Source organism: Halosimplex salinum (assembly GCF_003730195.1).
In the GTDB taxonomy this organism is placed as follows: Archaea; Halobacteriota; Halobacteria; order Halobacteriales; family Haloarculaceae; genus Halosimplex; species Halosimplex salinum.
In genome coordinates this window covers 1-53,571 of the sequence record NZ_QWGG01000008.1, presented here as the reverse complement: position 1 = coordinate 53,571, position 53,571 = coordinate 1, and the positions used below count along the sequence as shown (strand labels likewise).

Sequence of the window (53,571 nt, the reverse complement as noted above, 5' to 3'; positions counted from 1 at the left end):
GAGGATACGCCGAAAGAGGTGTTCGCGGAGGACGTCGGGTTCGTCCGTCGCCCGCTCGACGCGATTGACCAGTAGCGGAACGACGGTCGTCCGGGCGAGGTTGCGCGCGGTCGAGCCGATGATACGGTTCTCCAGCGGGCTCTGGCCCCGCGATCCGACGACCGAAACGTCCGCCTTGACGGTTTCGGCGATGCCGTTGATACGGCGATAGGGCGTCCCGCGGACGACGTGGGTCTCGACGTCGAACCCGGCGGCTTCTATCACGCTCCGGTATCGGTCCAGCCCCTGTCGGCGTCGCTCGTCGAAGTCGACGCCGGGCATCCCGGAGTGGACGTTCGCCGGAACGACAGTCACGAGATGGATCGTATCGACGCCGATACGGCCCAGACACGCGAGGCACGTCTCGTTCTGTATCGTCGCCTCACTGGCCGCCGAGAGGTCGGTCGCACACAGGGCCCTCATGTGGCTCGCTTCGTCGACCGACGACAACACGGTTTTGTTCGAAAGTTGAGTACTCCGCGCGCGACCGACGGGCTGGACTCGCACCGGCCGGGTCGAGGAGGCGACGAAGCGCGATACGTTCCGTGTACGTTATGGATAGTGCAGCGGGGGTTACTCGAATATAGTATTGTGCGCTAGTCCCAAAACCGTTATAGGCACGTATCGGGTAGGGGACGGTGAACAGAAATGTGCCAACACCGAAATTCCGAGTTCGAAGGCCCGAGTGAGAATCGATGGCAGGAGTAGGGATTCCCACGTGGGACCCGGAGACAGCCGTGCTCATCGGCACGATCCTGCTGGAAGCGATCGTGTTGTACGCGGGCTACGGTGGTCTCGAACGGCTCTTCGGGCCCTATCTCATGAGACTCCTGGTCGGAGGTGAAGAGAGTGCTCGATAGCCTGCTCGACGGGCTCGGGATCCTGGGGACGAGCCCCGAGATGCTGGTCCTGTTCGTCGGATTCGGGCTCGTCGTCGGCGTCCTGTTCGGATTCTTCGGCATGGGCGGGTCGTTCCTCGTTACCCCCGCCCTGCTCATGCTGGACTATCCGGCGCCCGTCGCGGTCGGCAGCGGGATGGCGTTCGTCTTCGGGACTGCCGTCATCGCGACCCTGAAACATCACGACCTCGGTCAGGTCGACTACAAGCTCGGCGTGATCATGATCACCGGGACGACCATCGGTATCGAGGTCGGACGCGCCAGCGTCTACTACCTCGAATCGCTGGGACTCGCCGGCGGTATCATCAGTATCGCCTACGTCGTCCTGCTCGGCGGCGTCGGAGCGATGGTCACCCGCGACGCCCTGAACGGCGACGGCGGCGGTGGCATCGACCACGAGGCGGCCGACAAGGACCTCAGCGAGTACGAGATTCCCGAGATCGCGAAGACGATCCAGCGGACGGTTCGGATCCCACCGATGGTGACGCTTCGCGGTGACGTCCGCGTCTCCGCGTGGGTCATCACGGCCGTCGCCTTCGCGACCGGCCTCCTGTCGGGCTTCCTCGGCGTCGGTGGCGGCTTTATCCGAATGCCCGCGATGATCTACGCGATCGGCGTCCCGGTACCCGTCGCCGTCGGGACGGACCTCTTCGAGATCGTCTTCTCCGGCGGTCTCGGGAGTTACCTCTACGGGCAGGGCGGCGGCGTCGACCTCGGTATCGTCGCTCCGCTGCTCTTCGGCAGCGCACTCGGCGCTCGCATCGGCTCCGCCGCGACCGCCGTCGTCGACGCCGACGGCATCAAGATCTACTTCGGCGGGATGCTACTGATCGGCGCCACCGCAGTGGGCGTCGGGGAGATCGGCTCCTACCTCGGTAACTCGACCCTCGAACTGCTCGGACTGGTGCTCGTCATCGGCGCGGCGGTCGTGGTCGCGTTCGCGATCGTGTATACGACGATCTCCTCGCTCCGTGTGACGCGTCGCAAGCAGACGTCCACCGCGGACTGATCCGGTTCCCTCACACCGCTACTCGCTTTCGTCTGGACGCGCGTCTATTCTGCCTGAGACCGCCGAGTTAGACGACACAGCGCGTGCGCGTTGTCACCGTTCCGACTAAGTCTGGTTCGTCGCAAAATTGTGTAACACGTACAATAGTGTGTTCTTGTCCGGTGTCTCCGTAGCACCGATACGAACGCCGGACCCGCTGCCCGAACAGCTCACTCGGGACGTGTTGCGAGGGGCTGTCGGAGTGGTTCCACGGTCTCGGGGAACTCGACGGGGGTGCTTCCGGGCGCTCGTCGAGGCCGGGGGCCACTGACCGTCGGCGAGATCGGCGACGTTGTCGAGTCCACCGACCGCCACCGTGCGCTACGGCATCCGCTGTCTCCCGTCGTTTCCGTAAGCTCGGCTCCCGATCCCCGGGAAGCGGCGTCGCGATGTGGCCACGGAATTCGTGCGCTACCCCCCGGTCGGGAGGATTGCAAAAGTGGTCGTGATTATCAGAGTAATCAAGACCAATCTCGCGCCCGGTCGATCCTCCGCTATTCGACCGTTTTAGACGCTTTGCCGTCTCGATATCGGGTTCGAGAGAGTTCATAAACCATATAAAGCGATATACAATTGCGGTGTTCGTGAAGTTGAGACTATGGCGGGTTTAGCGGGCCTGTGATGCGTGGTTTCGGCCGGTTCAATTAGTGGAGACTGACTCAGATTGCTCACCAAACGGCCCGTCTTGTTGAACTTACAACCATATACGCGAATTTCGGAGACGTCCGACAGCGTTGCCACTCAGACGCTGCGCTACCACGGGGAGAGCCCCATTACTATCCGATTCCGGTTTCCTTCTTCACCAGCGTCAGCGTGTTATCAGCCGTCACGATCGGCGAGTGTTCATACTCACCGTTCAACTCGACCTGCACGAGTAGATCGACCGCTCGCCAGATCGAGTACAGCAAACAGGCGAACGCGAAGTAGAAGAATCGCAGTCCAAAATTCTTCGAGGTCGTCGCCGCCATGAATCGTTTAATCGACTTGTAGCCGCTCTCGATCTCCCACCGATAGCCATACTCAGTGAGAAGGCCACTTCCTCGGTTCGTCATGAACACCGAATATTGCCGGTGGTCGTCGTGTTCGGAGTTCTCTTTCCGACGGTAGATCAGCGTCGTCGAGTGCCACTCGTTGTCGCCCAAGTGCAGTTTTCGATCAGTTTCGTAGCGATCCTTCCCTCGCTTGAGAAGGCGCTTGGCTTGGGCTTTCTCGCTGGTCTGCATCCGCTTTGGGACGACGTAGGAGAGCCCGCGCTGGCTGATCATCTCTAGGACGTGCTGACTGTCGAACTCCCTGTCCATCAGGACGTTATCGACGTGAACGAGGGTCTCTGCTGAGTCCAAGAGGTCCTCGACGATCTCCTTACGCGTATCGCCTTTGCGTACTGGCCGTGCGTCTAGCACGATTGGGACGGCATTCCCAACCAGCTGGACTGTCGCCCACTGGTAGGCGTACTCGTCGTTCTTCTCCTTCGTTCCGATAATCTCGTCCTCGTGGTCCGTCCTATCGCCCGTGAAGGGATCGTCCTCGGTGATGTCGATGGCAACGATACCTGCGCGGAAGAACTCCTCCGTCTCCGCGAGCTCGTTGATGAGTTGCCGGATTGCCTGTCGGTACATCTCACGAATCTGCTCGATAGGGAGATCACGAATCTGGTCACGATGACCATGCCCGAGTGGTGTTCGATCACGTGTCGACTCGTGGATGAAGCTGCGAGCGCCCTCGTTGGCGGCCAAGTTCTCACGGAGTCCTAAGTAGGTCTGTAAGCCCCAGTAGGCGTTCTCGGGAATCTCACAGCCCTCGCCACGGTTGAGCGAGAACGCGGGGGACACAACGCGACTGACGTGCTTGGTAATCGTCTCTGCCTTGTCGAGAATGGCCTGGTCGTCAGGGTTCGATTCAGCGGCATCGTGGCCTCGATGCGGGAGGTTTTGTTCTGGTTCGCGTGGTACGGCGACATCCGCGTTTTGCGCTTTGATGAGGATCGTTCGAGCCGCTTTCTGGACCGTCTCGCGGAGATCTCGCGTGAAGCGCTCGTTCCAGCTGCGCCACAGTGTCGATTGATCAGGCACCGTCCCCAACTCTAGGCGTCCGCAGAGTGCGGGGTGGCTATCGAGGTACTCGACGAGAGATGTTTCGTGCTTCCATCCGTGGAGTTCTTTCAGCACGAAGACGCGAAAGAGGGTATCCATCTCGTAGTGTGTCGAACTTCCGTAGCAGTCGTGGGCCTCGAAGCGGAAGTAGGCCAGAGGAATCGAGCAGACGAACTGTTCGAGTGAGTCATGGTCAGGGTGCGTAAACCAGACACTTGAGACGACTCGAACGTCCGATTCTACCCCGGCGAGCGAGGTTCGATCGTACAGCGGTGTCGAGTCATATGTGGGCCACTCGACGTGCTGCTGGTGTGCGATCCGACGAAAGACGCTGCGCCGAGACTCACAGGTTGGTGCCACTACGGGACGCTGGACATTTCACAGCCAAGAACTCGTTCTCTTCGACGGACAGTCAAGAGAGCAGACTACAGGTGGCCGTATCCCTTCCGTTCGAGTTCTGCTTCCAATTCGACGTGCATCGCTTCAACCGTCTCTTCACCGAAATGCTGTCCCGTCATGGCACCTGATATCTCTGCGATTTCAGCGTGCCACTCACGTACTGCGTCCGCAAGGGCCGCGAGGAGTTCTTTCTCCGTCTTGTCTACCCCATCGACTTCCTCAACGACCTGCCACCCCGGCTGGAAGTTTTCGAGGACGTATCCCCTCTCTTCGAACTGAATCGCGAACCGCTCGCAGACCGCCCCGAACCCCGTTTCAATACTGAGTAATGGAATGACGTGGACGATATCATCCCGTTTCTCCAACTCACGAAGATCCGCAACGGGGACAGCAGTTTCAGGGAGCACTGAATAGAGTGGGTCAGGGAGTGGCGAATCGATTTCAGCGGTTCCTGGCGCGTCGTACTGGTCGTCGATGGACTCGCCTTTCTCTTTCACGACCTCCGGTGGTTTGTCGCTCGGCTCATCACTGAGAACCTCCTTCAAGATGGCGTAGAACCGCCATTCATCGCCGTAGTCGTAGAGATAGCAGATTCGATCGTATTGTTCGAGACCGAGCTGGCGGGTCATCTCGCCGATCGTCACCTCACCGGCGTTCTCGATCCGCTCGGTACGCAATACCGGATCGCCACCAAGCGACTCCTCGTACTCTTGCGGGCACTGGTATTTGACGGCGCTGTCCCAGTAATCTTCACCCTCTCCGACGAACCAGAGGTGGCCCTGGTCAAGCCCGACTGCAGGGTTGATCGCCGACTGAAACTCGGTGATCGTTCTATCTGCGCCGACAACGATATCCCGCCACAGTGACGTCGGATCGGGGTCGAACTTGACGCGAAAGCGGTAGGCAGTCATCCTTGCATCTCCGTACCTGTGCGGAAACTGGTGAGATCGTCGATACGCTGTTCGAGCTCTTCGATCTCCGCTCGGAGCTGGTTCGCCTCATCGTCCTCGCTAGCAGCGAGTCGGTCCTTCAGCCCCTGGAGCCGGGATTCTTTCACATCTTCATCGACCTCCGCTTTGCGAACGTATTCGCTTTCTCCGACCTCGTACACATCGGAGTCGGAGAGCGTAGTGACTTCAAGTGCTTCATCGACTTTCGAGCGGTCGACGCTCAGTACACGCTCACGGTCGATGCCAGCGTTCTCGAGCCGTTCCAGCACCTTCTCGTCGTCTTTGAGCGAGCGATTGCGGCGACTCGTCCGTTGGACAGAGCCGTACTGCCCGGACACTGGGCGGTCGTGATGGAGTCGAGCGAGGAGGACATCCGCGACCTCCTGGCGGAAATCATTGGCATCTCGCTGCACATCCGAAAGCAGTGTGTAAAGATTCACCAACGCGTTCGTCTCTAGTTCAGGGAGATCTGTCACATCGTGACGTTCGAGTGCGTCGATGAGGAGGAGCGCGTCCGAGTAGACATCCAGTCCGTCGGGTTCTGTTCGTTCCTCGTCTGTGGGTTCCTGTTCCGCGCCCACCACCTGCGTCGCCGTCGCGACCTCTGATTGTGTGATGACGCCAGCGTCCTCATCAACCTCGAACCGTGGATGGACACTCAACACCGCAGGGTATGGAGCCGCATCCGCCGGGAGACGATCGAGGTCAAACCCATCAGGGGCGTCCTCGATTCGGCGATAGAGCGTTTCGAACTGATCGCGCTGGAGCGGCCGCGTCTCACCTTTGTCTTCGAAGTGAATGATGACGCGAGCTTCTTGTACGTCAGTAATACGAAATCGCTGATGCGAGAGCGGCGTGATGAGCGTCGCACTCTCGGGAAGATCGTCGAGTTCGTCGAGAAGCGTGTGCCAGCTGGCGGTGAAAGACATATGCTGTGGTTGTGCGTCATTCCGACTAAATCTTGTTCACAACGCGGCCACATGGGTGGTGTTCGTAACAGATAGTCTGATACGTGTTTCTTCGGAACTACCGATATGGCTGAGACGTACGCACTCCGTGTTCAGATCGAGTCACACGAGTACGATGGCGAGTTCTATCTCATCGGCGAAGGATACGGAACCCCAGCAGACGTGTTGGAGAACGTCGCTGCCGACCATCTCCTACGAATCGCGAATGCGCCACGTATCGAAGAATACCTGCTCGATGTGCTGAAGCACGAAGAGAATACAGGTGAAGCCGAGTATGAGGCGACAGACAGCAATGTCGAATGCTGGATTCACGTTGACGTCTCCTACCAGAGGTACGCCTTCGGTATCGGAGACAGGGTGTTTGAGTTCTCCGGCGAACCGACCAAAAGCGAAATTGTGTCGATTGTCACGCAACTCCAGTCGTAAGCTGTGGACTCTCGTTCAGGGATCGAAGTGGTAGATATAGGGGTGGTCAGCCTTCCCAGCGGGCATAATCTCTTCGAGTAGCTTGCGAACCTCGGATTCGGAGGGAGCACTAGTGATAATCCGATCGTCGTAGATCGCTACATAGGCATCGTTAAGTCCCAACTCGCGCAGTTCGCGACCCAAGCTTCGAGCTCGGGCCTTCCCCATCTCCTGGTGATAAATCCGCTCCAGTTCGTCGGTTTTCTCCCGCAACTGCTCGATCTTCGACGCATATCGCTCTCGGTTACGCTTGTTCTTCATGTAGAAGCGCAACTCCTCGGCGTCCGTCTTTTCGTCTTCCTCGGGTGCTGGAAGCAAGTCGATTATGCCGAAGCGATGTTTGGCCTCCTCGTACTCGTCGTCGATGTCAGTACTGAGCGAGCCCCCGAAAATGATATTCTTAACTCCGATCCACCCGTCGTAGACGATCTGATCCTCGAACGGTAGCAGAGCGACACTCGAAACCGGGACTGGAAGTGCGGATTCATCCCACAGGTCGGCGAATGGAAGCCGAGCCGGACAGACTGCGTAGGCTTGCGGCGGTTCTGTCCAATCGAGGAAGATCGCGTCGTCCTCGCGATAGCGGACGACGACGAACTCACCGGCGACAAAGTCAGTCCACGCTGCGACCTGCTCGAGATCAGCCTCCGACAGGTCAGCAGGGTTCTGTTCAACGAAGTCCTCTATCAGATCCGCCGTTGACTCGTTGTACAGCGTGTTTCGGAGCGGCAGAAGCTCGTCAGTATAGTGCTGTTCGAGATCAGCGACCGTTTCGATCTCTTCGATGACATCGAACCGATCGTTGACGTACACCAATAGGTGGGCGTACAGGTCAAGAAACCGTTGTTCACTCTCTTCGGACAGCCGTCTGTCGGCTTCACTCATTGGTAATAGACGTGTTCACGGTCACACTAATCAGGCGTTTCGAACTTCGAGCAAGCCCGTCATCGATACTCCGAGATCGTACGATACGGGACGTAGTACCCAATTTCATCGATCCAGGTCGACAGCCACACGTCAGCAGTCGCTTCATCGATCTTTCCAGCATCGATTGCAGCCAACAGAACTCCGACCGACCCGACAACGGTCACGCCCTGGTCTTTCGCAAACAACCGGGCATCTCCGTCATCTGTGAGCAGTCGACCGTCGTGTGCGTCGGCAAGGGCGAACGCCTGTGCTTCCCCGGGATCGAGATGCGCACCAACAACGGCTTCTCTGTTTGCGACAGTATCCGAAATCGTCGCGACTGGGATTTCGTTATCAAGCGTATCGAGTGCTTCCTGGAGATATGGGTGGTTATCAACGCCGTGTTCGAGCTCCTCACGAACGACTGGTACCGTACAGATTCCAGAGAGGTCAGCAACTACCCACAGCTGGTCGATGTAGGCGAAATTCGAGAGGACAGTCGTGTTCAAGACGCTCGGGTTCGCTGGAATATCATCACCGGTCATTTCGCAGACGATCCCTCGTTGCCCGAGTCCTTATCATCGAATTCGAGTTCGCGTGCTGCCTCCACCTCGTACGCTGCGTCGTCTTCGTCAACGAGTCCGAGGCGGAGTTCAACACCGTGCTCACGGAGGATGTCACGCATCGTCCACCGATCGACATCAGCGAGTCTCGCGGCATCACCGAGCGTGATACGCTCGCGTTCGTAGAGGGCCACCGCAGCTGCAATACGTTCGTTCTCGTGGTCCTCGAAGTATTCACGCACGAACTCTCGCAATGCATCGCTCTTGCCACCAAACACACCAGCCTCAACAGCACCCTCGATGAGGAGGTCGAGGTCATCTGGGTAAGAGCCGGTAATTCGTGCCATCGTTCTATCCGTGACTACGGCTTCATACTATTTATGAACTGCGCCAGAATGCCATATGCATTGAGACGACCAGTCTCAACTACTGGCGGTGTTTGCCCGACGAGAGCGCTCCGAATCGATTCGATTCGACCCGATTCGGTTCGGTTCGAATCGATTCGATAGCTGTACGAAGATTCGATTGTTGGACGCGAACGGCTTACTGAGAACGTCTTCTCCCAGTACCTGCAATGGCAGCAATCGAAGACCGACACGCCGACGCGACCGATTCCGAAACGAGGTGCGGCTGAGTATGCGCGTTCCAGTCCCCACCAACAAACTCGTCGCCTTCACGCTCGCAGGTGCACTCCTCACGGCCATCGTGGCTGGTGCCCTCGCGGTGCCCGGCGGCGGCCTCTCGCAGGCTGGCGAACGAACTGACTCGGCCGGGACAACCGTGTCGAACGCGTCACAACAGGTCGACGCCGATGCTCCGACGCCCAACCAGGAGTTCACGCCAGCGGTCCAGACCCGGTCCGGCTACGAGGACGAGGACCACGAGGAAGAGCACGAAGCGGAAGACGGCGAAGACCACGAGGAAGACGAAGACGAGGAAGACGAGGACCACGAAGACCACGAGGAGGAAGAGTGACCGAGATGACGGGATCGCTCGCATCGGTCTACGAGCGGTTCGGGGAGACACACCGCGAGTTCGACTGCTGTGATACGACGTTTCTCGTCCGGGCGACGGGTGTCCGTGCCGACGCCGCAGTGACTGCGGGTCGGGATGCGGCCGAGTCGCTCGAAGCGCAGCTGAACGCCTTCGACCCGACGAGCGCCGTCGGCCGCCTCAACCGCGAGGGAGAGGTCACGAACGGACACGTCGCCCGTATCGTCCGCCGCGGACTCGAATACTACAACCGGACAGACGGGGTGTTCGACATCCACCATGGCCGCGTCGAACACGACCTCAAAGCCTTCCTGCGTGGGGACAGCGACGCACTGCCGTCGACGTTCGACACCGGGACCGTCAGCGTCGACGACGCCGACGTCACCGCCGACGTCGAACTCGATCTCAACGGGCTCGCCAAGGGATACGTCGTCGACCGAACCGCCGAGGCGCTCGCGGGGGTCGGCCGACACGGGTTCGTCAGCGGTGGCGGAGACATGTCACCGCCCACGGGCCCGGTCGCCATCGAGAGCCCGTACGGCGACGACACGCCGCTAAAAGTCCTGGAGACGGACTGGAACGTCGCGACGTCCGGCGGATATCGACGCTCGCGGAACGGCACGGATCACGTGTACGATCCGACGACCGAATCGCTCGGGTCACGTCACGAGTCCGTTACTGTCCTCGCGCGCCGGGACTGTCTGGAAGCCGACGCCCTGGCGACGACGCTGGCCGCGCTCCCACTCGCCGAGGCACGGCGATTAGCGACGGAGTGGGACGGGGTAGAGGCGCTCGTCGTTCACGGCGGCGTCTTTCATACGACTAAGGGGTTCGAGACACATGTCGTGGACGCATAAGCAGCGAGTCACTGTCGTCGCCATCGTCGTCCTGGTCGTGACCGTTCCCGTCCTCTGGCAGATCGGAGACATCCGTGCCACACAGGCGACCGAAGACACACGGAGCGACCTCGTCGAGCAGACCGTCTCGGAGAGACGGGCGCCGGCAGATTACGACGGGGATAGCGTCGACGACGCCGCCGACAGATGTCCGACCCGACCGGAGTCGGTGAACGGGTACCAGGACGCGGACGGGTGTCCCGACGTCGTGGAGACGACGGGAGCGTCGTGATGTCACAGCTCGTCTGGCTACTCGACCGCGGCGCCGCGCTCGTCGCGTATCCGTCGCTGTATCTGGCGGTCCTCACCGGCGTCCTCTACAACACGGAGTCGTTCGGTGTGTTGCACGACGCCGCCCGACGCGTCCACGTCGAACTGTCCGTGTTCGCGATGATCGTCACGCTACTGCACGCGGGCCTCGGAGTCCTCGACGCGTGGTCCGTCGTCACCGGACAGGTCCCGGCGCCGGTGTTCTCGACGCCGTACTTCCTCGGCGGTCTCGCCGTCGGCGCGGGCGCGCTGCTGCTGCTCGTCGTCGCGGTGCTGGGCTTTACCGACGCGAACCGCTTCGAGCGCCCGTGGGGGCCTCGCGTCGTCCACTCGTTCGCGTACGCCGGGTTCGCGTTCGGGACGGTCCACGCCGCAGCGATCGGCACCGATCTGACGGGACTCGTCCGCCCCCTGCTGGGGCCCTCGGTCGCGTTTCTGGTGTACGTGCTCCTGTTGCGCTTGCTGGTGCTTCACGGGATACCCTCGAACCCGACGACGAGTTAGTAGCTGTCCCAGAGGCCCAGAATCCGGTCGACGGCTCTGTCGGTGAACGAGCGCCGGTGGACCGTGTACAGGTACTCGACGCGGTCGGGGTCGCTGACCTCGTAGACGACGCTCCGACCCGCCCGCTCCTTCGTGACGAGGTCGGCCTCGGCGAGGGTCGAAAGGTGCCACGAGACGGTCGATTGCGCCTTGTCGATGCGGTCGCTGAGCTCGGTCGTCGAGAGCGGGCCGTCCGTGAGGAGGTGCGCGAGAATTCGGCGACTGTACTCTCGTCGTAACGCGTTCAGCACTGCCCGGTCGGCTTCGTCGAACTCGGTGGCGGGGTAGTACCGCGTGTACTTGCCGTCGTCCGAAACCTCGACGATCCCCTCGTCAGCGAGCCACCGGAGGTGATACTGGAGCGTCCCCTGCGCGTACTCGAGGTCGTCGAGGAGCGCGCGAAAGTGAACGCCCGGCGTGTCGGCTATCCGCTGGTAGATCGCCCGCCGCGACGCCAGTTCGAGATCCGGGTCCGACATCACTCAGTCCCGCGTCAGAGCGACGAAAAATGCCAGGAGCCCACCCAGGACGAGGATCGCACTCCCGTGTTCGAGCAACTCGAGCGTGGCGTGCGGGAAGTACGGAAGCAGCGGGTATTCGAGGAACACGACGAGTCCGTAGACGGCGAACATCGCGTACCCGAACGTGACGATCCGCATTCGACGATCGCGTTCCCGTCGCCACGCGAGGAAGCTGAGGACGCTGAGCCCCGCTGCGAGGACGAAGATACCGAGACTGACGTACTGTTCGAGGAGTTGCGCGAGTGGCATACGTTGCTATCTGTAAACGGGGTCGACGCGACGTGCTCTGCGGTCGATACAGTTCGACCGAGGGGGGAGTACGGGAAAACGATTGGCGTCCAACCGTCGAATCCGACCGCGAGCATCGAGAACCCACTCGCAACTTCCGGTCGTGTACGAGCCTGCACGGCGGGTGAGAGTATCGGCCTGTGAGCGGGTGTGAGTGGCGCTATCGGGGGGCGGAAGGTGTCGAGCGTCGGACGGGGACGGTCCGTCGATACTCGCCCACCGGCTGAGTTTACCGAGAGCTTCCGGAGTTGCGTCCTTCGGGCTCCCCGCGCTCTTCGAGCGGACTCACACGCGCTTCGGTCCGACTCACGCGCTCTCGACCATCGCTTCGAGCCGGTCGAGGCCGAGTTCGAGCCGATCGCGACCGTTCGCGAAGCTCAGCCGGAGGTAGCCCTCGCCGCCGGCGCCGAAGGCCGACCCCGGTGCGGTCACGACCCCGTGCTCCGAGAGGAGGCGCTTCGCGATCTCGGTGCTCGAGCCCGCGAGCGCGCTCACGTCGACGAACGCGTAGAAGGCGCCTTCCGGTCTGGCGGCCGACACGCCCTCGACGGCGTCGAGGCGGTCGAAGACGAAGTCCCGTCGCGCACGGAAGGCGGACTGCATCCTGTCGACGGGCTCCTGGGGCCCGGTGAGCGCCGCGATCGCGGCGTACTGGGCCGGCGTGTTGACACAGGAGGTCGTGCTCTCGTGGATCTTCGTCACCTGCGAACAGACGTCCGCCGGGCCGGCGAGCCAGCCGACGCGCCAGCCGGTCATCGCGTAGGCCTTCGAGACGGACCCGACCGACAGCACCCACTCCTCGCGGTCGGTCACCGCCGCGACGCGCGGCTCCGGGTCGCCGTAGGTGAGCTGCCGATACACCTCGTCGGCGATCACGAACGCGTCGTGGGCCGCGGCGGCGGCGACCACCCGCTCCATCGCGTCGGCCGTGAACACCCGTCCGGTCGGATTCGCGGGCGAGGTCAGCAGGACGGCGGCAGTGTCCGGGCCGATGGCGTCGACGATGCGTTCGGCGTCGGGCGCGAACCCGTCCTCGGCGGGCATGGGCACCTCGACCGGGACGGCGTCGGCCAGTCGCGCCTGCGAGATGGGGTTTGGCCACGCCGGCGTCGGGACGACGACTTCCTCGCCCGGGTTCGCGACCGTGTGGATCGCGAGATGGATCGCCTCGACACCGCCGGTGGTGACGACCACCTCGGAGTCAGGGTCGGGTCGCGGACCGCCGTCGCGAGCGAGAAACGCCGCGATCGCAGTTCTGAGTTCCGGGACGCCGGCGTTGGACGTGTAGTTCGTCTGGCCGCTGGTCGCTGCCTCGTGGGCGGCGTCGACGACGTGCTCTGGCGTGTCGAAGTCGGGCTCGCCGAACTCCAGGTGGACCAGGTCGCCGTCCGCTTGTGCCGCGAGTTCGAACATCTCGCGGATCCCCTGGGGCTCGACGGCCCGGACCCGGTCAGTGACCCGGGCGTCCGGTTCGGAACGCTCGGTCATCGGTCGTACCGACCGCTGTGAGGGCAAAGTACGTTGGGATGTGGACGAGGTCAGCGGGCCGAGACGGACTCGACGAACGCGTCCCGCGCTTCCGGGAGCACGACGACGTCCAGATCGGTCGAGGACGATCCGGGCGGCCGTGTCGTCTACTACCCCATATACCAATCAATTTTCAGTTTTCCGGGAACAGACGAAATGGTCTCTTTGCGGTGGCCCCATCCTTTAGTCACAGGCCCGACAGTACCACGGGGTCTTTTCCGGTAGCCCGCGGTGGAACTGATCGAGGCATCAGACTCATGGGAATCCTCGATTCGTTCGGTGCGCTACTCAGTAGTATCGTCGCGTCGGTCGTCCTGCTCGTGTTCGCCATCCTCAGCTTCTTCGTGACGGTGTTCATCGTGCAGGCCGGCGCTGGACTCGCGGGGTACGGCTCGCTCGAGGGCGACTTCATCGTACTGTCGGCCGCGATCCTGGCGACGGGCGCCATCGTCGCCGGCGCGACCCCGATGTCGGGACTCGGCAGCGTCGAGGAGTAGACTGGCGATTCGTCCGCCAGAAAGGGCGGAACCGCTTTCTCCGGGGCGTCGCGGCTCGCGACCGCTACTCGGTCGGTTCGTCGATACTACTCTCGGCAGCGTCGTCGAAGCGACTCTCCATCGGGTCGTCGTCACGACCGGTCTCCGCTCGCCTGCTCCGGAGTTTCCGAACGGTGAGGAGGCCGACCACGCCGACTGCGAGGAACCCGGTGAGGCGAGCGGCCCGACGGAGACGCCCGCCCGGCTCGGCCGCTCGATCGGGTTCGGGCTCCGGTTCGGCCGCGGGTTCGGGTTCGGGTTCGACCTCGACGGTCGACGGCTCGGCGTCGTCGCTCTCGGCGGGGTCGGTTCGATCCGACGTCGGCTTTCCGATGGTGAAGTCGATCAGTCCCATACGAGTTACAATCGGTTTACATGTAGTTATTGTTTGCGATCCGAACGGTCTGTCGTCGAGGTCGCGACGGACCGACGGTCCGAAGGGGACGACCCCGGACAGGGCGGTCTCGACGAGTGCGATTCCGGCTCGCAGTGCGCTGAGACCGTTCGGAATCGCGCTCCGGGAGTCACACGGCCCCGGGCCGGCTCAGTCCGTCCGGGGACCGTCTCCGTCGGTCGCCGTCGTCGGTGAGAGCCTGCTCTCGACGGCGTCCGGCCCCGCGTCCGCCCCCGGTTCGACCGCGCGAGCGCCGCCCGAGAGCGCCCCGAGCGACAGGACGAGTCCGGCACCGAGGAGGACGAGTCCGCCCGCGAGGGCGAACGCCGTCGCGTAGCCGAACGTCGCGGTCCAGCCGCCGAGCACGCCGCCGACGCCGCCGGCGACCGCGCCCAGCGCGGTGTGGATGCCGAGGACCTCGCCGCGGACGGTCGGGGGTGCGAGTCGCGTGACGATGGCCGTCCCGACGACGGCGATGACTGCCCACGTCAGCCCGATCATCGAGAGGACGACACCGACGGCGACGAGTCCGACCGACAGCGCACCGAACCCGGTGACGAGCGCGACCATCGGAAAGAGGACGCCCCGGACCACGAGCGCGCCGGACTGGAGCAGTCGCACGTCGGAGCGCGACGCGACCCGCCCCGCGCCCTCGTAGAGGACGGCCGAGGCGAGACTGGAGACCAGATACAGGCCGAACACCCGACCGGAGTCGAACCCGGCGTCCGTGAGGAAGAGCGGGAGCGGTGCCCAGAACGCCGCGAACCCGGTGAAGAAGAGCACGGCCGCGATCAGGTACGTCGCGAGCGCCGTGTCGAGTCGTGCGAGCACCGCCCGCGGCGAGAACTCGCGCGTCGTCCAGTACAGCCGGTTGGGGGAGAACGCGAACGTAGCGCCCTTGATCCCCCGGCGCGACCCCGAGACGAGGCGCGCGATCCGGCGGACCTCGCGCTCGCTCGTGACGTGCTCGCCGGGAGCGGGGTCGGGGAGCGACCTGACGGCGCCGAGGACGCTCGCTCCCGCACAGGCCGCGAGCACCCAGAACAGGGCGCGCGTGGCCGACGCCGCGCCGACGAGTCGGACGCCGACGAGCGGCCACACGGTACCGAGGACGAGGCCGCCGGCCCAGCCGTACCCCTGGTACTTGTTCAGGAGCCCGATGCGTTCGCTCCACGCCGACTCCGGGGCGTCGTCGACGACGAGCATGGTCAGGACCGGCGCGACGGACGCCACGACCAGCCAGAGGGCCGCGTTGGCGGCGATGACGACCGTGACGTTCGTCGAGAGCGGGATCGCGGCCAGCGCGAGCGCGACGGTCGCCAGCGTCACCAGGACGAGCGACCGGCGGTGGCTGACTCTGTTGGCGAGGCGGCCGAACAGGACCGCGCCGGGGGCGCCGACGAGCGCCGCCGACGCCGCGAGGTAGCCCAACTGGAGCGGCGAGGCCCCGAGCTGGACGAGATAGAGCGGGACGAGGAGCGACGCCCCGCCGAACGAGACGGACCCGAGCGCCCAGGAGTAGAGCCAGCGGTCGGTCATCGGTAGAACGTCCGTCCGTTGGGAAAACGTCCGTAAATAGCCACCCGACTACCGTCCGGGTCGCTGCCGTGAACCGGGAGGGGAACCCGTCAGAGCGCCTCTCTCGGGGCGACGCCGACGCCCTCGCGGCGGAACCGAAGGACCTGCGAGAAATCGTCCACCGTGACGACGCCGACCACCTCGCCGTCGCGCTCGACGAGCGCGTAGCCCGAGGGGTGCTGGCTCAACTGGGCGAACCCTTCGAAGGCGTCCGTGTCGAGGGCGATCGTGGGCAGATCACCGACCATGATCTCCCGGACCGACGTCGTGTCGTGCTCGTCCGCGTTCGACCGGCGCATCGCGTCGAGCGTGACGACGCCGACGAACTCGCCGGCGTCGGTCACCGGGTAGACGGTCCGGCGGTCCCGGACCATCCGGTCGGTGAACTCGGCGACCGAGGCGTCGGCGTCGACCGGGTCCAGGTCGAGAGTCGCGACGTCGTCCACCGTGAGACCGGCCAGCAGACCCTGGAGCGCGACGCTCCGGGACTCCGAGGAGGCCGCGCCGTAGATGAACAGCGAGAGGAGGATCAGCATCGGCGCGAAGTTGAGGACGCCGACGACGGCGAACAGGAGCGCGAAGGCGGTGCCGAAGCGAGCGGCCGAGCGGGTCGCGACCTCGTAGGGCTGCGAGCGGGCGAGGAGCGCGCGCAGGATCCGGCCGCCGTCCATCGGGAAGGCGGGGAGCAGGTTGAACACCGCGAGGATGACGTTCGTGACGACGAGCCAGCCGAAGACGAAGGTGAGGACGGGCGTCGAGGCCGGGAGCGCGAGCACGACCAGATAGCAGGCGACGCCGGTGAGGACGCTCGTGATCGGCCCGGCGATGGCGATCCAGAACTCCCGGTTCCACTCCCGGGGCATCGACTCGGGCGCGGCGATCCCGCCGAGGAGCCAGAGCGTGATCGACTCGGTGCCGATACCGTACCGCCTGGCCGCCCACGCGTGGCCGAGTTCGTGGATGCCGACGCTGACGAACAGTCCGAGCGCGGCACTGGCCCCGACGATCCACGGCGTCGACCCGTCTCGCAGGACCGACACGTCGACCGGGTTCGGAGCGAACGTGTCGACGATGCCCGCGTAGACGTCGATCTGCGTCCCGCTCCCGATGATCCAGGCGAGGATGGGGAGGAAGACCAGCAGAGAGACGCTGATCCTGATAGGGATCCCCCAGACATTCGCGATGGTGTAGTTTCGCATGGAGTAGTCCGGGGGCTGCTGCCGGTAAAGCGCACTGGTCCAGCGAGTACGGAGCGCGACCGATCAGCGACGCCGGCCGCCGTCGCCGTCCGTCGCGACGGGCCGAGGGGGCCCGCCCGGAGTCGCGTCGACGGAAACGGACCCCGCGCCGCCCGCCGACGCGAGTGCGCGCTGTTTCTCTACCTCGGCGGACACGGCGTCGGTGACTCGCGGGTGCGTGCCGAAGGGGTCGGCGTACGCCATCCCGCCGCGGTCGAGTTCGAGCTCCGCGGGCACCCGTTCCTCGGTGGCTTCGGTCCGCGTCAGGAAGAGCGGGACGGCGACGGCCGAGTCGTTGGAGACGTTGTACCTGACGCATTCCACCGCCGGATTCTGCAGGAGATAGCAGGTGACGACCTCGCCGTAGTCGGTCCGCTCGCGGAGGCGAGTCGCGTGATAGTCGACCGTCCGTCGGTGGTACGGTTTCGAACTGCTCCCGAACCCGACCAGCACGAGCGATACGTCCTCGTCCCCCGCCACGAGGTCCGCGCCGCGTTCCTCGATGACGTCGGTGACCGCCGGGCTCGCGCCCACGGGGTCACAGTACCGAACGCCACCGGTTAGGGACGCGAGCGCGCTCGGGACCGCCTCCGTCGTCTCGTGCGAGTGGGCGGCACACATCGGAACGGCGTACACCGTGTCGGCCGTCATCTCCGCGAACTGCTCGGACAGCTCGATCGCCGGGTCGCGCTCGTAGGTCGCGACGGCGACCCGGTCCGCGAGTCCCCGCTCGCGGAGCCGCTCGGCGTGGGTCCGTAACACCGCGCGCCCGTTTCGCCGCTCGCGACCGACGAGCAGGACCGTCTCCGTCGTCATGTCCGCCCCGTTAATTCAATCATAGTTTAACTACACCAATTTGGCTTGTGTTATTCGTCGAGAGCGACTTCCAAATAAGTTGTGGTGGGTCCGGTCGGCGGTCCAGAGAGTCAGCGCGAAAGGCGCAGTGAGTCGGTCAGAGCGGCCGAATCGGTCCATTCCCGGATGCGCGGTCACCCCTGCATCCGACGGCTCGACAGTCGGGGCCGCCGGGTCAAGCGGGGCCGCCGGGTCAGTCGAGGTCGACAGCCCCGTCTCGCGCGTCGCTGGCGACGTGGACGAGTTCGTTCGTCAGGCCGGCGGCGAGGCCGCTCCCGCCGCGGCGGCCGACGTTGGTGATGGCGGGGACGCCGTGGGCGTCCGCGACCTCACGGAGTCGGTCCCGGCTCTCGGCGGCTTTGACGAACCCGACCGGCGTGGCGACGACGACGGCCGGTCGCGTCCCGTCCTCGATGCAGTCGGCGAGCGCGAGCGCCGCCGTCGGCGCGTTCCCGACCACGGCGAGTGCGCCGTCGTAGACGCCCTCCCGGTCGAGTTCGAGCACGGACGCCGCCGTCCGGGTCATCCCGGTCTCCGCGGCCAGTTCCGACCCGTTCCCGATAGCCTTCCTGACGGGACAGTCGTGACCGCGGCCGGTGATCCCGGCTTTCACCATCGTGATGTCGCAGACGATCGGTCGTTCGTCTCGGACCGCCCGCGCGCCGGCGACGACCGGTTCGTCCGCGGACTCGCCGGTGAAGCGCACGAGGTGCTGGAACTCCGGGTCGGCGGTCGCGTGGACGGACTTCTGGCGGACCCGGTCGGCGAGCGTCTCGTCCGGGACGAGTTCGCGCACGCGGTCCATGCTCGTCTCGGCGATGTCCATGGCGTCCTCGGTGGTGGCGCCGAGGTCGGCGTACTCGTCGACGGCGTCTGCGGTGGCAGCGGCCGTCCCTTCGCCGTCAGTCGTCATCGCTCGGCACCTCCTTCGGGCCTGCGCTCCCCGAACGCGCTTCGAGGTCGCCGTCGACTTCGAGGTGCAGGTCGCGGAGTCGGTCGCGCGTCTCGTCGTCGGCGTCCCAGAGGCCGCGGTCGATCGCTTCGAGGAGCGTGTCCGTGATCGAGTCGAGCGCCCACGGGTTCACGTCCCGGAGCCAGTCCTGACGCTCCTCGTCGAACGCGTAGCGCTCGGCGACGGACGCCCAGAGCGCGTCGCTGACGACGCCCGTCGTGGCGTCCCAGCCAAGCACCACGTCGACCGTCGACGAGAGGTCGCCGGCGCCCTTGTAGTCGTGTTCCGCCATCGAATCGAGCCAGTCCGGGTTGAGGACGCGGGCGCGCATCGCCTTCCGCACCTTCTCCTCGTTGGTGTACACGTCGACGTCGTCGGGGTCCGAGGAGTCGCCCACGTAGGACGCGGGCTCCTCGCCGGCGGCCTCCGTGACCGCAGTGATGAACCCGCCGTGGAACGCGTACCAGTCCGAGGAGTCGAACTCGTCCTGTTCGGCCGTGTCCTCGATCTTGACGGTCGCCTCGACGGTGCCGAGGCGGCGCTCGAACGACGCGTGTGCCTCGGTCGTCTTCCCGCGGGAGCCGAGCGCGTAGCCGCCCCACTGGACGTACACGTCCGCGAGATCCGAGCGGTCGTCCCAGTTGCCCTCGTCGACGGCCTTGTTCGTCCCGGCGCCGTAACCGCCCGGTCGCGTCGTGAACACGCGGTGTCTCGCCGCGGATTCGGCGTCGCTCTCGTCCATCCCCTCGGCTGCCAGCTCCGCCGTGTCTTCCTCGACGTGCTTCTTGACGTAGTTTCGCTCGTGCGGTTCGTCGAGGGCGACGACGGCGTCGACGGCGTCGTGGACGACGCTGGCGGCCTGCGGGAACGCGTCCCGGAAGAGGCCGGAGACGCGCGTCGTCACGTCGATGCGCGGCCGCCCGAGTTCGTCGAGGGGGATCGGTTCCACGCCGTCGACGCGCCCGGCGTCGGTCCACACCGGTTCGACGCCCAGCAGCGCGAGCACCTGTGCGATGGTCTCGCCGCGGGTCCGAACCGTGGGAGTTCCCCACGCGACGACGCCGACCTCCTCGGGGTACTCGCCGGCTTCGTCGCGGTGCCGTTCGGCGACGCCGTGGGCGACCTCGCTCCCGACTTCCCACGCGGACTTCGCGGGCACCTTCCGCGGGTCGAGCGTGTAGAAGTTCCGCGCGGTCGGGAGGAGGTCGACGCCGCCGCGAGTCGGGGCGCCGCTCCCGCCCGGCGGGACGTACTCGCCGGCGAGCGCGTCCGCAGTTCGTGGGATCTCGTCCTCGGCGCCCTGCACGCGCGGCGCGGCCTCCTCGCAGACGAACCCGAGAACGTCGCGCAGGTCGTCGTGAGCGCCGGACTGGGCGCGTGCGTCCCCGAGCGGGTCGATGTCGACCACGATCAGGTTCATCGTCGTCTCGTCGTCGGGACCCGCCTCGACCTCGCTCGCCGGCAGGTCGAAGTCGTGTGCGGCCAGCGTCTCGACGAGGTCGCGGCTCGTCTCGTACACTTCGTCGGCCGCCCCCGCGTAGGTCGTCCCCAGCGCCTCGTCGTATTCGCCCGGGCTGTTCCGCATCGCGTCGTAGTCGACGCCGAGGACGCCGGCGACGCTCTCGCGGAGGCTCGGGGCACCGGGGTTCTCCAGCCGAGTGAGCGCGACGAGGTACTCGACGAGTCGGTCGCCCGCGGGCGGTTCGCCCATCGTGTGCAGGCCCTTGCGGATCTGCGTGGTCTTCACGTCCGTGAGGTACTCGTGGACGCGCTCGACGAGGGCGTCGATGGGCAGGTCGTCGCCGCTCACTTCTCCTTCGGCGAGCGTGGTTCCGGCTTCGTCGGGCCCGCGAACGGCCGCTCTCTCGTCTATTTCACCGGAAATCCCCAGTTCGACCGCGAGATCGAGTTCGTCGACGGCCTCGCGGATCAGGGCTTCGAGGTGCTCGCCGTCGTCGGTGCGGGCGTCTTCCATCCCGGCCTCGCGGTAGCGGTCGGAGAGCTCCTCCAGGTCGGCGAGTTCGTCGTAGGTGCCGGCGGTGTCCATCACCGGCGTCAGGTAGTCGACGATGGCCGCGTAGGAGCGCCGTTTCGCCTGCGTGCCCTCGCCGGGGTTGTTGACGATGTAGGGGTAGACGTTCGGGATGTCGTCGATCAGCTGGTCGGGCGCGCTCTCGCCGTCGAGGCCGACGGTCTTGCCGGGGAGCCACTCCAGACTGCCGTGGGTACCGAGGTGGACGACGGCGTCACTCTCGTACTCGTTCCGCAGCCAGCGGTAGAAGGCGACGTAGTCGTGGGGCGGCTGGAGGGCCGAGTCGTGGTACACCTTGGAGGGGTCCATCCCGAACCCGCGCGGGGGCTGGACGGTGACGAGGACGTTCCCGAACTCGACGCCCGGGATGGCGAACGGTCGCTCGGGCGGGTCACCCCACTCGTCGAGGACGTTCTCGCGGAACTCCGGGTCGAGCGCGTCGAACCACTCGCGGTACTGGCCCGTTGCGACGGTGTCGACGCTCAGATCGCGCACACCGACGGACGAGTCCGTCGAGCCCGCGCTCGCGTGGCTCGCGCGGACGTCTTCCGGCGCGACCCAGCGGTCGTCGAGGGTGAGCTGTGCGGTGAGCCGTTCGACGAGCGACTGGCCGCTCCGGGGCGTCTGTCCCCCGAGGTCGTAGCCGCGAGCGGCGAGTTCGTCGAGCAGGTTCACCGTGCTCTCGGGCGAGTCGAGGCCGAACGCGGTGCCGATGCCGTCGTCGCTCGGCGGGTAGTTATGGAGGACGACCGCGACCCGCTTCTCCTCGTTCGGGGTGTGACGGAGTTCGGCCCAGTTGACCGCGAGTCGAGCGGCGTGGTCGACGCGGTCGTCGATCGGGAAGTGCTGTTTCGGCGCGCTCCCGATCCCGGCCTCGTCCTCGGTGCGCTCCTTGCCCGAGATGGGGTGGGTGATCACGTTGCCGTCGAACTCCGGGAGCGCGACGGAGAGGGCGAGTTCGAAGCCCATCACGCCAGTCTCGCTGCCGTCGTAGCGCGAGCGCGAGCGCATCGTCGTCACCGTCTGGATCACCGGAACGCCGAGGCGGTCGAGGAACACGTCCTCGGCGCTCTCGCCCGCTCCGCTCGCCGAACGACCGCGCTCGTCCATCGAGAGCGAGAACATGAACGAGGAGAGCACGGCGTCGACGACCGGGTCGCCGCCGTCGAGGAGCCACTCGTCGGTGACCCGCTCGGCGTCCCAGCCCTCGCCGTCCTCGGTCGCCGGGTTGCAGAATATCGGGAGCGCGTTCGCGCCCTCTCGCTCGATGGCGCGGACCTGCGCGTCGACGTAGCGGGTGTTCTCGTGGGTCCAGTGGGACTCGTAGAACCACACCGCGACGGTCGGCGCGTCGGGGTCGTGGGTCGCACGGAGTTCCTCGTAGGACGCCGCGGGGTGGTCGGGGTGGTAGACCCCTTCGGTTGGCAGGGCGACAGGGTCGTCGTACTCGCGGGACTCCTCGCCGTACTCATCGGCGAGAAAGCGGATACAGTTCGCGACGTTGCTGGTCCCCCCGCGGTCGAGATACTCGTAGACGCGGTCGCGGTCGGCCGCCGGGACCGACGTGTCCTCGACGGCGTAGGCGTCGCCGGTCGACTTCACGACCAGCGGGACGCCTGCTTCGGTCAGGGATTCGACCGCGTAGTCGTAGCCCGGCATGCTCTCGTCGGCCCCGTGGAGCCAGAAGACCGCTGCCGTCGCGTCCCCGATCTCGTCCACGAACGCGTCCACGTCGGCGCCGTCGTCGAGGTCGCTCTCCGACCGGACGACCAGGTCCACGTCGCACTCGCCCGCGGCGCGCTGGACGGCACCCAGTTCGTTCTCCGTCGCTGTGTACAGGCCGTTCGTTGGCATAACGTTGTTAAACCTCCATTGCACTAATTCAGGTATGCTTGATTACGGCGAAAGTATAAATGCTTTGCACGGCCGGGGGGACCGGCCGTCGCTCTCGGGGATCGTGGGGCAAGAGGGGCTCAAACGGGCCGTTCTCGCCGTGGGTGCGAACGACGACCTCGACGGGCTCCTCGTCCGGGGGGAGAAGGGAACGGCGAAGTCGACAGCGGTGCGGGCGCTGGCGGGGCTCCTGCCCGACCAGGAGGCCGTGGCGGACTGTCGGTACGGCTGTCCGCCGAACGAGTCGGACGCGCAGTGTGCCGACTGCCGCGAGCGGGCGGACCCGCCGACGACGGAGCGGTCGGTACCGTTCGTGACGCTCCCGCTCGGCGCGACGCGAGAGCGGGTCGTCGGGACGCTCTCGACGGCCGACGCGCTGGCCGGCGACCACGAGTTCGACCCGGGACTGCTCGCTCGCGCGAACCGCGGGGTCCTCTACGTCGACGAGATCAACCTCCTCGACGACCACCTGGTGGACGTGCTCCTCGACGCCGCCGCGAGCGGCGTCAACCGCGTCGAACGCGACGGCGTGAGCGTCACCCACCCCGCCGAGTTCACGCTCGTCGGAACGATGAACCCCGAGGAGGGCGACCTGCGACCGCAACTGCGCGACCGGTTCGCCCTCGGCGTGACCGTCACCGGCTGTGACGACCTCGACGACCGGGTCGCGATCATCGACCGGGCACTCGGTCGAGAGGGCGGCCGGACGGACAGTACGGGCGACGGCGACGACGCGCGGCGGCGACAGCTCACGGCCGCCCGCGAACGGCTCTCCGAGGTCGACCTCCCCGCCGAGTTCGCCGCGGAGATCGCCGAACTGTGTCGGGACGCTGGCGTCGACGGCCATCGCGGAGACATCGCTACCGCGCGCGCCGCGCGGACGGTCGCCGCCCTCGACGGTCGTTCGAAGGTGATCGAGTCCGACGTTCGGCGGGCGGCGTCGCTCGCGCTCCCGCACCGCCTCCGGTCGCGGCCCTTCGAGGACGCGCCCGACCCGGACGACCTGATCGACGAACAGTTCGACGGTGGTGACGGCGAAGACGGCCAGAACGCCGACGAAGCGGGCGGCGACGACGACGGGACGCAGAGTAACGAGCAGTCGAAGGACGGGGACGCCGACGGGTCGGCGGACCGCGACGCCCCCGAACGGTCGGCTGGTCGGGACGGGCCCGACCCAGTCCCCGATCCCGACGGCGGGAGGGCGGACGGCCCGAACGACGGGTCCGAGGACGGGAACGATGGACTGGGGTCCGAAGCGGCCGGAGCAGACCGGGCAACGGCCGACGACGAACCGGACACCGGGGACGGCGGCGAGCCGTCGGACGCGACGCCGCTCGTCCCGGGACAGAGTCGGGCGTCGATCGGGGACGGGCGAGCGCCAGACGTGGGTGATCCGGAGGCGCTCGACGGCGAGAGTGCACGCAACGGGCGTCGAGCGCGAGCGCGACCGTCGGCCGACGCCGACGGGCCGCGGGTACGGACGGAGCGGACTGATCCGAACGGGTCCGTCGACGCCGCGGCGTCGATACGAGCGGCCGCGACGCGGGGCGGGTCGTCCGTGGAATCGAGAGATCTTCGCCGCTCCGTCCGGCAGAGCGAGACCGGTGCCCTGGTTGTGTTCGCAGTCGACGCGAGCGCGTCGATGCGACCGGCGATGCGGGCGGCGAAGGGGACGGTACTGGAGCTGCTGAAGGACGCCTACCGGCAGCGCGACGAGGTAGCGTTCGTCGCCTTCGCCGGCGAGGACGCGGACGTGCTCCTGCCGCCGACCGACAGCGTCACGCGCGCCGCACGGCACCTCAAGGACCTGCCGACGGGCGACCGGACGCCGCTTCCCGACGCGCTTCGGACGACCGGCGACGTGATCGAGCGGGCGGACCCCGACGCCGGCTGTGTCGTCCTCGTCACCGACGGACGGGCGAACGTCGCGACGGAGAGCCCGGTCGGCGAGACGCGCGAGGCCGCGCGCCGACTGGCCGGCCTCGACCCCCACGTCGTCGTGGTCGACGCCGACGAGACGGAGACCGGCCTGAACGGGCTGGTCGCCGACGAGACCGACGCGGTCCGCGTCCCCCTCTCCGCGCTCTCTGCCGACCGCGTCGACGCCGCCGTCGGCACCGCACGCGAAACTCAGCTTTAGCAGGTGCGCAAGTTTTACAATCTAAGTTGATCTACTGCAAACGTACTTTCAGATGGCGACTGCCAACGACAGCGTTCACGGACGGATCGAACGGGCCGGCACGGAACTGACGCCGACGCAGATGGCCGCGGGGCTCGGAGTCGTCGCCGCGCTCGGGTTCGCGCTCCTGTTCGTCCAGGAACCGACGATGCACGACGCGATGCACAACTTCCGACACGCGACGGGGGTCACCTGTCACTGACGATGCTCGTCGACTACGTGACGCGGGGGGTGAAAGCCGGGCTGGTCGCCGGCCTCGCGTTCGGCCTGCTCGTCGCGCTCGTCGCCAACCCCCTCGTCGCGTTCGCGGACGAGTTCGGTCACGAGGGGGAGACGCGAGCGACTGGCGACCACCGCGAGGCCGACACCGACGGCCATCACGACGGGACGACGAGCGGTTCCCACGAGGGTCCCGCCGTCTCGGCGGCGGTCACGAACGGCGTGAGCGTCGTCTCCGGCGTCCTCTGGGGCGTCCTTCTGGGTGCCGTCGTCTTCGGTGCCGGGTTCTACTTCCTGGAGCCGGCGATCCCGGGCACCGGCACGAGCAAGAGCTACGTTCTCGCCGCCGCCGGCTTCGTCTCCGTCTCCGGGGCGCCGTGGCTCGTGTTCCCGCCACAGCCGCCGGGGGTCGAGCAGGCGCTCCCCGCAGAGACGAGACTCCCGCTCTACGCCGGAATGGTGCTCCTCGGTGCACTGGTCTGTCTGCTCGCCGGGGCCGTGTACGGCCGACTCCATGCGGACCTGGGACGAATCGTCGCCGGAGCCGCGGCGCTGACTCCGTTCGGCCTCCTCTCCGTGCCGGTCGCGCTCTCGCCGTCGACCGCGGTGACGCACTCCTTGCCGTCAGGGCTGGCTACTGGTCTCGTCGGGCTGGTCGTCCTCGGACAGGTTCTCCTCTGGACCGTCCTCGCGGCGACATACGCGCGGCTCCACCGCCGCGCGACGGCGGAGCGGGGGAGTCCGGTCGACGCGGACCAGATCGACTCGGCGGTGACGGCGGACTGATGCGCGACCGAACCGAGGAGGTCCGCGAACGCGGCTTCACCGACCACGTGCTGGTGTGTACGAACGACCGCGACTCCGAGTACGCCGCCTGTGCGGATACGCAGTGTGACGACGTATACGATGAGGTGACGGCGTGGCTCCGCGAGCGGGACGTGTTCTGGTCGCGCGTCCACGTCGCCGAGACGAGCTGTCTCGGCCTCTGTAGCGCCGACGGGACCGCCGTCGCGATTCACCCGCGCGGCCGGTGGTACTCCGACGTTCGTCCCGGGGACGTCCCTGCGCTCCTGGAGGGGGAGTTCGGACCGGACGCGGATCGGCTGAACGTCGGCAGCGACGCGCCGGCGACTGGCAGCGACTGACCGGACGGGCGAGCGGGAAGGACGGACCCGAGCCGTCGCCGTTCGGAGCAGCGCTCGACGCGGCCGCCGCGACTCCGAACGGGTGGCCGTCGGCTAGCCGTCGTCCGGGTACGCGCGCCGCCAGACGGCGAAGACGAGCACGGCCGGGAACGGGCGGTCCGTCAGTCCTCCACCGGGAACGCCTCGTGAAGCACGTCGTGCGCCTCGCCGAGCCCGTCGCGGACGCTCTCGCCCTGCGCCGTGAGTCGGTGGACGGCCCGTTCCGCGTCGCGGACCGCGACGAGTCGCCCGCGCAGGTAGTCGTACTCGGGGTCGTCGGCGTCGGTCGCGGCGACCGTCTCTTCCAGGTCGACGAGCGCGGCGTCGAGGTGGCGTTCGACCGCCGAGAGCGTCTCCGCGTCGGCGAGCGCGCCGATCGGGCCGTCGCGACGGCCCTCCAGTTCCTGCTCCGCGTGTTCGCGGGCGTGGTCGTCGTCCGTGCCGAGGACGTTCATCAGTCCGAGTCGTAGGGCTTCGAGTTCGTAGCAGCTCATTGGCGTGGATTGGGTGTATGGCGTCGATATTCGCGATTCAGAGCGTCTGGTCGACGATGTCGGAGACGATTCGGTCGCGGTCGAGGTGCGAGGAGACGATGCGGTCGGCGTCGTCGGCCGCGACGCCGCCGTACCAGACGCCGTCGGGGTAGACGGCGACCATCGGCCCCTCGCCACAGCGACCGAGGCAGGACGAGCGGGTGATGCGAGCGTCGCAGGCCTCCGAGTCGCGGGCGGCCTGCCGCAGGCGTTCGAGGACGGCGGGGGCGCCGTCGGCCGCGCAGGTCTGGTTCGTGCAGACCGCGACGTGTTTCTCCGGCGCGTCGTGGCCGTGCGGGTCGTCGTCCACGTCCTCGCGGTCGGCGTGTTCCGCCCGATGAGTCAGCGCCCGCAACATCGCGCGGGCGCCGCCCACGTCCGCCTCGTAGCCGTCGAGTTCGACCTTGTACTTGCACGTGTCACAGGACATGTCGACGCTGTCCGTGCGGGCCGCCTGCCAGCGGTCGCCGAGCACGTCGAGCAGTCGAGCGTCCGTCCCGAGCGGGTCGCCCGCCGCCGCGTCGACGTACGGGTACTCCGCGTCGAACTCGTCAGTTCCGTCGCGGATCCGTCCCGTCAGGACGCCGTCACCGAGCATGTACGGGAGGACGACGACGGCGTCGGGCCGCCCCTTCGCGACGGTGTGCAGCGTCTCCTCGAGGACCGGTTCCGTGACGCCGACGAAGCTCGCCTCGACGCGGTCGAACGCCCGGCCCTCGTAGAGCAGTCGCGCGAGTTTGTGCGCGTCGCCGTTGGCGTCGGGGTCAGACGACCCGCGGGCACAGAGGACGACCGCAACGTCGTCGGACTCGCGGTCGACGCCCAGCGACGCCTCGACGGCGGCCGCCCGGTCGTCGAGCAGGTCCACGATGGCCGGGTGGACGCCCAGATGCGCGCCGCTGTGGATGGTCGTCCCCTCGTGGTCGGCGCGGGCCTGCTCGACCGCCAGCGGCACGTCGGTCTTGACGTGGCTGGCGGCGAACAGCGATAGCTGGACGACCGAGACCCGCGAGACGACGGTCGCGAGTCCCGCGATGGCCTCCGGGATGGCCGGTTCGGCGAGTTCGAGGAAGCCCGCGTCGACGGGGACGCCGAGTCGGTCCTCGAGGTCGGCGGCGAGCGTGCGGACCTGTTCGTTGGACTTCTCGCGGCGCGAGCCGTGGCCGACGAGCAGGACCGCCTCGTCGTCCAGACCGGCGGGCGCGGACTGGGTGGCGGTCACAGCTCTCCCACCGCCGTCCCGGTCGCGCGCTCGACGCTCCGCCGGAGTTTCCGCCGTCGGTCGCCGGCGTACAGCCCCGAGTCCTCGCTCCCGTCGTACACCCAGTCCGCGAACCCGGCCGTATCCGCCTCGTCGGCCAGCCCGAACCAGTAGCCGCCCGAGGACGTCTCCGAGAGGTCGTCCGTTGGGGCGTGGGGCTCTGCGTCGGCGAGCAGCGACCGGGTCGTCTCGAGCAGGCGCTCGTCGTCGTGGACGAACGAGACGCCGACCGAGCCCGCGGACTCGCGGAAGCAGACGGTGCCGCAGGCTTCGAGGAGGCCGCGGAGGAGCGGCGCGCGGTGGTCGGCGAAGGCGTCGAAGCGGTAGCCGCCGGGCTGGCCGTCCAGCGGGAGACCGAGCGCCGCGCTGGCGCGCTCCGCGGGCGCGCCCAGCACCCGGAGTTCGTACTCGTCCTCGTAGCGGACGATCGACGCGTCGTGGGCCGACTCGCGGGCCGCGACGCGGTGAGCTCTCCGGTTCGCGCCGGCGACTGCCGCCAGCGCGTCGGCCGCCCGCTCGTCGCCGGCCCGGACGGTCACGCAGTGCTCGACGAGTTCCCCGTCGCCCGCGACCCGGCCCCAGAAGTACGCGGTCGCCGGCGTCGCCGCGAGCAGGTCCTCTGCGGCGTCGGGCGTCGAGTGGTCGGTCTCACGCATCGTCGACCACCGTCACGTCGATGGCGTCGAGCGGACAGGCGCTCGCGGCCTGCTGGGCGTCGGCCAGTCGGTCGTCGTCGACGGTGGCGACGAGCGCACCGGCGGACTCGCCGTCGCACTCGCGCTCGACCGCCCCGTCGAACGTCGCGAAGCCGTCGTCGGCCTCGACGAACCGGTCGTCGCGGACGAGGCAGGCGAAGACGCCGTCGCAGGCCGCCCTGTCGAGGCGGACGCGGTACTCAGTAGTCATACTTCGACTCGTAGCCCCGCGGCGTGACCATCCGGTCGTCCCAGACGTACGTCTCCGCGTTGCCGACGATGAGCGTCGTCGTCATGTCGACCAGGTCTGTCTCGCCGAGGTCCGCGAGGTCCGCGAGTTCGACGATCTCGACCGCCTCGTCCTCGCGGCCGGCGCCGTGAACGACCCCGACGGGGGTGTCGGCGTCGCGGTGTTCTTCGAGGATCTCGCAGCACTTCTGGAAGTTCTCGCGGCGTTTGCGGCTCCAGGGGTTGTAGATCGAGATCGTGAACCCCTCTTTCGCGGCGGCGTGGAGGCGCGACTCGATCGTCGGCATGTCCGTGAGGTGGTCGGATAGCGAGATGCTGACAGTGTCGTTCACCAGTGGCGCGCCGAGCCGAGCGCCGCAGGACTGGGCGGCCGGGACGCCCGGCACCACGTCGAACTCGACCATCGACGCCGTCGCGCCCTTCGACTCGAGAATCTCCAGTGTGAGTCCCGCCAGCGCGTAGACGTTCGGGTCGCCGCTCCCGACGATCGCCACGTCGTGACCCGCGAGCGCGCGGTCGATGGCCTCCTCGGTGCGCGAGACTTCGCCGCACATCGGCGTGTCGTACAGTTCCTCGGCGTCCTCGCGGACGTCCTCGGGCAGGAGGTCGACGTAGGTCGTGTAGCCGACGATGTGGTCGGCGTCCAGCAGCGCGCCGCGGGCGCGCTGGGTCATCCCCTCCGGTTGGCCGGGACCGAGGCCGACCGCGACGAGTCGGCCGGGGTCGGCGTCGAAGTCGCCGACGCTCGCGCCGACGTTCTCGTCGGTCGAAGCGTCGTCAGTCGAGGCGCCGCAGGACGACGCCGTGCCGGCGTCGGCGTTCGAAGCGCCGCCGCAGGTCGATTCCGCGTCTGTGCTCGCTTCCGTCGTGGTGTCCGTCGTGTCAGTAGTGTCGTCCGTACTCATGGTCAGAAATCGTCGACGTCACGCCCGCCGCGCGGGGTGACGAGGTGTTCGCCGTGGTCGTTCTCCCAGACCGCAGTCTCGTGGTTCCCGACGAGGATGGAGGTGCCCATCCCGCCGACGTCCTCGTCGTACTCGGTCGCCTCGCCGAGGGTGGTGATCGTGTGGGTCTCGTCGTCGAGATTCCGGCCGGCGTCGCCGCGGCCGGCGTCGTTGAAGATCCCCACCGGAACGTCGTCGGCCCGCTCCTCGCGGATCACCTCGATCGCGCGCTCGTAGTCGCGCCAGCAGTTGTAGAGGACGATCACGAACCCCGAGATCGCGGCCGCCCGGAGCTTCTCCTCGATCTCGTCCCAGCCGCGCCACTTGTCCGAGAGCGAGACGGTGCAGAAGTCGTTCGAGAGCGGCGCGCCGAGGTTCGCCGCGCCGCCGAGCGCCGCGGTGACGCCCGGTATCACCTCGATGGGCACGTCCTCGGCTCCCTCCTCCTCGGCCATCGTGAACAGCAGATCGCTCTTGCCGTAGACGTTCGGGTCGCCGCCGGAGACGTGCGCGACGGTCTGGCCGGCGCGGACTCGCTCGAACGCCTCCCTGGCGAGTTCGACCTGTCGCCCCATCGACGAGCGGACGAGGGTCTGCCTGGTGCCGTTGGGCCGTTCGAGGACGGTCCCGGACTCGGACCAGGCCGTTGCACCGTCGTCGGTCGCGGGGCCGCCGTCGGTCGCGGCGTCGGCCGCCGCCACTTCGGCGCTCTCCGGGGGCAGCGTCCCGTCGCGCCGGAGGAACTCCTGGTAGAGGTTCGACGCGACGACGCAGTCGGCGGTCGAGACGACCTCGACGGCGCGCTGGGTCATCGCGTGGGGCAGTCCCGGCCCGATCCCGACGACGTAGAGGGTGCCCATCGCGTCGTCGCCGTCGCTGGTGTGGCTGGTGTCGGCCTCGGCCATCCTACCGCCCCACCGCGACGGTGACGGCGTCGTCGAAGCGCTCCTTCTCGCGGGCGAGGTCGTGCTCGCGCCCGCCGGCGATGGCCGACGCCTCCGCGATGCCCGGCCAGCCGATGAGTTCCTTCGAGCGCGACGGCGAGGGACCCTCGAAGCGCTCCAGCGTCTCCTTCTCGAAGAGGACGACCCCGGCGCCGATGGACTCGGCGGCCTCGTAGAGGCCCTCCTCGCCCTCCTTTCTGGTCCCGGTCGCGACGAAGTCCACGTCGTCGACGGTCAGGTCGAGGTCGGCGAGGGCTTGCTCCCACGCGTCGACGACCTGGTCGGCGTCGACGCCGGAGACGGTGCCGGTCCCGAGGACGACGCCCTCCTCGGCGTTGCGTCTCAGTACTGTGACGTCGTCGCCGACGAGGACGGCACGCGGGCCGTCGAGACGGGCGACCGGTCCGAGTTCGTCGTTCAGGACGGCGAGGTTCGTCGCGACGGTGGAGTCGCCGTTGACGACGTGGGTGTCCAGGGCTTTGGCCTTGCTCTCGACGCCCTGTTTCCCGGCCGCCTCGCTCGCCGTCGTCATCGCCGGGACCGCGCCGAGTCGCGAGAGGTCGTGTGCGACCTGGTTGGCGCCGTGGTGGCCGCCGGTGATGGGGATGGCCCACGTCAGTTCCTCGTCGACGACGACGATGGCGGGGTCGTCCCACTTGTCGTCCAGCAGGGGTGCGGTCTTGCGCATCGCGATCCCCGAGGCCATCAGCCCGACGAAGCAGTCGTACTCGCCCCAGCGCTCCGCGAACACCTCGCCGTGGTACTCGACGAGGTCGATCGACTCGTAGCGGTCGCCGAGTTCGGCCTCGATCTCCCGCGCGGTCTCCCACTTTCGCTCGAAGGAAACGATCGCGATCTCCTCGGCCACTTCCCCGTCCGAGTCGGGCGTGGAACAGTGGCCGCCGGAGTCGTTCGAGCCGTCCGATGCGTCGTCCGTCTCCGTCGTATCGGTGTCGTCTGTATCCGTACTCATTGTCAGTCGTCCGCCTCCTGCTGGGAATCGTCCGGACGCTCCCCGTTCGCGAACCCGCCGTACAGGTAGGAGCGCTCGTAGCCGGCCTTGCGGGCGGCGTCGCCGATCACGACCATCGCCGACGCGCGGTAGCCCGCGTCCGCGACTCGCTCGCCGATGGTTTCGATGGTCCCCTCGATCACGTCCTCGTCCGGCCAGGAAGCGTGATAGACGACCGCGACCGGCGTGTCGGGGTCGTGTCCGTCGTCGACGAGGCGGTCCATCGTCTCGGCGACGGCGTGGGTACCGAGGTAGAGACAGGTGGTCACGTCGCCCATCTCGACGAACTCGCCGACGTGGTCCGACTCGGGGTCGAGCGTCTTCCCCTGCGGACGGGTGAACGCGACGTGGTTAGCGACGCCGTTGAGGGTCAACTGGGTCCGCAGCGTCGCGCTCGCGGCGAACGCCGAGGTGACGCCCGGGACGATATAGGTGGGAACGCCCTCGTGTTCGAGCGCGTCCATCTGCTCGACGGCCGCACCGTAGACGGCGGGGTCGCCGCTGTGCAGGCGGACGACCTCGCGTCCGCTCTCGTAGGCGTCACGCAGCAGCGGGACGAGTTCCTCGAGGTCCTTGCCGATGCTCGACACCTGCTCGGCGTCGGCGCAGTACTCCGTCAGGAGGTCGCTGTTGACCAGCGACCCCGCGTGGACGACGAGGTCGGCGGCCTCGACGAGTTCCTTCCCGGTGACGGTCAGCAGTCCGGGATCGCCGGGCCCGGCGCCGACGAATGGGATTCCCTCCTGCACCTCGCCGGCAGTGTGTTCCGCGACGCGAGGGTCGCGTTCGGTCGCCCATTGGGCCGTCTCGGCGTCGATGGCGTCCTGCGGGTCGGTCATCGGCCGACCGCCCCGGGAAACTCGTCGCCGCAGGCCTCGCCCTCGGCGCGTTCCAGACGCTCGCGCTCGCGCTCGGTCGTCGGGTCGTCGTCCCGAGCGTGGCCCGATTTCGGCTGGTCGCCGTCGTTCACGCCGCCGTCGGTGCGGAGCCGTTCGGTACTCGATTCGCCGTCGTCCTCGGTCTCCGCGAACGTCGCTGTCGCCGGCGTCGCGTCCACGTCGTCTCGCTCCGCGTAGGCGAGCGTGTAGTAGTCGCGGTCGGCGAGCGCCCCGGGGTCGTCCGTCACGACCGTCTCGCCCTGCTCCATGTAGAGGCGTCGGCCGTACACCACGTCGTAGCCGGCGTCGACGAGTTTCTCGTGGGTTGCGGGCGCGTCGGTGACCTTGAACAGGACCATCCGATCCGGGCCGGTCGGGGCCGTCCCGCGAGCGGCCTCGCGGAGCGCCAGCGTCGACCCGGCGGCGACCTCGACGCCCAGCGCCGTCGTGAACGCGGTCACGGCGCTCACGCCGGGGACCGTCTCCACGTCGACCTCGGGGTGGAAGGCGTCGAGCGTCCGCCGCAGGTGGCCGAACGTCGAGTAGACGTTCGGGTCGCCGAGCGTGACGAACGCGGCCGTGCCCTCGCGGGCCCGCGGCGCGATCTCGCTCGCGGCCGCCTTCCACGCCCGCCGGAGTTCGTCCTCGTCGCGGGTCATCGGGAAGTCCAGATCCCCGATCCGCTCCGCGGGCACGTGTTCGGTGGCGACCGAGCGGGAGAGGCGACCGGGCGAGTACACCACGTCGGCGTCTTGCAGGACCGCCTTGCCGCGGACCGTCACCAGGTCCGCGTCGCCGGGACCGAGCCCGACGCCGTAGAGGGTCACCGTCGCCCTCCGTCGGTCGCGGCGTCTGCACCGCCCGTCGAATTCGCGCCCCCGTCGACGCCGCCGACGAGCATGTACACCGGGTTGTCCGAGTCGAAACTCGTCGCGCCGGCGAGTTCGTAGCCGCGACTCACCTGGAACTGGATCACGTCGTCGAGCAGGTCACGTTCGCGGAACGCCTCGGTCGCCGCGCCAGCGACTTCCAGTCGCGAGACGTTCATGACGACCCGGTCGACGCCGGTCTCGACCGCGTGGTCGAGCACCGCCTCGTAGTTGCGACTGCCGCCGAGGAAGAGCGCGTCCGCGTCCGGGGGGAGTCCCTCCGGGGCTTCTGCCGCCCGGAGTTCGACGTCCGCGGTCGTCTCGTTCGCGGCGAGGTTGTGCTCCGTGACCGCCAGTCGGTCGGGCTTCCGTTCGAGCGCGGTGACGCGACCCGCGCGTCGGGCCGCCTCGACCGTGACCGCGCCGGTACAGGAACCGACCTCCGCGAAGTGGTCGGACGGGTCGAGCGCGAGTTTCCACTGCAGGACGGCCCTGACCTCCGGCTTCGTCGGACCGGCCTTCGCGTCGCGAGGGAGCGAGACCATGGTCGAACACAACTCCCGTAGTCCCTAAAACAATTTTGGTTGTTTTAGAGCAAATAAATTGGTGTTCTCGGGCGAGAACGCGCCGGGCGGCGCAATTGGAGATGTTCTACACCAAAGTTACTTTACTTCGAAGGACCGAGATGGGGCAATGGCGAACGACGCGGACGACGCCGACAGGTTCGGTGTCCTTCGGAGCAAGCGGAACGCGACGCGGTATCAGATCCTGGTCGAGATCGCGGAGCGACAGCCGGCGGTGAACCAGCAGGAGATCGCCGACGCGATCGGGATCACCGCACAGGCCGTGAGCGACTACCTCCAGGACCTCGTCGGGCAGGGGTACGTCGACAAGCACGGCCGCGGCCGCTACGAGGTCACGAAGGAGGGCGTCGACTGGCTCATCTCGCAGACCGACGAGCTACGCACCTTCGTCCGACACGTCTCCGAGGACGTCATCGGGCAGGTCGAGATCGAGACCGCGATCGCGACCACCGACGTCGCCGAGGGCGAGACCGTCTCGCTGACGATGCGCGACGGCGTGCTCAGGGCGATGGCCGGCGACACGGGAAGCGCGACCGCGGTCGCCGTGACCGACGCCGAGGCCGGGCGAGACGTCGGGATCACGAACTTCGAGGGAGTCGTCGACTACGATCTGGGGACGGTGACGGCCGTCTCGGTCCCGCAGGTCCAGAACGGCGGGAGCGCCGTCGTCGACGCCGAGCGGGTCGCCGACCTCGCCGACGCACACGACCTGCTCGCGGTCGCCGGCGTCGAGGCCGTCGCCGCGGCGGACGCCGCGGACCTCGACCCGGACATCAGGTTCGGGAGCCCCGCCGCCGTTCAGGAAGCCGCGACGAAGGGACTCGACGTACTCCTGCTCTCCGCGACGGACGCGCTGTCGACGCACACGGACAAACTCCGGGACCAGAACGTCAGCTACGAGGTCGTCGACGCCGCCGAGGAGTAGGCGCCCACTCAGACCACTCGAAAGACCCGAATCGTGTCGCGCTCGCCGCCCTCACGAACCAGTTGCGCCAGGCCGAGGTCGGTGAACACGCGCTTCCAGTCGCGGTGGTACAGCGGGAACTCGTCGTCGACGACGCTCACCTCCCCGTCGAAGCGACCGCGGTCCGGGCTGTTGCCCTCGTTCTCCGCGGTGATCAGGAGATCGCTCGTGACGCGCGTCAGTTCCTCGAACACCCACTCGTCGTCGGGGTGGACGTGCTGGAGCGTCTCGACGGAGAAGATCACGTCGAAGGCGTCGTCCTCGTACTCCGGGAGCACGTCCTCGATGGCGCCGGTACGGAACGTACCCGTCTCCGCGAGACGTGGGTAGTGCTCGGCCATCACGTCGAACGAGTCGTCGTTGATGTCGACGCCGGCGAGCCGCTCGAACCCCTGGTCGCGGAGATGCGCGAGATGGCGGCCGGAGCCACAGCCGATCTCGAGGATCCGCGCGTCGTCGGCGGCGTAGTAGTCGAGCACCGTCGCGAGCGTCTCGCTCACCTCGTTGGGGCCGATCTCCGCGTAGTACTCGGGAGAGAAGTCCGCCGAGCGCTCGGCCCAGGTGCGGCGGTTGTCCTCCGGGTCCATACCGGGTCTCGCTCGGCCAGCGAGTTAAGGCCCGCTGTTCCGGGCGGCAGGGAGCGCGGACCGGCGGTCGAGTCGCTCAGTCCTCCGCCTCGGGCGGCGAGGCGGGTGTCTCGGCCGTCTCGGACTCGAGGACGGTCCCCTCGGGTAGCTCCGGGTCGGGCTTCCGACCGAGGGTGAGGAGGCGTTCGGTCAGCGTGAGCTCCTCCGGGCTCGGGGTCGGCTTCTCGATGGCCTCGTGTTCGACCGTCACGCCCCCGGGTTCGTCGGCGATCCGGACGGCACACAGCTGGTAGGACGGGTAGAACACCGGCGGGAGGACGCCGATGATACCGTCGCGCCTGTGGAGGCGTTTGAGCCACGTCCCGCTGTTGACGAGCAGGCCGCCGTCGACTCGCCTGTTCGCCGGTCGGTGGGTGTGCCCGTAGCAGAATATCGACGTCTCCGGGTCCTCGGCGAACACCTCGCGAGCGGCCTGCTCGTAGGGCCCCTCGGCGTCGACGGTGAGTCCGGTCTCGAAGACGCCGAAGCGGTCGATGGTCTTGCGCACGTCCCGCCGGAGGAAGTACAGCGGGATTCCGACGAGCACGAGCAGTCCCGCGACGGCGACGTTGATCGCGAGCACGAACCAGACCGCCGTCCCCGCGGTGCCGAACTGCCCGAGGAACGCGGTGGCGCCGTCGATCGGCGTCGACCAGACGCCCGCGAGGTCGAGTCCCGCGAGCACCGCGAGCAGCGCGCTGACGTTGAACAGCAACAGGAACGGGACCAGCGCGTAGCGGATGAGGGGGTTCATCTCCCGGTAGAAGTACTTCGAGAGGAGCCACGCGGGCATCCGTTCGGTCGGCGTGACGGCCTGGACATCCTTCAGCCAGTTGTACCGGCCCCGGTCGGAGAGCTGTCCCGCGCGGCTGACGACGAGCGTGTTGTAGTAGTAGCCCAGCGGCGTCGCGTGGGGGTCGCCCCAGTCCTCGATCCGGTTGTTGTCGTCCTGCTGGTTGCCGTGCTCGAAGTGGATCGTGCGGTCGCCGACCGGTCGAGTGATCGACTGTTCCTGGACGAGGTCGACGTTGTACTCGGCGAACCGGTCGACGTACTCGTCGTAGGCGGCGAGTTCGTGGTCGTGGTTGCCCGGGACCAGCGTGATGGTGACGGTCTCGCCGGTCGCGCGGAGCTGTTCGAACAGGTCCGGGTACGTCTCCTCGAGGACGTCGAACTTCTCGGTGCCCTCGACGGTGGTGAACTCCCAGAGCCCGAACGCGTCGCCGTTTATCACCAGTTCCGCGTCCTCGTCGGTCCGCTCGACGCGTTCGAGAAAGTCCAGCAGTTCGTCGAGGAACTCCGCCTCCTCCAGTTGCTCGTCGCCGCCCACGTGGAGGTCGCTTATCACGTAGTACACTCGACCATCGCCGGTGCCGGCCATTGCATCACCTTGTCGTCCCCTGGCGTATATGTGTTGGCTCCGGGACGGCGCGGCGGCCGCCCCCACCGCAATCTTCATTGACGGGTTCGGTGAACCGGCGACCATGACGAACGGACCCGACGCGGAGCGCGAGACGAAAAGTCGAACCGACGACGAGTACGACGTCGCGGTCGTCGGCGGCGGCGTCGCCGGGCTCTCGGCGAGCACGTTCACCGCTCGCGACGGACTGTCGACGCTCGTGCTCGACGCGGGCGAGTCGATCCTGCGGCGTAACGCCCACCTGGAGAACTTCCCGGGGTTCCCCGCGGGGGTCAACGCCAGACTCCTGCTGGAGATGCTCGGCGACCAGGCCGAGACCGCCGGCGCCGACCGACAGACTGCGACGGTCGAGACCGTCGAGACCAGCGATACTGACGAGCCCAGCGAGTCCGACGGCCACGGCTTCGTCGTCGAGACGGTCGACGGCCAGCGGTACCGTTCGCAGTACGTGATCGCGGCGACGAAGAACATCACGGACTACCTCGACGGCATCGAGGGCGTCGGGATCGTCGACCGCGGGAAGTCGTACGTCGACACGGACGAGCGCGGGCGCACGGGCGTCGACGGCCTCTACGCGGCCGGCCGACTCGCCGAGAAACCCCACCAGGCGATCGTCTGTGCCGGCCACGGCGCCGAGGTGGCGGTCACCCTGCTCGAGGACGCCGACCGGGGGTTCTACCACGACTGGGTCGCGCCCGAAGGGTACTTCTCGGACCGAGACCGCGAGGTCCCGCCCGGCTGTGAAGAGATCGACGCGGCCGAACGCGAGCAGCGGGAAGCCGCATCGCTCGACGCCATGTCCGAGTACTTCGCCGAGCCCCATCCCGACGAGCAGGAGACCCACCCGAGTCTGCGCGAAGAGAGCGAGTGAGAAGGCGGAACGTCAGTTCGAGCCAGTCTCTGCGATGACGCTGGCTCCACGGTGCCGTCGATCTCGGTTTCGGACGCCTCTCGCTCGGAAACGCCGCCCGGGCGGCGGGTGCAACTACGCTCTCGAGGGAGCCGGCTCGACGATCTGTTCGAGGTCGAACAGTCGCAGGTCGTCGCGATCGGCGGCCGCGTCACGAACAGACTGCGTGAACCCGCTTCGGGCGAACAGCGCGAACTCGTGCGCTACGTCCGTCCCATCGGGGGACCACCGGATCTCCTCGGTATGCGCTTCGAGTGAGGCGAGTGCGCTGTAATCGAGTGGCGCGGACGTGAACTTGCATTCGCCCGTCACCATGGTCCCATCTGCGGAGAGTCCGACGACGTCCACCTCGTGCTCGTTGTACCACCAGCGGCCGATATCGGTGAACGTCGTGTCGGGATACAGTTCGGGCAGGATATCCTGACACCGCGTTTCGAACGCCCCGCTCACGAAGTCCGCCAGCTCGGGTTCGATGACCGTCCCGTACGCGTCGGCACCCAGTCGCTCGTAGCGGTCTTCGTTCCCGTAGACGAACCGGAACCAGAACCTGAACAACGGATCGAGAATCCGGTACCGACCCCGGCGTGACTTCGTCTCGTCCTCCGTGACCGGGACTTCACGTTCGACCAGCCGCAGTCGCTCTAGTTTCTGCGTGTACGTCGAGATCTGCTTGCCGTCTATCCCGACCGTCTGCGCGATCTCGTTCGACGTCGTGTTCCCGGCCGCGATCGCCTTCAGGATAGCAAAGTACCGGTTCGGCTCCGTCAGTTCGGTTCGGAGCACGTACTCCGGCTCGTCGTGCAGGAACCCCTGCCGTGACAGCAGCGACTCCTGAATGACTGTTCCGAGGTCGTCGTCCAGGTCGATGCCGTCCAGATAGTACGGCGTCCCACCGAAGATACCCCACGCGAGGAACAGTTGCTCGGGGGTGTAGCTCTCGGGGAAGAACGTGCGCGCGGCGGCGAAATCGAGCTGGCGGAGATCGATCTTCTCGGAAAACCGGCCGTACAGCGGGCTGTTTCCGAGGAGCGTCGCCTCTTCCATCATGCTGATAGAGGACCCGACGAGCACGAGTGTCACCCCGGTTCCGCGTAACTCCTGGTCCCACAGTCGCTGGATCACCGACGGGAGACTCTCGTCGGCGTCGATCAGGTACGGGAATTCGTCCAGCACGACGACTGCATCCTGGTCGGCGAGATACCCGAGCAGCGACTCCCACTCGCTCTCGATCCGGTCGATCCCGGGAAACGACTCCGCTGCCACGTCCTCGAACGCGTCCAGTTGGACCTGCCGGGTCGTTTCAGTCGCCTGGTACAGAATCGCGTCGTCGCGGTCCGCGAGCGACTCTCGGACGAGTTCAGTCTTCCCGAGACGGCGACGCCCGAATATCACGACCATATCGGCGTCGTCCGACTCGTAACAGTCCCGAAGCCGGCCGAGTTCGTCCTCCCGATCCACGAATCGCTCCATACGCTATCGCTGGGCCCCAACCGAATAAAACGCTCGAATAACCAAATACAGAATAGGCTATTCTAGAATTGGCTAATCGGAACTGGTTTTCCAGTCGTCGTACGGTGAACATAGAAACGGTCACGCCTCACAGCCGCTGACCACAACGAAGTCTCGCTACCGACAGAAGACGTCGTACAGGCGTCTCGTATCCATCCTTTGCTCCCTCGACCCGCTCAATATAGGTGGCGCAGGTATCGGTCAGTACAGGTAATCGACCTACCGCTGTAGAGTGCTGTCTCTCCAACTGTTGTCAACAATCTCGTGCTGAATGCAGAGCATAGCTCCAGTAATACTCCTTGAAAGCTATCTGGTCGGTAGACTCCGTTGTCTCCCTCACCCTGACTAGCCAAGCCCGACGAACACTGCTCCGAGCATGTTTTGACTTAGATGAGGCTCGCATAAGTAGCGATAGATCGCTGGATCGTCGAACGTATGAGTAAATGTCTCGTCGTCGGCATCAACCGGGTCCCCGCTATCGAATCGACCTTGCTCGGCCACGACGTTATGGGCCCCACCCCGGCCGGTCCACTCCCAGACGACTTCTGTCCCTGCGGAGACAGCTATTGCTGGCGGTCCATACTTGAAGTATCCAATCCCGCCTTCGACGCCGACCTGAATAGTCACTGACGACTCCCCGCGATAATCGCGGGTTCCCTCGTAGTTACTCACATTGTCGAACCAGCCGCGATAGTTGGGTTCTGCGTCGAGATACGGTCTGTCCCTGTCGGTCTCGGTGCCGTTTCCGTCCGGGCAGCCAGCGAGCACTCCGCCGGCGACGGTTCCGCCGGTGGCCCGGAGAAACTTTCGGCGGTCGATTCCCATACCACAGCGGCGGCTTCGACGCCGATTACTATGATCCGCTTACTCGCAGGGAGCGGGGCCACAGCGGCTCGGTGGCGGGCTTGATAAGGAGACCTACCAGTGCCGGCGACGACGCTCGACTTACCGGTAATACCGCCTGAGTAACGAAGTCGTTCGCTGCCCGAGGAGGGACCATGGCAACCGAGGGTCAACAGCAACGCTCCACGCTGTCGTACGGCATCGCTTCGCTCAGAACCCTTGATTGGACTGCGATAGTCCTAGCCCTCGCGACAGCCGTGATCCACCTGTACCTGTTCACGACCGAAGACTGGCTCCCCTTCTTGCTCGCCGGTGTGGGCTTCCTGGGTGCGGTCGGCGTCCTGATCGCGCTGCCGCGGTACCGCCACTGGCTTTATCCGGCCGGAGTGCTGTTCGTTCTTGCACAAATCGTCGGCTACCTTCTGCTGCCACTCGGGCCGCTCTGGATCGGTGTCCTTGATAAAGTGATTCAAGTCGTGCTCATTCTTGTACTTCTACAACTGTTCCGTACAACTACGAAGCCTGACCGGTGAGATTGCTGTATGCCCCGTGAAGAAAAGCTCTACCCGGCCAAGTTATATAGATAGTATATATCAACACGGCCTTCACCCACGAATCTATCTCCAGATAGCGGAGCCGAGCCAATTCTAGAGTGGTGTCCAGCAAGACAAGCGTTGTTCTATTCTGTCTTGAGTGGTGTCTGGCTGGAGATGAACGTTTGAATTGTGCTGTTGAAGAACTCGGGATTATCCCAGGGGGATGCGTGGCCTGCGTCGGGGACTTCTTGGATAGTTGCGTCGGGGATTTGTGCGGATAGAGTCGGAGCGTGACGGCTGATTATAGAGGTTTCGTGTTCGCCGTAGAGGATGAGTGTCGGGACGGTGATTGAGGTAAGGTCAATGTCGGTAGTGTGGAAGCCGGCGACTGCCTTGAGGGCATTCACGGCGTCCGTGGTATCCATATCAGGGAAAGCGTGGGGACGGAGACTTGTGGTCTGATTCCGTTCCAGTTTGCGTCCGAACCACAACACGAGACCCTTCGCACGGTTGTATCCCACAAGGCGAATGAGGCCAGCCATGGCATTCATCAGGCTGGATCGCTCGATGCGGTCGCGCCGGCCGAGGAACGCTGGGGAGAAGGTGTCGGCGAGCACAAGGGCGCTGAGTGGATCCGGATAGCGACTTGCGTAGACTTGGGCGATCATCCCACCCATCGAGACTCCACAGAGAACCGGACGTTCAAGTCCCATCTCAGTGATGAACCGGTGGAGGTCTTCTGCCAGCAGGTCGATTGAATACGGTGCGTGCTGGGGGTTTGTGGTGTTGCCGTGGCCTCGGAGATCGTATGCAATTGCGGTGTATCTGTCGCTGAATGCCTCCAGCTGTTGTGCTGCTGCTGAGTGATCGGATAGAGCGCCGTGTATGAAGACGATAGGCGGGCCATTCCCGCTCACCTCGTAGTAGGTGTCAATCTCGCCTGTCTGAACTGTGGGCATCTACCAACCAATACAGCACTACGCGAGATGAAGTTGCCGTAAGAACCCAAGACGGAGCCTCATTCACCACGGAAAACCAGATACCGTGTTACTTTCGTATCATACAACAGACAATCGGATGCTAAATATGAGTCATACATACAACACGACACGCAGAACACTGCCGATTTTCGACAAGGTGGCCAGCGGTCAATACGCAGGCTCTATCGAATACGCCATTCATCCCTGCCAAAGACGAAATAAATACAGCAGGTGGCTTCGTGTTGATAGATCTCTCCTCTCCTACCACGACTGGGTCGCGTCGGAAGGGTACTTCTCCGACCGGGACCGCGAGGTCCCGCCCGGCTGTGAAGAGATCGACGCGACCGAGCGCGAACGGCGGGAAGCCGCGTCGCTCGACGCCATGTCCGAGTACTTCGCGGAGCCCCATCCCGACGAGCAGGAGACGCATCCGAGTCTCCGAGACGACGCCGAGTGAGGGGTCACCCCTCGATACGAGTCGTCTCCACAGAGACGTCGCTTCCGGGCTCGATCGGCCGCGCGTAGACAGTTTCCGTCGAAGACACGGTGACATGCAGACCCGCGTCCGTGAACAGCACCGTCACGTCCGGCGGCGAATCGGTCGTGACGGCCGCTTCCAGGACATCGAGGTCGATCGATTCCGAGAGAGGCGGCAACTCGTGGTACTCTCCCCCCAATACGTCAGAAACTGTCTCGACCACGGTCAAAGTCGTCTCACCTGGGGGCTGTTCCATACAGCGCCCGACCCGTCCAGTTACCTTCAGTCGTGAACATCGTTACGAACGGATTACTGGGGGTACTCACACTGTCGTCCGGGACACCGCCTATTACTCCGGTCGGTCCGTCCAGTCGCGGGATTCGGCGTTCTCGACCGCTAGAGCGGGTGGCCGTTCTTGCACTTCGGGCAGTAGATGTACCCGTCTCTGACCAGCAGATACGACCGACGACACCGTTCACACCGACCACTGATCGACAGATTCCCGACTTCTCTGGCGACCCCTTTGAGCGTGTTCTTCAGACGCTCGATTTCCATCTCCTGGCGCTCGAGGCGAGCGAGGATCGGCTCCTCCCGAGGTGGAGTGGACTGGCTCATTGGAGTCCGAGACCGTGTTCCGTGGGGACGGTCTCGGCAAGGTTATCACAGTTCGACCAGGAACTCGTCTCCTCGCCGACGGAGGTGTCGCACGAAACGCAGCGGCGGAGGCACGTCGACCTGTGACCGCTACCTCGTGACTGCTCTCGACGTGGCTCCGCGGCCGGGACCTCCGGAACTCTGTTGAACGTCATCGTCCGATACGAGAGCGGTAGTCTCTATAGCCAGCACGGCTAAAGGATTAGGCCCCGGATCAGCGGCGATCAGTAACCAGATCCCTTCCGGCAGGTCGTGGTACTTCGCGGTGACCGACCCTTCCCCAGTTCGGAGTGATTGTCCGTACGTACGGCCTCCGACGCCCGAGGTACTCCTGTTTCGGAGTCGCCGATTTGCACACCCCCCTCACGCTCGGTTCGCCCTCACTCTCCGTGAGAGGTGGTCGCAGATACCGGGAGTCGTTTCGACGTCCAGCTAGCTCACGGGCTGTGTGGCCAGTCCCGATCCCGGACGGCCGCCGGGTCGAGCGTGGGCCGGCGGATCCGGTCGCCGAGTTCCGGGTCGAGGCCACAGTCACGGACGTACTCGACGACCGCCTCGTACTGCGGGCCGTGGCGCTCGACGACGTTCGCGGGGTCGAGCGACGGGAAGAGCGCGTCGCTGTCGACGAAGAAGCGCGTGGTCGCGACCTCGTAGGTCGCGTTCCGGTCGACGGGGTCGCCGTCGACGCGTGCCGCCCGGAGTTCGTCGGCCGCGTCGTCCCAGACGACGCTCGCGCCGCTCACGTGACCGAAGTGCCAGCGCGGGAGGTCGTCCGGGGCCGAGTCGAGCGCGAGGGCACCGAGCGTGTCCAGCAGCGCCGCTCCGTCGATCCGCAGGGTGCAGAGATCGGCCGCGTACGGCGCGACGCTGACCAGATCGAAGGCCGTCACTTCGCCCGCGAGCGGCGGGCGGCGACGGAACCCGCCGCCGGAGTTGACTGCCACGTCGGCGCCCGTTTTCCACCGATGTGCGTCCGTGATCAGGTTCCCGATCCGGCTCTCGCCGCGTTTGCAGGCGCGCATGTCGCAAGGTACTGGATCGACGGCGGTCGCGACCGCGTCGGAGAGTCCCGTCGCCGCCATCCGCTCTCGGATCGCGTCGGCGACGTCGGTCGCGACCGGCCCGTTGTCGACCGACGTGTCGTCGACCGCGTGATGCGTCGCGGTCGGGCGGTCGCCCTCGAAGGAGACCTCGAGGAGGTATCGGCCCGTTCCCCCGGGGCGACAGACGAGCGTGCCGTCGACGCGGTCGACCCGACGCTCGTGGTCGTGGCCGCCGAGGATCAGGTCCGCGTCGACGGCCCGGGCCAGGTCCGTGTCGTCGCCGAGATGCGAGACGACGACCGTCCGGTCGACGCCCTCACCTCGAAGCGCCTCGACGGCCGTTCTCGCTGCCGGGACGGGATCCGTAAACTCGACCGGTGCGGCGTTCGGGTTGATCTCGGCCGTCTCGGGATGGGCGACCCCGAGGAGGCCGACGCGACGTCCCCCCGCATCGACGACGGTCCACGGGCTCGCCCCCTGGGCGGCCGCGAACGGGTCGCCGTCTCGCGTCGCGTTGGCGCAGAGCCACGGCTGGGGGGAGTCCGCGACGACCGAGAGCAAGGCGTCGATCCCGTGGTCGAAGTCGTGGTTGCCGAACGTCTCGGCGTCCGGGTCGACGCTCCGGAAGAAGTCGAGCGACTGACGCCCCTCGGTCACGACCGACAGGACGCCCGGCCCGGTGTCGTCGCCGCCGCCGGTGACGACGGTCGAGTCGTCGCGCAACTCGTCGATCAGGCCGGCGAGTCGCCCGACGCGTTCGGGGTCGTCGTAAGCGGCCTCGACGTCGGCGTAGTGGAGGACGCGGAGGGCCATTCGTGGACCCGTCGGCGGGCGGAGTCAAAGTCGTTCCGGCGGTCGGCGTTGCGTTCGAGCCGACGTTACATTCGAGCCAACCCGATGCACGTCAGCAAGTGCTCGACGGCCGCCAGTTGCAGCTGGACCGCCCGGATGCAATCGTCCGTCGCTCCGCTGGCCCGCCCGAACCGTGCCCTTTATCTTTTAGGTTTGCCTAAACCCACGCGATGACCACCGGCACGCAGTCACACACCGACGCCGATTCCGACGCGGGCCCGGAGCCGACCGCCGACGACCGGCCGGCTATCTCGGCCTGTGAGAGCTGTCCCGGGCGCTCCGTCTTCATCGAGTCCGGGAACACGGACGGATGGATCGCGAGCGACGAGACCCTGGAGGTGCGCCGATAGCCATGAGCGACGCGGACGCGCCGTCGACCGAGGACGAATCGACGGACCCCGAGGACGACACGACCGACCACGAGGACGAGCGCACCACGATCAGGAACGGCCGCGCGTACGAGGAGGAGTACCGACTCGACGCCGCGGAGGCGGGTCGCTTCCTCGTCGACCTCGGCGAGCAACTGCAGGCGGGCGACGAACTCACCATCTCGACCGACGAGTGGGAACTCCCGTTCGCGTTCGGCGAACCCGTCGGACTGGAGGTCGACTTCGACGGCGTCGGCGAACCCGAACTCGAGATCGAACTCGAACTCCCGGGCCGCACCGACGAGGCCGCGCCGCGCGTCGAGTAGGTCGGGCGAGGCGGGGTGTCAGTACGTTCCGACCGCGACACCGAGTAGTTCGAAGTCTCGAACGTTGTCCGTGAGCACTGCGTCGTCGAGGATCTCTGCCATCGCGGCGATGTACGCGTCGTTCATGCTGATACCGCCTGACTGGCCGCGGTCGGCTGCTTCCGCCTGCAGCGTTCCCGCAGTTCGCGCGACTTCCTCGTCGACGTCCACCCGCGGATACCCGAGGAGTCGGTTGCGGACTTCGGCTTCGGTCGTGTCGCTTCTGGCTGTCGCGACACCGTAGTACGTCTCCGCGACGACCGGGGTCGGTAACCACTGCATCTCGCCTCGTTCGACCAGTTCGCTTCCCTTCTCGAACGCGTCCGGGTCTTCGGCCATCAGGTCGAAGAGATACGACGAGTCGATTATCATCCGTCGTCGCCTTCGAAGGCTTCCTTCGCCGCCGAGAGTCTGTCCTCGTCGCGGCCGCGCAGGTCCTCGACCGCCGCTTTCGCCGTCTCGGCCTCCGCGTCCGTCAGCAGGCCCGCGACGTCGTCGGGGGAGGGACCTCGTGTCATCCGACGGAGCGCCTCCTCCATCGTCTCACCCTCGTCCTTGTGGGCGGTCAGCCACTCGTGGTACTCCTCGGAGACGCGGATGGTTTTGACCATGTCGTATATTCGGATATACGGGCCCAAGAGCGTTTCGCCGGCGGAAAGTCGACCCAGTCGTTCAGTCAGTCCTCACTATCGCGGCCTTTGAACGCGCGCTGGCCGGCCATGACCGTCCGGACGGACTCGATGGCGATGGTGCCGCCGACCGTGTCGGTGTTCTCGGCGATGCGGTAGATCTGGCCGGGCAGGTCGGCGATGGCGGCGAGGAGGACGACGGCGCCGACGGCGACGCCCGCCGGGAGGTAAATGTTCCCGGTGAACGCTGCGACGACGCCGACGCCGAGTCCGAGCGTGCCGGCGACGGTCCCGAGGATAGAGAGGGTCACGAGGAACGCCTTCCGGAGGTTGGTCCGCTGGTTGTGGCGGATCCAGTCGGCGTAGCTGTCGACGAGCCACGCGAGCGCCTCCGTCTCGGAGAGGTCGGCCGCGTCCTCCAGTCCGACGGGGTCGGCGCCGACGCGCTGCCCGGCGGTCGCGTAGGTCAGTCCCGCCGCGGCCGCCGACAGCACGAACAGGCAGACGCCGATCCCGACGGCCGGATTGAGCACGAGCGAGACCGCGGCCGCGTCGCTCGCGGCGGCGAACGACAGCGCCGACAGCAGGACGCCGACGATACCGACGTTCAGCCGGAACACGGACAGCGCCTTCGCGTCGATGTCGTCCAGCGTCGAGAGCTGCGCGTCCAGCGTCGTCCGCGCCTCCTCCCGGGCGATCCGGAGGGCATCCACGCTCGGGCCGTTCGTATCTCCACCTGACATGTAACGCAGTCGTGTCGGTGACGGTGTAATACTGTCGGCCGGAACGGTTATCTTACAGGACACATATTCGACAGGTATGGAGATCCCTGATGCGGTCCGCGACGACCTCGAATCACGTGCGAACGTGGTCGGGACGTGCATCGGCCCGAAGCGCGTCGGCGACCAGCCCACCGACGAGGAGGTCCTCATCGTCCTCGTCTCGCGGAAACTGCCGGAGGCGCAGCTCGGCGAGTCGGACAGGATCCCGGCCGAGATCGAGTTCGACCACGAGACCGTCAAGACGGACGTCCAGGAGGTCGGGGACGTTCGGTTCCAGGCGGCGGCGACCGAGCCCGCCGAACGGCCCGACCGCGAACGGCGGTGGCGGCCGGCGCCCGCCGGCGTCTCGTTCGGCCACCCCGAGATCACCGCGGGAACGCTCGGGAGCCCACCGCTGGAGGCCGAGGACGGAGCGACGGTCGTGCTGACCAACGCTCACGTCGCGGCCCCGATCGACGTCGCGGAACCGGGGGACGACGTCCTCCAGCCGGGTCCCGCCGACGGCGGGACGGAGGACGACGCGATCGGGACGCTCGTCGAGGGGAGCGATATCAGTCCCGACGAGCCGAACACGACCGACAGCGCCATCGTCGCGGTCGATCCCGAGCGGTTCACGGACACCGTGCTGGGGATCGGCGAGTTCGCCGGGTTCACCGAGGTCGAGATGGACGCGACGTTCACGAAGAGCGGTCGGACGACCGGCGTGACGACCGGCGACCTGCGCGGTCGGGACGCCCGCATCAAGGTCCGCGGGTACCACGACGAGCCGACGGTGTTCGAGGGGATCGACGTGTTCGGGCCGATGAGCGCCGCCGGCGACAGCGGCAGCCTGATCGGGATCGACGGCGAGGACGGGTTCCGCGCCACGAACCTGCTGTTCGCCGGGAGCGACCGGACGACGCTGGGGGTCCCGATCGACGCCGTCGAAGAAGAACACGGTTCGCTGGCGCCCGCGACGGGCGCCGACGCCGGCGAGGAGTGACGAACCGGGTATTGATACGGACCGGGCAGACTCCGGTGCGGTCGACGAGCGGTGCGGTCGCGCCTACGTCCAGCCGTAGCCCCACTCCTCGAGTTTCGCGAGGACGAGTCCGGGGTTCTCCTGGGCCACGGCCATCGCGGCCTCGGTCACGTCGGTCTTGTAGACGTCCTCGCCGAGTTCCGCCTCCATCTCGGCGACGAGGTCGTCGATCCCCGTCTCGACGTGGTCCCGGAGGAACACGGGCCGCTGGGTGCGCCCGTCCTTGACGCCGTCTCTGGCGTGGATGTAGGGGAGCGACTGGCGCTGTGTCGACTCGCCGCCGGACGAGCGCCGGTCATCGAGCGACGAGGTGCCAGTCGACCCAGTGTCCCGGCGCTCGGATCCGATCCCCGACGAACTCGACGGCGACTCGTGCCCGTCCGTCGGTTCCGCCGTCGGCTCCGATTCGAGGACGGCCCCGGTACCGGTGTCGGGGTCGGGGTCGGGGTCGACGGACTCCACGACCGTCGAATCATCGTCGCCGTCGTCGCCGCTCTCCGCGGGCTCCTCGGCGAAGGGGTCGTCCGCCGATCCCTGCTTCATGCTTCCACCGCCTGGGTCTCGCGGACGCGTTCGGCGAGCGCCTCGATCTTCTCCAGGGTCTCCATCTCGTGGTCGCGCTCGCGGTCGCGATACTCGTCGATATAGCGAAATGCGGTACATTGTTCGGCCCAGCAGCCCTCGAGCAGGGACGAGCGTTCGCGCAGTCGAGTCGGGATCTGCCAGCCGTCGTTCGAGAGCTCCCGGAGGAAGCGGTCCTGGTCGTTCATCCCCTTGTACCGGTTCGGGACGACCGCGAGGACGCCCACTTCGATGCCGAGCTGGTCTTCGAGCCCGCCGACCAGCTGGTCGAGGCCCTGGACCGACTCGTACCCCTTCCCGCTGGGTTCGAACGGGATGACGAGGTGGCGCGTCGCGTGGATCGCGTTGTGGAGTTTGATGTCGGCGGTCGCCGGCGGGTCGATGATGAGCGTGTCGTACTGCTCGTGGACCCCGGCCTCCCGGAGGACGCGCAGCAGTTGCTTGTTCGGGTTCCACGACTCCCCGAAGTCCGCGGCCTCCTCTTCGCGTCGACGCAGGTGTTTCGACGCGTACTCGAGGATGTTGTGCGAGGGGACGATGTCGATCCCCTCGCTCGTCTTGATCAGGTTCGCGAAGTCGTCGCGCGGGCGATCGATCATGTGCCGGAGGAGGCTGTCGGCCTGCTCGTCGTCGCGGTCCTCGGCCACGTCGAGGAGGTGCGAGAGCGACGCCTCCTGCGTGTCGAGATCGACGACGAGCACGTCTCTGCCCGCCCGAACCTCCGCTTTCGCCAGGTTCGCGGCGAGCGTCGTCTTCCCGACGCCCCCCGCTTCGGAGTACACCGTGTAAGCCAGCATACCCACCCAGTTGAGCTACTCAGTCATAAAACTCAGTCAGACGAGGTAGCTGACTGACGTAGCTGACGAACCCAGCTAAGTAGCTTAGCTGAGTGGATTAGCTGGCTGGCTTAGCTAATCGAGATAGCTGAGTCAGCCAGCTGATCGGAATAACTACCCAGCCCAGCTACCACGAATAGCCAGACAGGTCAGTCGAGTTACGCAGTCGACCCGTACAGCCGACTCGTATAGCCAGACAGGTCAGCCGGACAAGGTAGTTAGACAGATCAGTCGAGCGGGACAGCCGGACAGGTCAGTCGAGCGGGACAGGAAGTGAGTTCGGTCGAGTCGGGGTCGCTCCCGAGACGCCGCTCAGTGGAGGGACCCCTCCCGGACCCGGTCGTCGTGGGCGAACAGGGCGTAGCCGACCTCGACCGGCGTGTACCCCGTCTCGTCCGCGATCTCGCGGATCGGTTCGATCATCTCGACGTAGTCTGCGGCGTCGAAACTCTCCTTCCGGCCGTCGAGGTACCCCGTCCGCTCCAGCGACGCCCAGACCCGCGTGTCGACCACGGCGTGTCGGTCGCCGTCGAGCGCCGCGAGCACGCACGAGGCCGTCGGTGCCTTGAACCCACTCAGCCCGGTGAGTAGCTGGATCTTCGAGAAGTCCCCCTCGACGCGCAGGACGTTCGCCGTCACCTCGCGACAGCGGGGTTCGGGATTGGACTCCACGTGATAGGCGCTCCGTGTCGAGGACTCGTAGGCGACGTCGTAGAGCTGGTCGCGGGTCAGGTAGCCCTGCTCGCGATACGTCTCGCCGAACGACTCGAGGCGCTCGGGAAGGACGCCCTGCGTCTCGGCGTAGGACGACAGGTTGTCGGCGACGAACTCCTCCATGGCGGGCGAGTGAGTGCTCGGCCGGGTAAAATCCCGTGGATGGTCGGCGGAGCGAGTCGACTTCGAAGGGGGAAAGTGGCCGATAGCCGTACCCGCGGTATGCGACGCCGTGAGCTGTTGACATCGGTCGGCGCGGTCGCGACGGGTGGTCTGGCCGGCTGCTCGGCCGAGCGCGAGACGACCACGCCGGCGTTCCAGACGTCGGCCGGGTTCGAGTCCGGCGAGTCGCTCCCGGCCCGCTTCACCTGCGACGGCGACGGGGTTTCGCCGCCGTTCGAGGTCGGCCGGGTCCCGGAGCCGACCGAGGCGCTCGCGGTGACCGCCGAGACCGACGGCGGCCCGCTCGACGAACCGGTCCGCTGGTCGATCTGGAACGTCCCGCCCGAGACCGAACGGATCCCGGCCGCCGTCCCGCGGACGGAGACCGTCCCGTCGCTCGGCGGGGCGCGACAGGGACGCGAAGAGGGCGGCGAGGTCGGCTACACTCCGCCCTGTCCGCCCCGGGGCGGGACGTCCGAGTACCGGTTCCAGGTGTACGCGCTCGGCGACTCCCTCTCGACCGAGGGCGGCGCGACACACGATACAGCCACGGAAGCCATCGTCGGCGCGACGTTCGCCAGCGACCGATTCACTGTGGAGTACACCCGGATGGACGGTACGGACACCGACTGACGGGAGAGACCACCCCGATGATCCCCTCACGGAAACGACCGAGGCGGAACCGTCTGCCGACTCCGACCCACATGAATCAGGACCGAATCCACGCACGAGAACCGAGTCATCACGTCGACCGCTGGTCAGTCGGGACTATCGAAGCCGTCGAGGAACGGGACGGCCACTGCGTCGTCACGGTGCGGACAGCAGCGGACGAAACAGTGTCGCTCACGGTCACCCTCGCCGTCCGCGACCTGTTCGTGCGTCGACTCCCGATCGACAAAGGGGAGTCGCCGGTCGGCGAGCGAGTCTGGTACCGGAAACGCGGCGGTGACTGACCCGAGCGACGGCCGTGCGGTCCGCCCCCACCGAACTGTTCAGGACGCTCCGATGTCAAAGGGCGCGAGCGAGTTGAACTCCGCGGTCGGCCGGGCCGCGTCTCCGACTGCCGCCGCCCGCGGCGAACGCCCGGCTACTCCCGAACGACCGAGAACTCGTAGTCCCCCGCCCCGACTTCGACCGCGAGCGCGTCGCCGTCGACCGTCACCGATTCGACCCCGTCGGGCAACTCGTCGCCGTCGTCGGTCAGGGTGGTGACGGACTCAGCGACGGCGGCGTCGGCGGCGTCCGCGAGTCGGACCGTCGCCGTCGCGTTCCACGGGACCGACACGGAGAAGTCGTAGCCGTCGTCGGTCCGCTCCCACGCGCTCTCGACCGAGCCGTTCGGCGTGTCGACGCTCGCCTCGACCCAGTCGAGGTCGGCGACGAGAGCGGGCGCGACGGTGACGTGTTCGGTCACCGGTCGGTCGCCGATGCGGATCCCCGCCAGCACCTCGTAGAAGAACTCCGAGACGTGCGTGAACGGCGAGTGGTTGAGGGAGTTCATCCCCGAGCCGACGCTGTCGTCCGAGTCCCAGCGCTCCCACATGGTCGTCGCCCCCTCGCGCGCCATGTACACCCAGCCCGGTCGCTCCGGCTGGCTGACGACCTCGTAGGCCAGTTCGGGGTAGCCGTGATCGGCGAGCGTGTGGATCAGCGGGCGGGTCCCGAGGAACCCGGTCCGAAGTTTGTCGCCGTCCGAGCGGACCTTCTCGGCGAGGTTCGCGGCGACGCGGTCGACCTCGGCGTCGGGAACCAGTCCGAAGAACAGCGGGACCGCGTAGGAGGACTGCGTTCCCGGGCCGTACGCGCCCTCGCTCGCGTCGAAGAAGCGGTCGGTGAACGCCGTCGCAACGGCCTCCGCGTGCTCGCGGTACTGCTCGGCGTCGGCCTCGTTGCCGAGGACCGCCGCTACCTTCGCGAACGTCTCGGTGACCTGGTAGAGGAAGGCGGTGTTGTAGAGGTCGTGGGGGAGGCCGCGGCGGCCGTCCGTGTTCTCGAAGGCGAGCCAGTCACCGTACTTCCCGTAGTCGTCGCCGAGGACCCCGTCGTCGGCGACCGAGAGCCAGTAGTCCACGTACGAGCGCATCCCCTCGTACTGCTCCCGGAGGATTCGCACGTCACCGTCGTGGCGGTAGCAGTACCACGGGACCATCACTCGCGTCACCGACCACGTCGGGTCCGCGGGCTCCTCGGCGGCCTTGTCCGGGATCACGTCGGGGACGTAGCCCATCGCCGAGGCGGCGTCGTCGTGGTCGCGGGCCCACTTCTCGTCGAAGCGGACCGCGGCGAAGTTGAACAGCAGCGCGCGCGTCGATATCTGGGCGTCGCCGGTCCAGCCGAATCGCTCGTCGCGCTGGGGGCAGTCCTCGGGGATCGAGTGGGTGTTCCCGCGGAGCCCCCAGACCGCGTTGTGCTGTACCTGCGCGAGGTCGGGATTCGAGCAGTCGAAGGTCCCGCGTCGGTCCATCGCGGTGTGGACCGCCTTCGCCGTCACGTCCGCCGGGTCGAGGTCGCCGGGGTAGCCCGAGACCTGCGCGTACCGGAACCCGTGATACGTGAATCTCGGTTCGTACGTCTCGGTCCCGTCGCCGCGGGCGACGTACGTGTCGGTCGCGTCCGCGCTCCGCAGGTCCGTCGTCGAGAGTTCCCCCGCGTCGGTCAGCGCCTCGGCGTGGCGGAGGGTGATCTCGTCGCCTCGTTCGGCCCCCTCGACCTCGAGTTCGAGCCAGCCGGTGAGGTTCTGTCCGAAGTCGAGGATCGGTCCGTCCTCGGCGTCGCGGACGACCTCGGCGTCGAACGTGTCGACGACGCCCATCGGTTCGATCCGCCCCGGTTCGAGCGCGCCACCGGGGCCGTCGACGACCGTCGCCGAATCCCAGTCCCCGGCGTCGAACTCGGCCGAG

At 66.8% G+C, this 53,571-nt stretch carries 61 protein-coding genes and 1 pseudogene (1 of these 62 only partly in view); 21 read left to right on the top strand and 41 right to left on the bottom strand.

Going from position 1 to position 53,571, the window contains the following annotated elements:
• Window positions 1–462, bottom strand: the 5' portion of a protein-coding gene (locus D1409_RS18175; RefSeq protein WP_123538573.1) for a universal stress protein. Its footprint begins 384 nt before the window's first position; only the first 462 of its 846 coding nucleotides appear in the window; it begins with the start codon at window positions 460–462; its stop codon lies off the left edge, out of view.
• A gap of 272 nt (window positions 463–734) precedes the next feature.
• Between D1409_RS18175 and D1409_RS24720 the strand changes: the two genes are divergently transcribed.
• The gene (locus D1409_RS24720) at window positions 735–899 is read left to right on the top strand and encodes a DUF7512 family protein (protein ID WP_164471770.1); all 165 of its coding nucleotides are present in this window, start codon (window positions 735–737) and stop codon (window positions 897–899) included.
• A complete protein-coding gene (locus D1409_RS18170) occupies window positions 889–1,947 on the top strand; it encodes a sulfite exporter TauE/SafE family protein (RefSeq protein WP_123538417.1) in 1,059 nt (352 codons plus the stop codon). Before D1409_RS24720 ends, D1409_RS18170 begins: the two co-directional genes overlap by 11 nt.
• Window positions 1,948–2,762: 815 nt before the next feature.
• Here the strand turns inward: D1409_RS18170 and D1409_RS18165 are convergent.
• The 3 genes from D1409_RS18165 to D1409_RS18155 all read right to left on the bottom strand — a co-directional run bounded on the left by D1409_RS18165 (window position 2,763) and on the right by D1409_RS18155 (window position 6,357).
• Window positions 2,763–4,439: a transposase gene (locus D1409_RS18165; protein WP_123538416.1), complete on the bottom strand. Its 1,677-nt coding sequence runs from the start codon at window positions 4,437–4,439 to the stop codon at window positions 2,763–2,765.
• Window positions 4,440–4,504: 65 nt separating this feature from the next.
• Window positions 4,505–5,389, bottom strand: a complete 885-nt coding sequence (locus tag D1409_RS18160) for an IS1096 element passenger TnpR family protein (protein WP_123538415.1) — start codon at window positions 5,387–5,389, stop codon at window positions 4,505–4,507.
• Complete coding sequence (locus D1409_RS18155; protein ID WP_123538414.1) at window positions 5,386–6,357, bottom strand: hypothetical protein; 972 nt, start codon at window positions 6,355–6,357, stop codon at window positions 5,386–5,388. The genes D1409_RS18160 and D1409_RS18155 overlap by 4 nt, the downstream gene beginning before the upstream one ends.
• A 105-nt stretch (window positions 6,358–6,462) precedes the next feature.
• Here D1409_RS18155 and D1409_RS18150 point away from each other — a divergent pair, with 105 nt between their 5' ends.
• Window positions 6,463–6,822 (top strand): hypothetical protein, encoded by a 360-nt coding sequence (locus D1409_RS18150; protein WP_123538413.1) that lies wholly within the window; start codon window positions 6,463–6,465, stop codon window positions 6,820–6,822.
• Window positions 6,823–6,837: 15 nt separating this feature from the next.
• Here D1409_RS18150 and D1409_RS18145 read toward each other — a convergent pair whose 3' ends face one another.
• Genes D1409_RS18145 through D1409_RS18135 form a run of 3 tightly spaced genes read right to left on the bottom strand, consistent with a single transcriptional unit; the run spans window position 6,838 to window position 8,677 of the window.
• The gene (locus D1409_RS18145) at window positions 6,838–7,746 is read right to left on the bottom strand and encodes a hypothetical protein (RefSeq protein WP_123538412.1); all 909 of its coding nucleotides are present in this window, start codon (window positions 7,744–7,746) and stop codon (window positions 6,838–6,840) included.
• A 59-nt stretch (window positions 7,747–7,805) separates the two neighbouring features.
• Window positions 7,806–8,312: a twitching motility protein PilT gene (locus D1409_RS18140; protein ID WP_123538411.1), complete on the bottom strand. Its 507-nt coding sequence runs from the start codon at window positions 8,310–8,312 to the stop codon at window positions 7,806–7,808.
• Complete coding sequence (locus tag D1409_RS18135) at window positions 8,309–8,677, bottom strand: UPF0175 family protein (RefSeq protein ID WP_123538410.1); 369 nt, start codon at window positions 8,675–8,677, stop codon at window positions 8,309–8,311. Before D1409_RS18135 ends, D1409_RS18140 begins: the two co-directional genes overlap by 4 nt.
• A gap of 289 nt (window positions 8,678–8,966) precedes the next feature.
• Here D1409_RS18135 and D1409_RS18130 point away from each other — a divergent pair, with 289 nt between their 5' ends.
• From D1409_RS18130 to D1409_RS18115, 4 genes are read left to right on the top strand one after another with little or no spacing between them, the layout of a single operon-like run.
• Window positions 8,967–9,305: a hypothetical protein gene (locus D1409_RS18130; protein ID WP_123538409.1), complete on the top strand. Its 339-nt coding sequence runs from the start codon at window positions 8,967–8,969 to the stop codon at window positions 9,303–9,305.
• Window positions 9,306–9,310: 5 nt separating this feature from the next.
• Window positions 9,311–10,180, top strand: coding sequence for an FAD:protein FMN transferase (locus D1409_RS18125; protein ID WP_123538572.1), 870 nt, complete (start codon window positions 9,311–9,313; stop codon window positions 10,178–10,180).
• The gene (locus D1409_RS18120; protein ID WP_123538408.1) at window positions 10,164–10,451 is read left to right on the top strand and encodes a hypothetical protein; all 288 of its coding nucleotides are present in this window, start codon (window positions 10,164–10,166) and stop codon (window positions 10,449–10,451) included. The genes D1409_RS18125 and D1409_RS18120 overlap by 17 nt, the downstream gene beginning before the upstream one ends.
• Complete coding sequence (locus D1409_RS18115; protein WP_123538407.1) at window positions 10,451–10,993, top strand: hypothetical protein; 543 nt, start codon at window positions 10,451–10,453, stop codon at window positions 10,991–10,993. The genes D1409_RS18120 and D1409_RS18115 overlap by 1 nt, the downstream gene beginning before the upstream one ends.
• On the opposite strand, the gene D1409_RS18110 is transcribed toward D1409_RS18115, so the two are convergent.
• The 3 genes from D1409_RS18110 to D1409_RS18100 form a co-directional block, all read right to left on the bottom strand.
• Window positions 10,990–11,511 carry a winged helix-turn-helix transcriptional regulator gene (locus D1409_RS18110; protein ID WP_123538406.1) on the bottom strand — a complete coding sequence of 174 codons (522 nt, stop codon included), beginning with the start codon at window positions 11,509–11,511 and terminating at the stop codon, window positions 10,990–10,992. The two genes, D1409_RS18115 and D1409_RS18110, sit on opposite strands and share 4 nt — an antisense overlap.
• A gap of 3 nt (window positions 11,512–11,514) precedes the next feature.
• Entirely contained in the window at window positions 11,515–11,802 is a 288-nt protein-coding gene (locus D1409_RS18105; protein ID WP_123538405.1) for a hypothetical protein, read from the bottom strand.
• Between the two features lie 345 nt (window positions 11,803–12,147).
• Complete coding sequence (locus tag D1409_RS18100; RefSeq protein WP_123538404.1) at window positions 12,148–13,329, bottom strand: pyridoxal phosphate-dependent aminotransferase; 1,182 nt, start codon at window positions 13,327–13,329, stop codon at window positions 12,148–12,150.
• 296 nt (window positions 13,330–13,625) lie between these two features.
• On the opposite strand from D1409_RS18100, the gene D1409_RS18095 reads away from it, so the two are divergent.
• Entirely contained in the window at window positions 13,626–13,865 is a 240-nt protein-coding gene (locus D1409_RS18095; RefSeq protein ID WP_123538403.1) for a hypothetical protein, read from the top strand.
• Window positions 13,866–13,929: 64 nt separating this feature from the next.
• Here D1409_RS18095 and D1409_RS18090 read toward each other — a convergent pair whose 3' ends face one another.
• From D1409_RS18090 to cobN, 6 genes are all read right to left on the bottom strand, one after another.
• Window positions 13,930–14,259, bottom strand: coding sequence for a hypothetical protein (locus tag D1409_RS18090; protein WP_123538402.1), 330 nt, complete (start codon window positions 14,257–14,259; stop codon window positions 13,930–13,932).
• Window positions 14,260–14,448: 189 nt separating this feature from the next.
• Window positions 14,449–15,837: an MFS transporter gene (locus tag D1409_RS18085; RefSeq protein WP_123538401.1), complete on the bottom strand. Its 1,389-nt coding sequence runs from the start codon at window positions 15,835–15,837 to the stop codon at window positions 14,449–14,451.
• Window positions 15,838–15,926: 89 nt separating this feature from the next.
• Complete coding sequence (locus D1409_RS18080) at window positions 15,927–17,075, bottom strand: site-2 protease family protein (RefSeq protein WP_123538400.1); 1,149 nt, start codon at window positions 17,073–17,075, stop codon at window positions 15,927–15,929.
• A 63-nt stretch (window positions 17,076–17,138) separates the two neighbouring features.
• The gene (locus D1409_RS18075) at window positions 17,139–17,930 is read right to left on the bottom strand and encodes a CbiX/SirB N-terminal domain-containing protein (RefSeq protein WP_123538399.1); all 792 of its coding nucleotides are present in this window, start codon (window positions 17,928–17,930) and stop codon (window positions 17,139–17,141) included.
• A gap of 232 nt (window positions 17,931–18,162) precedes the next feature.
• The gene (locus tag D1409_RS18070; protein ID WP_123538398.1) at window positions 18,163–18,882 is read right to left on the bottom strand and encodes a precorrin-8X methylmutase; all 720 of its coding nucleotides are present in this window, start codon (window positions 18,880–18,882) and stop codon (window positions 18,163–18,165) included.
• A complete protein-coding gene (cobN, locus tag D1409_RS18065) occupies window positions 18,872–22,807 on the bottom strand; it encodes a cobaltochelatase subunit CobN (protein WP_123538397.1) in 3,936 nt (1,311 codons plus the stop codon). The genes D1409_RS18070 and cobN overlap by 11 nt, the downstream gene beginning before the upstream one ends.
• A gap of 34 nt (window positions 22,808–22,841) precedes the next feature.
• On the opposite strand from cobN, the gene D1409_RS18060 reads away from it, so the two are divergent.
• From D1409_RS18060 to D1409_RS18045, 4 genes are read left to right on the top strand one after another with little or no spacing between them, the layout of a single operon-like run.
• Window positions 22,842–24,986 carry a VWA domain-containing protein gene (locus tag D1409_RS18060; RefSeq protein ID WP_123538396.1) on the top strand — a complete coding sequence of 715 codons (2,145 nt, stop codon included), beginning with the start codon at window positions 22,842–22,844 and terminating at the stop codon, window positions 24,984–24,986.
• Window positions 24,987–25,038: 52 nt separating this feature from the next.
• Window positions 25,039–25,227, top strand: coding sequence for a CbtB domain-containing protein (locus D1409_RS18055; protein WP_123538395.1), 189 nt, complete (start codon window positions 25,039–25,041; stop codon window positions 25,225–25,227).
• Window positions 25,228–25,229: 2 nt separating this feature from the next.
• Window positions 25,230–26,030, top strand: a complete 801-nt coding sequence (locus tag D1409_RS18050; RefSeq protein ID WP_123538394.1) for a CbtA family protein — start codon at window positions 25,230–25,232, stop codon at window positions 26,028–26,030.
• Entirely contained in the window at window positions 26,030–26,389 is a 360-nt protein-coding gene (locus D1409_RS18045; protein ID WP_123538393.1) for a (2Fe-2S) ferredoxin domain-containing protein, read from the top strand. Before D1409_RS18050 ends, D1409_RS18045 begins: the two co-directional genes overlap by 1 nt.
• A gap of 161 nt (window positions 26,390–26,550) precedes the next feature.
• Here D1409_RS18045 and D1409_RS18040 read toward each other — a convergent pair whose 3' ends face one another.
• Genes D1409_RS18040 through cbiT form a run of 10 tightly spaced genes read right to left on the bottom strand, consistent with a single transcriptional unit; the run spans window position 26,551 to window position 34,358 of the window.
• Window positions 26,551–26,922: a DUF3209 family protein gene (locus tag D1409_RS18040; protein ID WP_123538392.1), complete on the bottom strand. Its 372-nt coding sequence runs from the start codon at window positions 26,920–26,922 to the stop codon at window positions 26,551–26,553.
• Window positions 26,923–26,959: 37 nt separating this feature from the next.
• A complete protein-coding gene (locus tag D1409_RS18035) occupies window positions 26,960–28,183 on the bottom strand; it encodes a CbiX/SirB N-terminal domain-containing protein (protein ID WP_123538391.1) in 1,224 nt (407 codons plus the stop codon).
• The gene (locus D1409_RS18030) at window positions 28,180–28,878 is read right to left on the bottom strand and encodes a cobalamin biosynthesis protein (RefSeq protein WP_123538390.1); all 699 of its coding nucleotides are present in this window, start codon (window positions 28,876–28,878) and stop codon (window positions 28,180–28,182) included. The genes D1409_RS18035 and D1409_RS18030 overlap by 4 nt, the downstream gene beginning before the upstream one ends.
• A complete protein-coding gene (locus D1409_RS18025) occupies window positions 28,871–29,128 on the bottom strand; it encodes a ferredoxin (RefSeq protein ID WP_123538389.1) in 258 nt (85 codons plus the stop codon). Before D1409_RS18025 ends, D1409_RS18030 begins: the two co-directional genes overlap by 8 nt.
• Entirely contained in the window at window positions 29,118–30,071 is a 954-nt protein-coding gene (cobJ, locus tag D1409_RS18020; protein ID WP_123538388.1) for a precorrin-3B C(17)-methyltransferase, read from the bottom strand. Before cobJ ends, D1409_RS18025 begins: the two co-directional genes overlap by 11 nt.
• A gap of 2 nt (window positions 30,072–30,073) precedes the next feature.
• The gene (locus D1409_RS18015) at window positions 30,074–31,015 is read right to left on the bottom strand and encodes a precorrin-3B C(17)-methyltransferase (RefSeq protein ID WP_123538387.1); all 942 of its coding nucleotides are present in this window, start codon (window positions 31,013–31,015) and stop codon (window positions 30,074–30,076) included.
• Between the two features lies 1 nt (window position 31,016).
• Window positions 31,017–32,027, bottom strand: a complete 1,011-nt coding sequence (cbiG, locus tag D1409_RS18010) for a cobalt-precorrin 5A hydrolase (RefSeq protein ID WP_123538386.1) — start codon at window positions 32,025–32,027, stop codon at window positions 31,017–31,019.
• 2 nt (window positions 32,028–32,029) lie between these two features.
• Window positions 32,030–32,905, bottom strand: coding sequence for a cobalt-precorrin-4/precorrin-4 C(11)-methyltransferase (locus D1409_RS18005; RefSeq protein ID WP_123538385.1), 876 nt, complete (start codon window positions 32,903–32,905; stop codon window positions 32,030–32,032).
• Window positions 32,902–33,771, bottom strand: coding sequence for a cobalt-factor II C(20)-methyltransferase (locus D1409_RS18000; RefSeq protein WP_123538384.1), 870 nt, complete (start codon window positions 33,769–33,771; stop codon window positions 32,902–32,904). The genes D1409_RS18005 and D1409_RS18000 overlap by 4 nt, the downstream gene beginning before the upstream one ends.
• Window positions 33,768–34,358, bottom strand: a complete 591-nt coding sequence (gene cbiT, locus D1409_RS17995; protein ID WP_123538383.1) for a precorrin-6Y C5,15-methyltransferase (decarboxylating) subunit CbiT — start codon at window positions 34,356–34,358, stop codon at window positions 33,768–33,770. Before cbiT ends, D1409_RS18000 begins: the two co-directional genes overlap by 4 nt.
• Before the next feature lie 148 nt (window positions 34,359–34,506).
• Here cbiT and D1409_RS17990 point away from each other — a divergent pair, with 148 nt between their 5' ends.
• Window positions 34,507–35,322: a DUF7839 domain-containing protein gene (locus D1409_RS17990; protein ID WP_123538382.1), complete on the top strand. Its 816-nt coding sequence runs from the start codon at window positions 34,507–34,509 to the stop codon at window positions 35,320–35,322.
• An 8-nt stretch (window positions 35,323–35,330) separates the two neighbouring features.
• On the opposite strand, the gene D1409_RS17985 is transcribed toward D1409_RS17990, so the two are convergent.
• Both D1409_RS17985 and D1409_RS17980 read right to left on the bottom strand, forming a co-directional pair.
• Complete coding sequence (locus D1409_RS17985) at window positions 35,331–35,948, bottom strand: class I SAM-dependent methyltransferase (protein ID WP_123538381.1); 618 nt, start codon at window positions 35,946–35,948, stop codon at window positions 35,331–35,333.
• Window positions 35,949–36,024: 76 nt separating this feature from the next.
• Window positions 36,025–37,368, bottom strand: a complete 1,344-nt coding sequence (locus D1409_RS17980; protein ID WP_123538380.1) for a metallophosphoesterase — start codon at window positions 37,366–37,368, stop codon at window positions 36,025–36,027.
• A 103-nt stretch (window positions 37,369–37,471) separates the two neighbouring features.
• Here D1409_RS17980 and D1409_RS17975 point away from each other — a divergent pair, with 103 nt between their 5' ends.
• The gene (locus D1409_RS17975; protein WP_123538379.1) at window positions 37,472–38,278 is read left to right on the top strand and encodes an FAD-binding protein; all 807 of its coding nucleotides are present in this window, start codon (window positions 37,472–37,474) and stop codon (window positions 38,276–38,278) included.
• Between the two features lie 114 nt (window positions 38,279–38,392).
• Here the strand turns inward: D1409_RS17975 and D1409_RS17970 are convergent, their stop codons facing one another.
• Entirely contained in the window at window positions 38,393–39,787 is a 1,395-nt protein-coding gene (locus tag D1409_RS17970; RefSeq protein WP_123538378.1) for an ATP-binding protein, read from the bottom strand.
• A 384-nt stretch (window positions 39,788–40,171) separates the two neighbouring features.
• Window positions 40,172–40,651, bottom strand: coding sequence for a halocyanin domain-containing protein (locus D1409_RS17965; protein ID WP_123538377.1), 480 nt, complete (start codon window positions 40,649–40,651; stop codon window positions 40,172–40,174).
• Between the two features lie 173 nt (window positions 40,652–40,824).
• Between D1409_RS17965 and D1409_RS17960 the strand changes: the two genes are divergently transcribed.
• Complete coding sequence (locus tag D1409_RS17960) at window positions 40,825–41,202, top strand: DUF7475 family protein (RefSeq protein ID WP_123538376.1); 378 nt, start codon at window positions 40,825–40,827, stop codon at window positions 41,200–41,202.
• Between the two features lie 146 nt (window positions 41,203–41,348).
• On the opposite strand, the gene D1409_RS17955 is transcribed toward D1409_RS17960, so the two are convergent.
• The gene (locus D1409_RS17955; protein ID WP_123538375.1) at window positions 41,349–42,164 is read right to left on the bottom strand and encodes an alpha/beta fold hydrolase; all 816 of its coding nucleotides are present in this window, start codon (window positions 42,162–42,164) and stop codon (window positions 41,349–41,351) included.
• Window positions 42,165–42,447: 283 nt separating this feature from the next.
• On the opposite strand from D1409_RS17955, the pseudogene D1409_RS17950 reads away from it, so the two are divergent.
• Window positions 42,448–42,642: pseudogene (locus D1409_RS17950) on the top strand (thioredoxin reductase); the annotation flags it as partial.
• Between the two features lie 4 nt (window positions 42,643–42,646).
• Here D1409_RS17950 and D1409_RS17945 read toward each other — a convergent pair.
• The 3 genes from D1409_RS17945 to D1409_RS17935 all read right to left on the bottom strand — a co-directional run bounded on the left by D1409_RS17945 (window position 42,647) and on the right by D1409_RS17935 (window position 45,173).
• Entirely contained in the window at window positions 42,647–42,886 is a 240-nt protein-coding gene (locus D1409_RS17945) for a HalOD1 output domain-containing protein (RefSeq protein WP_164471769.1), read from the bottom strand.
• A 173-nt stretch (window positions 42,887–43,059) separates the two neighbouring features.
• On the bottom strand, window positions 43,060–43,278 hold the full coding sequence (locus D1409_RS17940) for a hypothetical protein (RefSeq protein ID WP_123538373.1): 219 nt from the start codon (window positions 43,276–43,278) through the stop codon (window positions 43,060–43,062).
• A gap of 476 nt (window positions 43,279–43,754) precedes the next feature.
• Entirely contained in the window at window positions 43,755–45,173 is a 1,419-nt protein-coding gene (locus tag D1409_RS17935) for a bifunctional metallophosphatase/5'-nucleotidase (RefSeq protein ID WP_123538372.1), read from the bottom strand.
• Between the two features lie 209 nt (window positions 45,174–45,382).
• On the opposite strand from D1409_RS17935, the gene D1409_RS17930 reads away from it, so the two are divergent.
• Window positions 45,383–45,562, top strand: a complete 180-nt coding sequence (locus D1409_RS17930) for a hypothetical protein (RefSeq protein WP_123538371.1) — start codon at window positions 45,383–45,385, stop codon at window positions 45,560–45,562.
• 2 nt (window positions 45,563–45,564) lie between these two features.
• Window positions 45,565–45,906 (top strand): amphi-Trp domain-containing protein, encoded by a 342-nt coding sequence (locus tag D1409_RS17925; RefSeq protein WP_123538370.1) that lies wholly within the window; start codon window positions 45,565–45,567, stop codon window positions 45,904–45,906.
• Window positions 45,907–45,924: 18 nt separating this feature from the next.
• Here D1409_RS17925 and D1409_RS17920 read toward each other — a convergent pair whose 3' ends face one another.
• From D1409_RS17920 to D1409_RS17910, 3 genes are all read right to left on the bottom strand, one after another.
• Entirely contained in the window at window positions 45,925–46,317 is a 393-nt protein-coding gene (locus D1409_RS17920; RefSeq protein ID WP_123538369.1) for a PIN domain-containing protein, read from the bottom strand.
• Window positions 46,314–46,556, bottom strand: coding sequence for a hypothetical protein (locus tag D1409_RS17915; RefSeq protein ID WP_123538368.1), 243 nt, complete (start codon window positions 46,554–46,556; stop codon window positions 46,314–46,316). The genes D1409_RS17920 and D1409_RS17915 overlap by 4 nt, the downstream gene beginning before the upstream one ends.
• Before the next feature lie 65 nt (window positions 46,557–46,621).
• Window positions 46,622–47,317: a hypothetical protein gene (locus tag D1409_RS17910; protein WP_123538367.1), complete on the bottom strand. Its 696-nt coding sequence runs from the start codon at window positions 47,315–47,317 to the stop codon at window positions 46,622–46,624.
• 76 nt (window positions 47,318–47,393) lie between these two features.
• Here D1409_RS17910 and D1409_RS17905 point away from each other — a divergent pair, with 76 nt between their 5' ends.
• A complete protein-coding gene (locus tag D1409_RS17905; protein ID WP_123538366.1) occupies window positions 47,394–48,338 on the top strand; it encodes a hypothetical protein in 945 nt (314 codons plus the stop codon).
• Between the two features lie 63 nt (window positions 48,339–48,401).
• Here the strand turns inward: D1409_RS17905 and D1409_RS17900 are convergent, their stop codons facing one another.
• From D1409_RS17900 to D1409_RS17890, 3 genes are all read right to left on the bottom strand, one after another.
• A complete protein-coding gene (locus D1409_RS17900; RefSeq protein WP_123538365.1) occupies window positions 48,402–48,920 on the bottom strand; it encodes a hypothetical protein in 519 nt (172 codons plus the stop codon).
• A complete protein-coding gene (locus D1409_RS17895) occupies window positions 48,917–49,756 on the bottom strand; it encodes a ParA family protein (RefSeq protein ID WP_123538364.1) in 840 nt (279 codons plus the stop codon). The genes D1409_RS17900 and D1409_RS17895 overlap by 4 nt, the downstream gene beginning before the upstream one ends.
• Window positions 49,757–50,107: 351 nt before the next feature.
• A complete protein-coding gene (locus tag D1409_RS17890; RefSeq protein ID WP_123538363.1) occupies window positions 50,108–50,632 on the bottom strand; it encodes a hypothetical protein in 525 nt (174 codons plus the stop codon).
• A gap of 99 nt (window positions 50,633–50,731) precedes the next feature.
• Here D1409_RS17890 and D1409_RS17885 point away from each other — a divergent pair, with 99 nt between their 5' ends.
• Window positions 50,732–51,304 carry a YbhB/YbcL family Raf kinase inhibitor-like protein gene (locus D1409_RS17885; RefSeq protein ID WP_123538362.1) on the top strand — a complete coding sequence of 191 codons (573 nt, stop codon included), beginning with the start codon at window positions 50,732–50,734 and terminating at the stop codon, window positions 51,302–51,304.
• A 71-nt stretch (window positions 51,305–51,375) separates the two neighbouring features.
• A complete protein-coding gene (locus tag D1409_RS17880; protein WP_123538361.1) occupies window positions 51,376–51,624 on the top strand; it encodes a DUF7861 family protein in 249 nt (82 codons plus the stop codon).
• Between the two features lie 134 nt (window positions 51,625–51,758).
• Here the strand turns inward: D1409_RS17880 and D1409_RS17875 are convergent.
• Window positions 51,759–53,571, bottom strand: a 1,813-nt coding sequence (locus tag D1409_RS17875; protein WP_164471768.1) for a family 78 glycoside hydrolase catalytic domain, incomplete at its 5' end; no start/stop codon positions are given.

What these genes read in the sequence shown, in the direction of transcription:
- D1409_RS24720 (WP_164471770.1), top strand. Translation starts at nt 735, where the DNA reads ATGGCAGGAGTAGGGATTCCCACGTGGGACCCGGAGACAGCCGTGCTC.
- D1409_RS18160 (WP_123538415.1), bottom strand. Translation starts at nt 5,389, where the DNA reads ATGACTGCCTACCGCTTTCGCGTCAAGTTCGACCCCGATCCGACGTCA.
- D1409_RS18155 (WP_123538414.1), bottom strand. Translation starts at nt 6,357, where the DNA reads ATGTCTTTCACCGCCAGCTGGCACACGCTTCTCGACGAACTCGACGAT.
- D1409_RS18150 (WP_123538413.1), top strand. Translation starts at nt 6,463, where the DNA reads ATGGCTGAGACGTACGCACTCCGTGTTCAGATCGAGTCACACGAGTAC.
- D1409_RS18145 (WP_123538412.1), bottom strand. Translation starts at nt 7,746, where the DNA reads ATGAGTGAAGCCGACAGACGGCTGTCCGAAGAGAGTGAACAACGGTTT.
- D1409_RS18140 (WP_123538411.1), bottom strand. Translation starts at nt 8,312, where the DNA reads ATGACCGGTGATGATATTCCAGCGAACCCGAGCGTCTTGAACACGACT.
- D1409_RS18135 (WP_123538410.1), bottom strand. Translation starts at nt 8,677, where the DNA reads ATGGCACGAATTACCGGCTCTTACCCAGATGACCTCGACCTCCTCATC.
- D1409_RS18130 (WP_123538409.1), top strand. Translation starts at nt 8,967, where the DNA reads ATGCGCGTTCCAGTCCCCACCAACAAACTCGTCGCCTTCACGCTCGCA.
- D1409_RS18125 (WP_123538572.1), top strand. Translation starts at nt 9,311, where the DNA reads ATGACGGGATCGCTCGCATCGGTCTACGAGCGGTTCGGGGAGACACAC.
- D1409_RS18120 (WP_123538408.1), top strand. Translation starts at nt 10,164, where the DNA reads ATGTCGTGGACGCATAAGCAGCGAGTCACTGTCGTCGCCATCGTCGTC.
- D1409_RS18115 (WP_123538407.1), top strand. Translation starts at nt 10,451, where the DNA reads ATGTCACAGCTCGTCTGGCTACTCGACCGCGGCGCCGCGCTCGTCGCG.
- D1409_RS18110 (WP_123538406.1), bottom strand. Translation starts at nt 11,511, where the DNA reads ATGTCGGACCCGGATCTCGAACTGGCGTCGCGGCGGGCGATCTACCAG.
- D1409_RS18105 (WP_123538405.1), bottom strand. Translation starts at nt 11,802, where the DNA reads ATGCCACTCGCGCAACTCCTCGAACAGTACGTCAGTCTCGGTATCTTC.
- D1409_RS18100 (WP_123538404.1), bottom strand. Translation starts at nt 13,329, where the DNA reads ATGACCGAGCGTTCCGAACCGGACGCCCGGGTCACTGACCGGGTCCGG.
- D1409_RS18095 (WP_123538403.1), top strand. Translation starts at nt 13,626, where the DNA reads ATGGGAATCCTCGATTCGTTCGGTGCGCTACTCAGTAGTATCGTCGCG.
- D1409_RS18090 (WP_123538402.1), bottom strand. Translation starts at nt 14,259, where the DNA reads ATGGGACTGATCGACTTCACCATCGGAAAGCCGACGTCGGATCGAACC.
- D1409_RS18085 (WP_123538401.1), bottom strand. Translation starts at nt 15,837, where the DNA reads ATGACCGACCGCTGGCTCTACTCCTGGGCGCTCGGGTCCGTCTCGTTC.
- D1409_RS18080 (WP_123538400.1), bottom strand. Translation starts at nt 17,075, where the DNA reads ATGCGAAACTACACCATCGCGAATGTCTGGGGGATCCCTATCAGGATC.
- D1409_RS18075 (WP_123538399.1), bottom strand. Translation starts at nt 17,930, where the DNA reads ATGACGACGGAGACGGTCCTGCTCGTCGGTCGCGAGCGGCGAAACGGG.
- D1409_RS18070 (WP_123538398.1), bottom strand. Translation starts at nt 18,882, where the DNA reads ATGACGACTGACGGCGAAGGGACGGCCGCTGCCACCGCAGACGCCGTC.
- cobN (WP_123538397.1), bottom strand. Translation starts at nt 22,807, where the DNA reads ATGCCAACGAACGGCCTGTACACAGCGACGGAGAACGAACTGGGTGCC.
- D1409_RS18060 (WP_123538396.1), top strand. Translation starts at nt 22,842, where the DNA reads ATGCTTGATTACGGCGAAAGTATAAATGCTTTGCACGGCCGGGGGGAC.
- D1409_RS18055 (WP_123538395.1), top strand. Translation starts at nt 25,039, where the DNA reads ATGGCGACTGCCAACGACAGCGTTCACGGACGGATCGAACGGGCCGGC.
- D1409_RS18050 (WP_123538394.1), top strand. Translation starts at nt 25,230, where the DNA reads ATGCTCGTCGACTACGTGACGCGGGGGGTGAAAGCCGGGCTGGTCGCC.
- D1409_RS18045 (WP_123538393.1), top strand. Translation starts at nt 26,030, where the DNA reads ATGCGCGACCGAACCGAGGAGGTCCGCGAACGCGGCTTCACCGACCAC.
- D1409_RS18040 (WP_123538392.1), bottom strand. Translation starts at nt 26,922, where the DNA reads ATGAGCTGCTACGAACTCGAAGCCCTACGACTCGGACTGATGAACGTC.
- D1409_RS18030 (WP_123538390.1), bottom strand. Translation starts at nt 28,878, where the DNA reads ATGCGTGAGACCGACCACTCGACGCCCGACGCCGCAGAGGACCTGCTC.
- D1409_RS18025 (WP_123538389.1), bottom strand. Translation starts at nt 29,128, where the DNA reads ATGACTACTGAGTACCGCGTCCGCCTCGACAGGGCGGCCTGCGACGGC.
- cobJ (WP_123538388.1), bottom strand. Translation starts at nt 30,071, where the DNA reads ATGAGTACGGACGACACTACTGACACGACGGACACCACGACGGAAGCG.
- D1409_RS18015 (WP_123538387.1), bottom strand. Translation starts at nt 31,015, where the DNA reads ATGGCCGAGGCCGACACCAGCCACACCAGCGACGGCGACGACGCGATG.
- cbiG (WP_123538386.1), bottom strand. Translation starts at nt 32,027, where the DNA reads ATGAGTACGGATACAGACGACACCGATACGACGGAGACGGACGACGCA.
- D1409_RS18005 (WP_123538385.1), bottom strand. Translation starts at nt 32,905, where the DNA reads ATGACCGACCCGCAGGACGCCATCGACGCCGAGACGGCCCAATGGGCG.
- cbiT (WP_123538383.1), bottom strand. Translation starts at nt 34,358, where the DNA reads ATGGTCTCGCTCCCTCGCGACGCGAAGGCCGGTCCGACGAAGCCGGAG.
- D1409_RS17990 (WP_123538382.1), top strand. Translation starts at nt 34,507, where the DNA reads ATGGCGAACGACGCGGACGACGCCGACAGGTTCGGTGTCCTTCGGAGC.
- D1409_RS17985 (WP_123538381.1), bottom strand. Translation starts at nt 35,948, where the DNA reads ATGGACCCGGAGGACAACCGCCGCACCTGGGCCGAGCGCTCGGCGGAC.
- D1409_RS17980 (WP_123538380.1), bottom strand. Translation starts at nt 37,368, where the DNA reads ATGGCCGGCACCGGCGATGGTCGAGTGTACTACGTGATAAGCGACCTC.
- D1409_RS17975 (WP_123538379.1), top strand. Translation starts at nt 37,472, where the DNA reads ATGACGAACGGACCCGACGCGGAGCGCGAGACGAAAAGTCGAACCGAC.
- D1409_RS17970 (WP_123538378.1), bottom strand. Translation starts at nt 39,787, where the DNA reads ATGGAGCGATTCGTGGATCGGGAGGACGAACTCGGCCGGCTTCGGGAC.
- D1409_RS17965 (WP_123538377.1), bottom strand. Translation starts at nt 40,651, where the DNA reads ATGGGAATCGACCGCCGAAAGTTTCTCCGGGCCACCGGCGGAACCGTC.
- D1409_RS17960 (WP_123538376.1), top strand. Translation starts at nt 40,825, where the DNA reads ATGGCAACCGAGGGTCAACAGCAACGCTCCACGCTGTCGTACGGCATC.
- D1409_RS17955 (WP_123538375.1), bottom strand. Translation starts at nt 42,164, where the DNA reads ATGCCCACAGTTCAGACAGGCGAGATTGACACCTACTACGAGGTGAGC.
- D1409_RS17940 (WP_123538373.1), bottom strand. Translation starts at nt 43,278, where the DNA reads ATGAGCCAGTCCACTCCACCTCGGGAGGAGCCGATCCTCGCTCGCCTC.
- D1409_RS17935 (WP_123538372.1), bottom strand. Translation starts at nt 45,173, where the DNA reads ATGGCCCTCCGCGTCCTCCACTACGCCGACGTCGAGGCCGCTTACGAC.
- D1409_RS17930 (WP_123538371.1), top strand. Translation starts at nt 45,383, where the DNA reads ATGACCACCGGCACGCAGTCACACACCGACGCCGATTCCGACGCGGGC.
- D1409_RS17925 (WP_123538370.1), top strand. Translation starts at nt 45,565, where the DNA reads ATGAGCGACGCGGACGCGCCGTCGACCGAGGACGAATCGACGGACCCC.
- D1409_RS17920 (WP_123538369.1), bottom strand. Translation starts at nt 46,317, where the DNA reads ATGATAATCGACTCGTCGTATCTCTTCGACCTGATGGCCGAAGACCCG.
- D1409_RS17915 (WP_123538368.1), bottom strand. Translation starts at nt 46,556, where the DNA reads ATGGTCAAAACCATCCGCGTCTCCGAGGAGTACCACGAGTGGCTGACC.
- D1409_RS17910 (WP_123538367.1), bottom strand. Translation starts at nt 47,317, where the DNA reads ATGTCAGGTGGAGATACGAACGGCCCGAGCGTGGATGCCCTCCGGATC.
- D1409_RS17905 (WP_123538366.1), top strand. Translation starts at nt 47,394, where the DNA reads ATGGAGATCCCTGATGCGGTCCGCGACGACCTCGAATCACGTGCGAAC.
- D1409_RS17900 (WP_123538365.1), bottom strand. Translation starts at nt 48,920, where the DNA reads ATGAAGCAGGGATCGGCGGACGACCCCTTCGCCGAGGAGCCCGCGGAG.
- D1409_RS17895 (WP_123538364.1), bottom strand. Translation starts at nt 49,756, where the DNA reads ATGCTGGCTTACACGGTGTACTCCGAAGCGGGGGGCGTCGGGAAGACG.
- D1409_RS17890 (WP_123538363.1), bottom strand. Translation starts at nt 50,632, where the DNA reads ATGGAGGAGTTCGTCGCCGACAACCTGTCGTCCTACGCCGAGACGCAG.
- D1409_RS17885 (WP_123538362.1), top strand. Translation starts at nt 50,732, where the DNA reads ATGCGACGCCGTGAGCTGTTGACATCGGTCGGCGCGGTCGCGACGGGT.
- D1409_RS17880 (WP_123538361.1), top strand. Translation starts at nt 51,376, where the DNA reads ATGAATCAGGACCGAATCCACGCACGAGAACCGAGTCATCACGTCGAC.